Source organism: Chryseobacterium endophyticum (assembly GCF_056333165.1).
This window is the reverse complement of the sequence record NZ_JBWGXE010000004.1, coordinates 57,672-115,342: the sequence shown is the minus strand read 5'-3', so window position 1 is coordinate 115,342 and position 57,671 is coordinate 57,672. Positions and strand designations below refer to the sequence as shown.

General features: G+C 36.4%; 46 protein-coding genes and 1 tRNA gene (2 of these 47 cut by a window edge). 34 read left to right on the top strand and 13 right to left on the bottom strand.

The features are described from left to right. From trxB to AC0N32_RS10750, 26 genes are all read left to right on the top strand, one after another. Positions 1–251: the 3' portion of a thioredoxin-disulfide reductase gene (gene trxB / locus AC0N32_RS10875; protein WP_476393882.1), read on the top strand. 691 nt of this gene lie to the left of the window's left edge; only the last 251 of its 942 coding nucleotides appear in the window; the start codon falls outside the window, past its left edge; its stop codon occupies positions 249–251. Between the two features lie 229 nt (positions 252–480). Further along, positions 481–568 (top strand) — tRNA-Ser (locus AC0N32_RS10870). Positions 569–819: 251 nt separating this feature from the next. Continuing rightward, positions 820–2,043, top strand: a complete 1,224-nt coding sequence (locus AC0N32_RS10865) for a site-specific integrase (protein WP_476393881.1) — start codon at positions 820–822, stop codon at positions 2,041–2,043. Positions 2,044–2,405: 362 nt separating this feature from the next. Beyond that, entirely contained in the window at positions 2,406–3,284 is an 879-nt protein-coding gene (locus AC0N32_RS10860) for a helix-turn-helix domain-containing protein (RefSeq protein WP_476393880.1), read from the top strand. Positions 3,285–3,371: 87 nt separating this feature from the next. Continuing rightward, the gene (locus AC0N32_RS10855; RefSeq protein ID WP_476393879.1) at positions 3,372–4,427 is read left to right on the top strand and encodes an alpha/beta hydrolase; all 1,056 of its coding nucleotides are present in this window, start codon (positions 3,372–3,374) and stop codon (positions 4,425–4,427) included. Positions 4,428–4,502: 75 nt separating this feature from the next. After that, a complete protein-coding gene (locus tag AC0N32_RS10850; RefSeq protein WP_476393878.1) occupies positions 4,503–5,069 on the top strand; it encodes a DapH/DapD/GlmU-related protein in 567 nt (188 codons plus the stop codon). 3 nt (positions 5,070–5,072) lie between these two features. Beyond that, positions 5,073–6,257, top strand: coding sequence for an NAD(P)-dependent alcohol dehydrogenase (locus tag AC0N32_RS10845; RefSeq protein WP_476393877.1), 1,185 nt, complete (start codon positions 5,073–5,075; stop codon positions 6,255–6,257). Between the two features lie 210 nt (positions 6,258–6,467). Further along, positions 6,468–7,217: an SDR family NAD(P)-dependent oxidoreductase gene (locus AC0N32_RS10840; RefSeq protein ID WP_476393876.1), complete on the top strand. Its 750-nt coding sequence runs from the start codon at positions 6,468–6,470 to the stop codon at positions 7,215–7,217. A 100-nt stretch (positions 7,218–7,317) separates the two neighbouring features. Then, entirely contained in the window at positions 7,318–7,887 is a 570-nt protein-coding gene (locus AC0N32_RS10835; protein ID WP_476393875.1) for a cupin domain-containing protein, read from the top strand. Next, the gene (locus AC0N32_RS10830) at positions 7,887–8,924 is read left to right on the top strand and encodes a carboxymuconolactone decarboxylase family protein (RefSeq protein ID WP_476393874.1); all 1,038 of its coding nucleotides are present in this window, start codon (positions 7,887–7,889) and stop codon (positions 8,922–8,924) included. Before AC0N32_RS10835 ends, AC0N32_RS10830 begins: the two co-directional genes overlap by 1 nt. A gap of 594 nt (positions 8,925–9,518) precedes the next feature. Next, on the top strand, positions 9,519–10,763 hold the full coding sequence (locus AC0N32_RS10825) for a hypothetical protein (RefSeq protein WP_476393873.1): 1,245 nt from the start codon (positions 9,519–9,521) through the stop codon (positions 10,761–10,763). 205 nt (positions 10,764–10,968) lie between these two features. Continuing rightward, positions 10,969–11,646: a response regulator transcription factor gene (locus AC0N32_RS10820; RefSeq protein WP_476393872.1), complete on the top strand. Its 678-nt coding sequence runs from the start codon at positions 10,969–10,971 to the stop codon at positions 11,644–11,646. A 6-nt stretch (positions 11,647–11,652) separates the two neighbouring features. Next, the gene (locus AC0N32_RS10815; protein ID WP_476393871.1) at positions 11,653–12,939 is read left to right on the top strand and encodes a sensor histidine kinase; all 1,287 of its coding nucleotides are present in this window, start codon (positions 11,653–11,655) and stop codon (positions 12,937–12,939) included. Positions 12,940–13,067: 128 nt separating this feature from the next. After that, the gene (locus AC0N32_RS10810; RefSeq protein ID WP_476393870.1) at positions 13,068–13,436 is read left to right on the top strand and encodes a diacylglycerol kinase family protein; all 369 of its coding nucleotides are present in this window, start codon (positions 13,068–13,070) and stop codon (positions 13,434–13,436) included. A gap of 305 nt (positions 13,437–13,741) precedes the next feature. Then, complete coding sequence (locus AC0N32_RS10805; RefSeq protein ID WP_476393869.1) at positions 13,742–15,394, top strand: LTA synthase family protein; 1,653 nt, start codon at positions 13,742–13,744, stop codon at positions 15,392–15,394. A 160-nt stretch (positions 15,395–15,554) separates the two neighbouring features. Further along, positions 15,555–16,217, top strand: a complete 663-nt coding sequence (locus AC0N32_RS10800) for a phosphatase PAP2 family protein (protein ID WP_476393868.1) — start codon at positions 15,555–15,557, stop codon at positions 16,215–16,217. Positions 16,218–16,269: 52 nt separating this feature from the next. After that, positions 16,270–17,532: a TolC family protein gene (locus AC0N32_RS10795; protein ID WP_476393867.1), complete on the top strand. Its 1,263-nt coding sequence runs from the start codon at positions 16,270–16,272 to the stop codon at positions 17,530–17,532. A gap of 87 nt (positions 17,533–17,619) precedes the next feature. Continuing rightward, positions 17,620–18,546, top strand: a complete 927-nt coding sequence (locus AC0N32_RS10790; RefSeq protein WP_476393866.1) for an efflux RND transporter periplasmic adaptor subunit — start codon at positions 17,620–17,622, stop codon at positions 18,544–18,546. A 94-nt stretch (positions 18,547–18,640) separates the two neighbouring features. Continuing rightward, positions 18,641–21,679: an efflux RND transporter permease subunit gene (locus tag AC0N32_RS10785; protein ID WP_476393865.1), complete on the top strand. Its 3,039-nt coding sequence runs from the start codon at positions 18,641–18,643 to the stop codon at positions 21,677–21,679. An 87-nt stretch (positions 21,680–21,766) separates the two neighbouring features. Continuing rightward, positions 21,767–22,192: a PepSY-like domain-containing protein gene (locus AC0N32_RS10780; RefSeq protein WP_476393864.1), complete on the top strand. Its 426-nt coding sequence runs from the start codon at positions 21,767–21,769 to the stop codon at positions 22,190–22,192. Between the two features lie 372 nt (positions 22,193–22,564). Further along, on the top strand, positions 22,565–24,751 hold the full coding sequence (locus AC0N32_RS10775; protein WP_476393863.1) for a TonB-dependent receptor domain-containing protein: 2,187 nt from the start codon (positions 22,565–22,567) through the stop codon (positions 24,749–24,751). 10 nt (positions 24,752–24,761) lie between these two features. Next, positions 24,762–25,352: an HD domain-containing protein gene (locus tag AC0N32_RS10770; RefSeq protein ID WP_476393862.1), complete on the top strand. Its 591-nt coding sequence runs from the start codon at positions 24,762–24,764 to the stop codon at positions 25,350–25,352. Positions 25,353–25,365: 13 nt separating this feature from the next. After that, complete coding sequence (locus AC0N32_RS10765) at positions 25,366–26,160, top strand: phosphatase PAP2 family protein (RefSeq protein ID WP_476393861.1); 795 nt, start codon at positions 25,366–25,368, stop codon at positions 26,158–26,160. 10 nt (positions 26,161–26,170) lie between these two features. Further along, positions 26,171–26,587 carry an EamA family transporter gene (locus AC0N32_RS10760; RefSeq protein WP_476393860.1) on the top strand — a complete coding sequence of 139 codons (417 nt, stop codon included), beginning with the start codon at positions 26,171–26,173 and terminating at the stop codon, positions 26,585–26,587. 158 nt (positions 26,588–26,745) lie between these two features. After that, on the top strand, positions 26,746–28,983 hold the full coding sequence (locus AC0N32_RS10755; RefSeq protein ID WP_476393859.1) for a TonB-dependent receptor domain-containing protein: 2,238 nt from the start codon (positions 26,746–26,748) through the stop codon (positions 28,981–28,983). A gap of 278 nt (positions 28,984–29,261) precedes the next feature. Beyond that, positions 29,262–29,708 (top strand): hypothetical protein, encoded by a 447-nt coding sequence (locus AC0N32_RS10750; RefSeq protein WP_476393858.1) that lies wholly within the window; start codon positions 29,262–29,264, stop codon positions 29,706–29,708. 442 nt (positions 29,709–30,150) lie between these two features. Here the strand turns inward: AC0N32_RS10750 and AC0N32_RS10745 are convergent, their stop codons facing one another. From AC0N32_RS10745 to AC0N32_RS10730, 4 genes are all read right to left on the bottom strand, one after another. Further along, entirely contained in the window at positions 30,151–30,612 is a 462-nt protein-coding gene (locus AC0N32_RS10745; RefSeq protein ID WP_476393857.1) for a hypothetical protein, read from the bottom strand. Positions 30,613–30,616: 4 nt separating this feature from the next. Further along, complete coding sequence (locus tag AC0N32_RS10740) at positions 30,617–34,246, bottom strand: DUF6443 domain-containing protein (protein WP_476393856.1); 3,630 nt, start codon at positions 34,244–34,246, stop codon at positions 30,617–30,619. Between the two features lie 6 nt (positions 34,247–34,252). Then, positions 34,253–37,687, bottom strand: coding sequence for a DUF5977 domain-containing protein (locus AC0N32_RS10735; RefSeq protein ID WP_476393855.1), 3,435 nt, complete (start codon positions 37,685–37,687; stop codon positions 34,253–34,255). A gap of 80 nt (positions 37,688–37,767) precedes the next feature. Beyond that, positions 37,768–39,327, bottom strand: coding sequence for a T9SS type A sorting domain-containing protein (locus AC0N32_RS10730; RefSeq protein WP_476393854.1), 1,560 nt, complete (start codon positions 39,325–39,327; stop codon positions 37,768–37,770). A gap of 639 nt (positions 39,328–39,966) precedes the next feature. On the opposite strand from AC0N32_RS10730, the gene AC0N32_RS10725 reads away from it, so the two are divergent. Together AC0N32_RS10725 and AC0N32_RS10720 are read left to right on the top strand one after the other, a co-directional pair. Further along, positions 39,967–40,917, top strand: a complete 951-nt coding sequence (locus tag AC0N32_RS10725; RefSeq protein WP_476393853.1) for a ParB/RepB/Spo0J family partition protein — start codon at positions 39,967–39,969, stop codon at positions 40,915–40,917. Then, the gene (locus AC0N32_RS10720; RefSeq protein ID WP_476393852.1) at positions 40,889–42,304 is read left to right on the top strand and encodes a recombinase family protein; all 1,416 of its coding nucleotides are present in this window, start codon (positions 40,889–40,891) and stop codon (positions 42,302–42,304) included. The genes AC0N32_RS10725 and AC0N32_RS10720 overlap by 29 nt, the downstream gene beginning before the upstream one ends. Before the next feature lie 594 nt (positions 42,305–42,898). Here AC0N32_RS10720 and AC0N32_RS10715 read toward each other — a convergent pair. Together AC0N32_RS10715 and AC0N32_RS10710 are read right to left on the bottom strand one after the other, a co-directional pair. Continuing rightward, positions 42,899–43,168 carry a hypothetical protein gene (locus tag AC0N32_RS10715; RefSeq protein WP_476393851.1) on the bottom strand — a complete coding sequence of 90 codons (270 nt, stop codon included), beginning with the start codon at positions 43,166–43,168 and terminating at the stop codon, positions 42,899–42,901. A 96-nt stretch (positions 43,169–43,264) separates the two neighbouring features. Next, the gene (locus AC0N32_RS10710) at positions 43,265–43,519 is read right to left on the bottom strand and encodes a hypothetical protein (protein WP_476393850.1); all 255 of its coding nucleotides are present in this window, start codon (positions 43,517–43,519) and stop codon (positions 43,265–43,267) included. A gap of 281 nt (positions 43,520–43,800) precedes the next feature. Between AC0N32_RS10710 and AC0N32_RS10705 the strand changes: the two genes are divergently transcribed. Together AC0N32_RS10705 and AC0N32_RS10700 are read left to right on the top strand one after the other, a co-directional pair. Beyond that, positions 43,801–44,079, top strand: a complete 279-nt coding sequence (locus AC0N32_RS10705; RefSeq protein WP_476393849.1) for a hypothetical protein — start codon at positions 43,801–43,803, stop codon at positions 44,077–44,079. An 82-nt stretch (positions 44,080–44,161) separates the two neighbouring features. Further along, entirely contained in the window at positions 44,162–44,755 is a 594-nt protein-coding gene (locus tag AC0N32_RS10700) for a Crp/Fnr family transcriptional regulator (RefSeq protein ID WP_476393848.1), read from the top strand. A gap of 34 nt (positions 44,756–44,789) precedes the next feature. Here AC0N32_RS10700 and AC0N32_RS10695 read toward each other — a convergent pair whose 3' ends face one another. From AC0N32_RS10695 to AC0N32_RS10685, 3 genes are all read right to left on the bottom strand, one after another. Next, positions 44,790–45,152 (bottom strand): response regulator, encoded by a 363-nt coding sequence (locus AC0N32_RS10695; RefSeq protein ID WP_476393847.1) that lies wholly within the window; start codon positions 45,150–45,152, stop codon positions 44,790–44,792. Between the two features lie 193 nt (positions 45,153–45,345). Then, on the bottom strand, positions 45,346–47,520 hold the full coding sequence (locus AC0N32_RS10690; RefSeq protein ID WP_476393846.1) for an ATP-binding protein: 2,175 nt from the start codon (positions 47,518–47,520) through the stop codon (positions 45,346–45,348). 588 nt (positions 47,521–48,108) lie between these two features. Next, the gene (locus AC0N32_RS10685; protein ID WP_476393845.1) at positions 48,109–49,107 is read right to left on the bottom strand and encodes a YhdH/YhfP family quinone oxidoreductase; all 999 of its coding nucleotides are present in this window, start codon (positions 49,105–49,107) and stop codon (positions 48,109–48,111) included. Positions 49,108–49,219: 112 nt separating this feature from the next. Here AC0N32_RS10685 and AC0N32_RS10680 point away from each other — a divergent pair, with 112 nt between their 5' ends. Together AC0N32_RS10680 and AC0N32_RS10675 are read left to right on the top strand one after the other, a co-directional pair. After that, a complete protein-coding gene (locus AC0N32_RS10680; RefSeq protein WP_476393844.1) occupies positions 49,220–49,552 on the top strand; it encodes a winged helix-turn-helix transcriptional regulator in 333 nt (110 codons plus the stop codon). Positions 49,553–49,972: 420 nt separating this feature from the next. After that, positions 49,973–50,257: a DJ-1/PfpI family protein gene (locus AC0N32_RS10675; protein ID WP_476393843.1), complete on the top strand. Its 285-nt coding sequence runs from the start codon at positions 49,973–49,975 to the stop codon at positions 50,255–50,257. A gap of 173 nt (positions 50,258–50,430) precedes the next feature. Here AC0N32_RS10675 and AC0N32_RS10670 read toward each other — a convergent pair whose 3' ends face one another. Beyond that, positions 50,431–51,141: a LytR/AlgR family response regulator transcription factor gene (locus tag AC0N32_RS10670; protein WP_476393842.1), complete on the bottom strand. Its 711-nt coding sequence runs from the start codon at positions 51,139–51,141 to the stop codon at positions 50,431–50,433. Continuing rightward, the gene (locus AC0N32_RS10665; protein ID WP_476393841.1) at positions 51,138–52,214 is read right to left on the bottom strand and encodes a sensor histidine kinase; all 1,077 of its coding nucleotides are present in this window, start codon (positions 52,212–52,214) and stop codon (positions 51,138–51,140) included. Before AC0N32_RS10665 ends, AC0N32_RS10670 begins: the two co-directional genes overlap by 4 nt. Positions 52,215–52,393: 179 nt before the next feature. On the opposite strand from AC0N32_RS10665, the gene AC0N32_RS10660 reads away from it, so the two are divergent. Continuing rightward, positions 52,394–52,828 carry a hypothetical protein gene (locus tag AC0N32_RS10660; RefSeq protein ID WP_476393840.1) on the top strand — a complete coding sequence of 145 codons (435 nt, stop codon included), beginning with the start codon at positions 52,394–52,396 and terminating at the stop codon, positions 52,826–52,828. Between the two features lie 12 nt (positions 52,829–52,840). Further along, positions 52,841–53,824: a DUF6268 family outer membrane beta-barrel protein gene (locus AC0N32_RS10655; protein ID WP_476393839.1), complete on the top strand. Its 984-nt coding sequence runs from the start codon at positions 52,841–52,843 to the stop codon at positions 53,822–53,824. A 192-nt stretch (positions 53,825–54,016) separates the two neighbouring features. Here the strand turns inward: AC0N32_RS10655 and AC0N32_RS10650 are convergent, their stop codons facing one another. Together AC0N32_RS10650 and AC0N32_RS10645 are read right to left on the bottom strand one after the other, a co-directional pair. Beyond that, positions 54,017–54,586 (bottom strand): DUF6624 domain-containing protein, encoded by a 570-nt coding sequence (locus AC0N32_RS10650; RefSeq protein ID WP_476393838.1) that lies wholly within the window; start codon positions 54,584–54,586, stop codon positions 54,017–54,019. A 285-nt stretch (positions 54,587–54,871) separates the two neighbouring features. Then, positions 54,872–57,671 carry the 3' portion of a DNA polymerase III subunit alpha gene (locus AC0N32_RS10645; protein ID WP_476393837.1) on the bottom strand. The gene runs 254 nt beyond the window's last position, so 2,800 of the gene's 3,054 nt are visible here — the last part of the coding sequence; its start codon lies off the right edge, out of view — the gene reads right to left on this strand; its stop codon occupies positions 54,872–54,874.

Genomic DNA, 57,671 nt, shown 5'->3' with positions numbered 1-57,671 from the left:
CTGCGATTGATGTCGACGGAATCTTTATTGCAATCGGTCATAAGCCCAATACAGACATTTTCGTAGGTCAGATTGATCTAGATGAAAACGGATATATCCTGACTGAAAAAGGGTCGGCGAGAACCAATCTTCCTGGCGTTTTTGCAGCCGGAGATGTTCAGGATCATATTTATAGACAAGCCATCACAGCAGCAGGAAGCGGGTGTATGGCTGCCATGGATGCTGAGAAATACCTGGCCGAGTTACATTAAATGAATTAAATCTAAAAAAACGCATTTCTCAGAAGTGCGTTTTTTTTATGGTTAATCTTGTGTAAAGCCTTATTTGGGCGGTGCTAATAAAAACAAGGGTTAAAAAATAATCGATCTGATTTCTAGCAGCTTATTAATTTTTGTTAAAATTTATTCTTAAATATTTTGGCAATACATAAAAACGTTCTATATTTGCACCACTGAAAACGACGGTATCACCGGAGTTCAGGGAGAGTTGGCAGAGTGGTCGATTGCGGCAGTCTTGAAAACTGTTGACTGTAACAGGTCCGGGGGTTCGAATCCCTCACTCTCCGCCAGGTTAGAAACCAAAATAAGCTAAAACGCTGTAAACATCAATGTTTACAGCGTTTTTTGTTTTAGCGCAGTATCAAAAAAAACTAAAATAGGTCACGATTTATATGACCTATTTCGTGTCCCATTCAAAAAATCACAAAAATGGGTCACGAAAAATCAAGGAAAGCCCGACCAATAGGCAGTCCAACGATTGTACATCTTGCAAAAAGTGGTAACAAAAAGTAAATTATTAAACCATTAAAGTTATCACACTATGAACAAAACATTCAACCTGTTATTCTTTATCAAAAAGAATAAAATCAGAACAAACGGAACCGCTCCAATCTACTTACGAATTACGATAGACGGCAAGGCAGCCGACATTGCTGCTAAAAGGTATATCGATCCGAAGAAATGGGATGTTAAGGCACACAAGGTATTGGGTAATTCGCAAGAAGCCAAAACGCTCAATCTCTATCTTAAAACTTTGGAACAGAAAGTTTACGATTTCCACTACCTGATGCTGAAAGAAGAAAACTTTGTAACAGCAGAGAGTTTAAAATCTAAACTGCTTGGAACTGATATTGAGCAAAGAATGCTTATTCCAATATTTCAGGAGCATAATGACAAAGTGGAAGCCTTGGTCGGTCAGGATTTTGCCCCGGGAACACTGGAGCGTTATAAAACTTCTTTAAAGCACACTCAAGAATTTATTAATTGGAAATACAAAGTTTCTGATATTGATATCACGCAAATCGATCACGGTTTTATTAGTGATTATGATTTCTGGCTGAGAAGTGTAAGAAAATGTGGTAATAATACCGCTGTGAAATATCTCAAAAATTTCAAAAAAATCATCCGGTTGTGTATTGCGCATGGATGGATCACCAAAGATCCTTTTCTGGGTTACAAAGCAAAGATCAAAGCTGTGGAACGTCCATATCTTACCAAAGAAGAAATTCAGATGATCTACGAAAAGGAATTTCCATCAGACCGATTGAATCAGGTCCGCGATATCTTTCTATTCAGCTGCTATACAGGTCTTGCCTATGTGGATGTCAAGCAATTGTCAAAGTCTAACATCAATATCGGCGTTGATGGCGACCAATGGATTTTTACCCACCGTCAAAAAACCGACACCTCAACTAGAGTTCCGCTATTGCCGTTGGCTCAAGAAATAGTTTTAAAATATGAAAACCATCCGCAGTGTGTCAATTCAGATGTTTTGTTTCCTGTTCTAAGCAATCAGAAAATGAATTCTTACCTCAAAGAAATTGCGAGCGTCTGCGGTATCAATAAAGATTTGACGTTCCATATTGCAAGACATACGTTTGCTACTACTGTTACCTTGTCCAACGGTGTTCCGATTGAGAGTGTGAGTAAAATGCTTGGACATACCAATATCAAAACTACTCAGCATTATGCGAAGATTCTAGATAAAAAAGTGAGTGATGATATGTTGAGTCTAAGAAGTAAACTTCAAGAAGAAAATAAATAAGTGTTTTCGTGCTTACCAAAGTAATTTAGGGAGAATAATTATTATTGAATACAAAGAGTGCAGGACTAATCCTGTCAAGGGACCTTAACGAGCGTATCTTCAAACACTTTTATCGATGATTTGGTTCGATTGAGTCGAATTAAACAAGAATTACAAAGCTCATTTTTAAAAGGTAATTTTCATACACTTTAAACTACTTGCAATATAATTTTAAACATTTAAAAAAATGGAGATTGACGTTATTGGTCTTAGTTAGCTTCGATTGTCTTTTATTCCTTTTCTGAAGTTTACGTAACATTAGGCTATAGTAAATTACATTTTTAATACTTACATGTGTAGTTTGAATTTCTTAACTTTGAAAAATGAAAGAAAAGGTAAAAAGAGTTGTTTCGGAGTTTAATACGGAATTAAAGCTGAAAGGTTTCCGTGCATTTCAGATCGAGCAGGACGGAAGCGACACCCGCGTGTACAGCAGAAAAGAATTCTATAAAATCTGCCTGACGACAGGGAAAAGTAAAATTCATTATTCTGATAAAAGCTTCGAGCAGGAAGGAACCGTTTTGTTTTTCGGAAATCCGCATATTCCGTATTCCTGGGAAACGATTTCAACGACTTATAAAGGCTATACCATTCTTTTTTCTGAAGAATTTTTCAAGAATTCTGAACGTTCCGAAAGTTTACAGCAGTCTTCTTTTTTTAAAATCGGCGGAACGCCCGTTTTGAAAATTACCGAAGAACAGAGACTTTTTCTCAATACCATTTTCCAAAAGATGATTGCAGAGCAGGAAAGCGACTATGTTTACAAAGATGAGCTGATTCGCAATTACATCAGCCTGATCATCCACGAATCTCTGAAGCTTGAACCTGCCGAAAATTTCGATCAGAACAAAAATGCAGCATCAAGGCTGTCATCCGTTTTTCTGGAACTGTTGGAAAGACAATTTCCCATCGAAACAACAGACCAATCTCTGCAGCTGAAATCAGCTCAGGATTTTGCAAAAGCTCTGAATGTTCACGTCAATTATCTCAATCGTGCCGTAAAAGAAGTGACAGGAAAATCCACAACGGCTCATATCACGGAACGCATTCTCACGGAAGCAAAGACATTGTTGCAGCACACCGACTGGAATATCTCGGAAATCGCTTTCGCACTCGGATTCGATTATCCGACGTATTTTAATAACTTTTTTAAAAAACAAACCGGAACCAATCCAAAAGCATTCCGTTTGACCGAGGTTTGATTTTCTTAATTTTTGGTTTGATTATCATTAACTGTTAGCTCCTCGCTGTTTCTAATTTTGTATCAGTAATTTTTAAAACATTCAGATATGAAAATAGTAGCAACAGTGATGGCTTTGTCCTTTCTTTTTATCGGACAGGCACTTGCGCAGAATAAAAAATCAAATCAAACAAAAATGAATGCAACAGAACAAAACGAACATTATACTTTCCAACTCAGTGATAAAGTAACCCGAAAAGCGGTTACCTTCAAAAACCGTTACGGAATAATACTTTCCGGAGATTTATACCTTCCAAAAAATACAGGAGACGAAAAGCTTGCAGCTTTGGCAATCAGCGGACCGTTTGGTGCAGTGAAAGAACAATCTTCCGGTTTATATGCCAATCAGATGGCGGAAAGAGGTTTTGCCGTTATCGCTTTCGACCCTTCTTACACCGGCGAAAGTGGAGGCGAGCCGAGAGACATTGCTTCACCCGACATCAATACCGAAGATTTCAGTGCGGCAGTTGATTTCTTAGGACTTCAAAAAAATGTAGATAGAAACAAAATCGGAATCATCGGAATCTGTGGTTTTGCCACTTTTGCCTTGAATGCGACCATTGCCGACAAACGGGTGAAAGCAGTGGCGACGACGAGTGCTTATGATATTTCAAGAGTAAGTGCCAAAGGATATTATGATAAAATGACTTCCGAAGAACGCACAAAAGCTTTCGAAACAATGAGTCTGCAACGTTGGGTTGATGCTGAAAACGGAAAACCAGAATATCCGACAACCCATTTACCTGAAAAATTAAACGGTGATGAACCTCAGTTTGTAAAGGATTATTTTGATTATTACAAAACGCCGAGAGGATATCACAAACGTTCTTTAAACTCGAATAAAGGCTGGACGAAAACGAATTCTCTATCTTTTGCCAATTCGGTAATGTTAAGTTACATTAAAGAAATTTCGCCAAGACCGATGCTTCTGATTGCAGGGGAAAATGCACACTCCAAATATATGAGCGAAGACATTTACAAAGTGGCTTCTGAACCGAAAGAATTGATGATAATTCCAAATGCGGTTCACGTAGATTTATACGATAAAGTCGATGTAATTCCTTTTGAAAAGCTGGATCATTTCTTCAGAACCAATTTGAACTAATTGAATAGTGCAATAGCTGAATCCGCATTTTTAGAAATGACGGATTTAGCATTTTATTTCTCTAAATATTTAATAATGAGCTTTAACGAAGATATTTTCACCAGGTTAAAAAATGGTGAAACAATAATGCCCAACGACCCGGAAATTCACAAATTGCTGGTGGCTTCTTATGAAGTTAAGAAAAGACTTCTTCAATTAAATAATTCCACAGAACCGGATGAGATTTTAAAAATATTAAGTGAGATTGTAGGTAAAAAACTGGAGAATGTAGCAGTGTTTACGCCGATTTACATCAACTATGGAAAAAATCTAAACATCGGTAAAAATGTATTCATCAATTTCGACTGCACCTTTCTGACTTTGGGCGGAATTACGATTGCAGACGATGTTTTAATCGGTCCGAAAGTGAGTCTGATCACTGAAAATCATCCTTTAGAACCTCAACACAGAAAAGGATTGATTGGTAAATCAATTTTAATCAAGAAAAATGCGTGGATTGGAGCCAACGCAACCATTCTTCCCGGAGTTACGATTGGCGAAAATGCGGTGGTTGCAGCCGGAGCAGTGGTTTCCAAAGATGTTCCGGACAATGTTGCGGTGGGAGGAATTCCTGCAAAAATCATCAAAACAATTGAATCATAAAATATGGAAGAAAACAACAATCAGAATTCGAGAAGAAAATTTATTCAGCAGACGGCTTTGGCTGGTGCAGGCTTAATGCTGCTGAATCCTTTAGACATTTTAGCACAAAATAATCCATCAAAAAATATGAGTAAAAATATAAAATCAAGAGGCTACGCCGGAAAAGATGAAAACGGAAAGCTGGAAAGTTGGAGTTTTGAACGCAGAGCCGTGGGCGACAATGATATTTTAATTGAAATTAAATATTCAGGAATCTGTCATTCGGATATTCATACCATTAAAGGTCACTGGGGAAAACAGATGTATCCACAGGTTCCGGGGCACGAAATTGCAGGAATTGTAACAGCTGTCGGGAAAAATGTAACCAAATTTAAAGTAGGGGATAAAGCCGGAGTTGGCTGTATGGTCGATAGTTGTATGAAATGTGAAAGCTGTAAAAACGGCGAAGAACACCACTGCGAAACCGCAGGAATGGTAGGAACGTACGGCGCTCCGGATAAAACATCGCCTTCAGGAATTACGCAGGGTGGCTATTCCAACAACATTGTGGTAACGGAACATTTTGCCATTAAAATTCCGGAAAATATCGACCTGAAATATGCTGCGCCATTGCTTTGCGCAGGAATTACGACCTATTCGCCAATGATGAAAATCAATTTCAAAAAGGGTGATAAAATTGGGGTGATTGGTATTGGCGGTTTGGGACATCTTGCTGTGAAATTGGCTGTTTCAAAAGGTGCGGAAGTCTATGCTTTCACCACTTCACCTTCAAAAGTAAACGACATTAAAAGTTTCGGTGCCAAAGAAGTGATTGTTGTAGAATCGGCTGAAGATTTAAAGCCTCACAAGGGCAAGTTAGATTTTATGATTTCAACGGTTCCTTATGCTTACGATATGTCGCCTTACATCGATTGTGTGAAAAAGTACGGCTATTTTACGCAAGTCGGACAACCGATAAATGGAGAATTGACGATTAATAATTTCAATATGATTTTTAATCGTGTCAACTTCAACGGTTCCCTGATTGGCGGAATTCCGGAAACGCAGGAAGTGATGGATTACTGCGCAGAAAACAAAATCTATCCGCAAATTCAGGTTATTAAAGCTAATGAAATCAACGATGCGTGGGACAAAGTGGTGAATAAAGAAGCACGTTACCGATATGTGATTGATGCGACAACTTTTTAAACTAAGGCGAAATTAATTTAACCACAAATCAAAGATTCGATGGAGTTAAAAGTGACAAAAGAAATTCTTCCAGCTATTATTAGATAATAAAAGCACACAACAGTTTTTATAAAGATTTACTTTAAATAAGGCTATCTATTCTTTTGCATCTTTTGTGGTAAAAAAAATTAAACAAGTTTTTAAATATAAATTACAAAATCAAAAATAAAAATGGAAAATCAAGTAGTATTCGTAACCGGTGGTGCAATGGGAATGGGCGAAGCAGTTGCGGTTATGGCAGCCGAAAGAGGTGCAAAAGTAGTGGTGGTAGACATTAATGAGGAAGCAGCACTAAAAACGGTAGAAAAAATCAAAGCTAATGGAGGTGAAGCTTCTGCTGTGAAATGTGATGTTTCTTCGGCAAAAGATGTAGAAGCGGCCATCAATTTCGTGGTCGAAAAATACGGAAGATTGGATGCAGCGTTCAACAATGCTGGAATCCAGCCAAGACCTTCCAAACTTGCCGATTTACCCGAAGAAGAATATGACAAAGTGATGAGCATTAATCTGAAAGGAACTTTCTTAACGATGAAATATGAACTTTTACAGATGCAGAAACAGGGAAGCGGAGCAATTGTCAACAATTCATCTATTGGCGGATTGGTTGCAGGAGCGGGAAGAGCAGCTTATCACGCTACAAAACACGGCGTTTTGGGGCTGACGAAAAGTGCGGCGGTAGAATATGCACCGGAAGGAATCAAAATCAATGCGGTTTGTCCGGGAGTAATAGAAACACCGATGGTTGATGAAATGTTTGCTTTGGGCGACCTTGACGAAAGTGCTTATAAAGATTGGGCACCCATCAAAAGATTAGGCAAAGCGAACGAAGTGGCAGAAGCGGTGCTTTGGCTGTTCAGTCCGGCTTCCAGCTACATTATCGGTCAGCCGATTTCTGTGGATGGCGGCATCAGCATTACATAAAATTAAAGGGTTTGTTTCGGCAGGCCCTTATCTGTTTATCCCTTCAAATCAGTAAAAATGGTAAGCAATTGCGTAATCGATATAACTATAAATGATTGTATTGTCGGAACTTTTCGATGTAGCTGATTTTGAGTACATTAAATTTAAAATAGTGAAATATTTAATTATTATTCTTTTAGCGATCAGTCCAACTGTAATTGCACAAAATAAAATACATTCAAACAAAATAAAATCTAAGAAAATGAGTACAAATATCCCTAAAATAAGTGATTTTCCGACAGGTGAAGAAAACACGGCTTATGCACAATATTTTATTGGCAAATCCTATTTGGCGCCACTGACAAGCAATAAAGATCTAAATGTTCCCCTTTCCAATGTCACATTTGAACCGGGTTGTCGAAACAATTGGCACAGTCATACCGGCGGACAGCTTTTGATTGTGGTGGGTGGTGAAGGTTTGTATCAGGAAAGAGGAAAACCTGCCCGCCGTTTAAAAGTTGGTGACATCGTAGAAATTGCTCCGAATGTTGAGCATTGGCACGGTGCAACTGCCAAAAGTTGGTTCTCGCATTTAGCAACGAACGGAAATCCGAAAAGCAATGAAAATACTTGGCTGGAAGCTGTTTCAGATGAAATTTATAAAGAAGCTAATCTTCAAATTAAGCCTTAATGAAATTTAAAATTCTCATTTTAATATTTACCACATTCACCTTAGTTATGAATGCTCAAAATCAACAAAATCTTGATGAAAAACAATCGAGCCTTGTTTCAATTTCTTCATTAACAGCAGTCGGAAATTTGGAAGATTTAAAATTAGAATTAAATAAAGCCTTAGATTCTGGTTTGACGATTAATGAAATCAAGGAAGCGCTAGTTCAGTTGTATGCGTATTGCGGTTTTCCGAGAAGTCTGAATGCGATTAATACCTTTAAAACTATTTTAGATGAAAGAAAAGTGAAGGGTATTAATGATATTGAAGGAAAGAAAATCGTTGTAGAAAATAATATTGTCGATAAATATGAACAAGGCAGAAAAACGTTAGAAACATTAACGAAAACGCCGCAAACCAAACCAGCACCTGGTTTTGGTGAATTTGCACCACGAATTGATGCTTTCCTCAAAGAACATTTATTTGCCGATATTTTTATGAGCGAAGTTCTCACTTATCAGCAAAGAGAATTGGTGACGATTTCGGCTTTGGCTTCTTTGGATGGAGTTGAAGGGCAGTTGCAATCTCATATCAATATGGGAAAAAACACCGGAATTACCGAAAATCAGTTGGTACAATTGGCTGATTTGGTACAGGAATCTGTTAACAAAACTCAGGCAAATACAGTTCGAGAGATTATTGGAAAACCGCTTGTTCCGATCATCGAAAATGATATGATGGTTCGTATCTCCGAAATAGAAATTATCCCTGAATTTTTAGAAGAATATAATTCGATTCTGAAAGAAGAAGCTTTGGCATCGGTGAAATTTGAGAAAGGCGTTATTGCAATTTTTCCGATGTATCAGAAGGAAAATTCCACTCAGATAAGAATTGTAGAAATCTATGCCAACAAAGAGGCGTATCAGTTTCATTTGCAAACGCCACATTTTTTGAAGTACAAAACATCGACTTTGAAAATGGTAAAATCGTTAAAATTAATAGATATGGAAAGTCTGGATAAAGAAACGATGTCTGAGATTTTTGAAAAAGTAAATTAATATTAAACTATTTTTCAATGAAGGGTTAGAAAATAAAATACTTTTTGTTGTAATAAAAAAACTAACTAATATCTACATGTAATAATTAACATTTATACAAAATATATTTTAGCACATTACAAATATAGCCATCGCAATTTATGGGAAATTCAATTAAGATCTTATAGCATTACTCTAAAAATAAATAAAAAATGGCGCCGATTGTCGTAAAGTGGCGCCATTTGGCTGTGTGACCAAGACGAGCGTATCTTCAAACACTTTTATAGGTGATTTGGTTCGTTTGAGCCAAATTAAACAAGAATTACAAAGTTCTTTTTGACAAATAATTTTTGATAATTTATGTTTGATGCAATTTAATTTTAAAAAAATAAGAACACTTAGCACTGGATTAGTAAGTCTTTAGTTAGCCGTGCTTGTCTTGTACCCATAACCGAAGAGATATCGAAATATTTAGTGGAAGATTTAGAAAGAATTCGCAATTTTCAAGTATTGAATTTTAATTATTATTAAAGTTCACATTTACTATTATAGGGTATGTAAATAGGTTATAAATTTATTTTTTGTTGCTATATTTATAGGTAAAAATTAAACCAGATGAAATCCCCTTTAAATATACATCCTCCAAAAAACTGGCAAGATTTTGAAACGCTGTGTTTAAAACTTTGGGGAGAGATATGGAGCATACCTCACGAAATTGATTTTAATTCTGATAATGCGCAAGGACAACATGGTGTAGATATTTTCGGTCCGGTTAATGATGGCAAAAAATATAATGGAATACAATGTAAAAATAGAAAATTAAACTTGATAGATGGGTCTCCAAATCGAATTTCAATAAGAGATATTCAGGAGGAAATTGAGAAAGCTAAATCGTTTAAACCATACTTAAGCAAGCTTGTTATAGCAACATCATTGCCTAAAGACCAAAAAATTGAAGAGTATGTAAGAACTCAAAGTATACAAAATGTTGAAATAGGATTATTTACAATACAAATATGTTTTTGGGATTACTTTGAACGTAAACTATTTGAGTTTCCCAATGTTTACAATTGGTATGTTAAGAACGAGGATTTTCATCGTACCAAGAGCCTATCCGTCTTATTTTCAAATGGTCAAAATGAGATGATCTGTTTTCCGAAGTTTCAAAAAACGATTAAAAGATATATAGTAAAGGATGAAAATGTTGAGGAAGATATTTTGGATTTGAGTCTATCTCTCAATGAATTGTTAGAAAAATATAAATCAGAAGAGCACGTTTCTAAATCAGGTCTTAAAAACTTTAATGATATCTTTGGTAGAATTGATATGAGTAAAAATCCTTTGATGCCTAAGATTAAATGGGAGCAATATTGTTGGTTGAAGCTTCAGATCACAAATACAGGAGAAGCAGTAATTGAAGATTACAAAATAGAACTGGAATTCGAGGGTGATTTTAAAAAAGTTGGAGCGGAAAAAGGACATTTTCTTCATAATCCAAAGTATATCAATACTGTTAGAGAATATAGTAATTCAGATGATTCTCTAATTATAGTTCCCAAAAACAAAACTTTAGTACAGGATGATTATTTTACAACAGGGAATTTTTACATTGAACCTAAAATTGGTGAGGGTAGTGCAGTAAAAATGACTTGGAAAATTATATCACGTGATTTTACTGATTCAGGATTCCTTACAATCATTATTAAGCCTCAATTTCATAAGGTTGTAATCATTGCAAATGCTGATTTAAAATTAGAAGAAAAGGAAGAAGTTTCTTATCAATTAATTGAAAGAACAGGTGTTCATCAAATTGGTTATGTTGATTACTTTGACAAAGAATCCGATTATAATTTTGAATAATATTTTACAGAAAGAATTTCAAATTTTCTTAAACTTTAATTTTTTTTACAATCGAATTTGTTTTCTGAAATGTCATTGTACATATTCTTATGACTTTACTTTTGCCAAAAGATAAAAAATAGTGAATACAGATATTAGAAGTATTTACTAGAGCAGGTTTTTTAAATTCGAAATTTCTTCTAAATTACATCTATAAATTAGCAGCATGAAAATTCTAATAATAGAAGACGAAACCGAGCTAGCTAAAAGTATCTCCGAATATCTTTCCGGAGAAAATTATATATGTGAATTTGCACCCACATTCAGCGAAGCAATGGACAAAATAGAAACGTTCCAGTATGATTGCATACTGTTGGATATTATGCTCCCTGACGGTAATGGACTTGCCATTTTAGAAGAATTAAAAAGACAGAATAAACAAGATGGGGTCATTATTATTTCGGCGAAAAATGCCCTGGATGATAAAATAAAAGGATTGCAGTTAGGGGCTGATGATTATCTTACAAAACCCTTTCATCTTTCGGAACTGATGGCAAGGATCTATTCAATTATCAGAAGAAAACAATTTAATAATTCTAATGTCATCAAACAAAATGAATTGCAGATAGATCTTTTATCAAAAACTGTTACTATTAATAATCAAACGATCATCCTCACAAAAAAAGAGTTTGACCTTCTTATTTACTTTATTGGAAACAAGAATAAAGTTATTTCTAAAAGCACCTTAGCAGAACATCTCTCCGGTGATTTTGCGGATATGTTGGATAACCACGATTTTGTCTATGCGCACGTCAAGAATCTTAAAAAGAAATTATATGAAGCAGGCTGTGACCATTACTTGAAAACAGTTTATGGGACGGGGTATAAATGGGAAAATATTTGATTAATTATGAAGCCACTATTAAGTAAAACTACTAGACCGTTTTTAATTTTCGTAATGATTGTTCTGGTTTTCAGTATCCCAGTATATTATTTCGTAGTCGATGCAATATGGCAGGATGAACTTGACGAGCACAACGAGATTGTTGCAGAAAAAACAGGCTATGAATTTAACAAAATGAATGCTTCCATAGAAGAAATACAAAGTAGTATTACCTTATGGAATCATATCCAACCAGGAACCAATATTGAAAAAATAACTTCCAATCATTTAAGGAAAGACTCACTTTTTACAGCTGAAAAATATAAACCTTTTTCTGATGACCCGACAATCGAACGCTACAGATGTCTTAAAAAGGTCATTTATATAAAAAAACAACCTTATCTTTTTACCATAGAGACAAATATTGAGGAAACGGAAGGCACTGTAATGATCATTGGTCTCATTACATTATTCTTTTTTCTTTTGATTGTGACAGGGTTGTTTATACTTAACAGGAGATTGTCCAAAACAATTTGGAAACCTTTTAGAAACACACTTGATAAACTGAAGAATTTTAATTTAAACACACAGACGCAGATTGAATTTGACAATACAGACACTACAGAATTTGAAGAATTAAATCAGTCATTACGAAAATTAATTTATCATAACGTATCCGTTTATAAAACGCAGAAAGAGTTTACAGAAAACGCGTCTCACGAGTTGCAGACTCCGTTGGCCATCTTGAAAAATAAACTTGATCTTCTACTGCAAGATGCAAACCTAACCGAAAAGCAATACAACATTGCCGAGGAAATGAACAAAGCTTTAACGAGAATTTCAAGAATTAATAAGAACCTTTTGTTATTAGCGAAGATAGATAACAGCCAATTCGATAATTCTGAAAGCATTAAGCTGGATGATCTATTGCACCAAAGTCTTGATGCCTTTAATGAACATTTTCAGCAAAAGAATATTTCTCTTGCAGAAAATATTTCTTCTAATGTTGAATTGAACGGCAATAGCGGGCTGACAGAAGTTCTTATTAATAATCTTATTTTAAACGCAATTCGTCATACTTCCCGTGACGGTGCAATATCGGTGAAATTGACAAATTCAGTATTTGAAGTTGCCAATTCCGGAAGTGAAAAATTAAATACAGATCTGTTATTTAAAAGATTTTCGAAGCTTTCTGCGGACAATAGCGGAAGTGGTTTGGGATTAGCCATCATCAGTGTGATTTGCAAATTCCACCATTGGAAGATCAGTTATAAATTTGAAAATAATTTGCACATTTTTTCTGTAAAACTGTAAAATTCAAAATTTCTTCAAAATTCACTTTTAGCTTTGTTGCATATTTTCATTTATGCGATACAATTCTTTATATATTTACAAAATTTCATTCTTAACAATAATTTAATACAAAATAGTAAGATTTTAGAATGAAAAATATTAGAGACAGTTTTTTGAAAGGAAGAGCAAAAAGCCTTAAATACACCTTCAAGGGTGCATTTCTGTTACTGAAAACGGAACATTCGCTAATGACACAGTCTTTCATCGGGGTTGTTTTAGTTGTTTTAGGCTTCTATTTTAAGATCACAAAAGTTGAGTGGATGTTTCAGATACTTGGCTTTGGACTTATTCTCACAGCAGAAAGCCTGTATACTGCAGTGGAAAAACTTTGCGATTTCGTTCATCCGGAATATCATAAAAAAATAGGTTTCGTTAAGGACATAGCGTCCGGAGCGATGACATTTGCTGTGATCTCAGTTTTAATTTTACTCACTCTAATCTATTATCCTTACTTATGAAAAAGTTATTCAGTGGCAGATTTTCAACACTGTTTGGTGTTCTGAGTTTATATGTTTTTTTAGCATTTGTAATTAGGATAATACTACTGATCTGGTCTTTAAAAGATCTTGAGCTTAATTTCTTACATTTTTTGCGAGCTTTCTTCACAGGGTTCTTTTTCGACCTGACGATGGGTTCCTTATTTTTAGCATTTTACGCCTTTTATCTTTTGATCTTTCCGAAAAGGTGGATCGGATCTTTGTTTGATAAAATCTTCACCTATTTTTATCTAAGCTTGATTTTCATTATTATTTATTTTAGCCTTTTGGCAGAAATACCTTTTTGGGATGAGTTTGGCGTTAGGTTCAATTTCATTGCGGTAGATTACCTTATTTACACATATGAAGTTGTCGAAAACATCAATCAGTCATATCCTTTACCTGTGATTGGAGTTGTTTTGATAGGATTGATCGTCCTTACGTTTGTTTTATTTAAAAAACTGAATATCTTCAAAAAGACTTTTTCGGATAAGAATTCTATCAGTAATCGTTTATTTTATTCACTTCCGGTTTTGGCAATTGCCATTGTTTTAGGTTTGGTGATGAAAAACAAGCAGGCGGATTTCAGTAATAATTTGGTGGTAAATGAATTGGGGAAAAACGGTGCTTTTTCTTTTGTAACTGCCTTCAAATCAAACGAGCTTGATTATGAAACCTTTTACCCGAAACTTTCGGAAAAAGAAGCTTATTCAATGGTTAAGAAGAATCTTTCACAGGAAAATCAAAAATATACAACCGCAAAATATGATGATATATCAAGGCTCACTACAGGAAATCAGGAGCAAAAACCTAATTTAATCCTTATTGCCTTAGAAAGTTTCAGCGCAGATTTTCTAACAGAATTTGGCAATAAAGATCATCTTACACCTAACTATGAAAAGTTGTCGAACGAAAGTATTTTCTTCACAAACCTTTATGCAACAGGAACCAGAACCGTTCGCGGAATGGAAGCTTTAACATTATCCGTTCCTCCAACACCTGGAAACAGCATTGTAAGAAGACCTAATAATCAGAATTTATTTTCCGTTTCTACAATTGTAAAATCAAAAGATTATCAGCCCTATTTTATTTATGGTGGCGATGGCTATTTTGATAATATGAATACCTTTTTTGGTGGACAGGGATTTGATATTGTTGACAGAAACAGAGGTAATCCTTTATCAGATGAGATTAAAACACAAAGATTTGCAATTCCTGATAACGAAGTGAAATTTGAAAATGCCTGGGGAATCTGTGATGAGGATCTTTATAATCAATCTATCAAATACGCTGATAAGAGTACTAAAGCAAACAAACCGTTTTTTCAGTTTGTAATGACCACTTCCAATCATAAACCTTATACTTTCCCGGCCGGAAAGATCGACCTTCCGCCAGGTGACAGAAATGCTGCCGTGAAATATACAGATTATGCTTTAGGAAAATTTATTGCAGATGCGAAAACTAAACCCTGGTTCAAAAATACGGTTTTCGTTATAGTTGCAGACCATTGTGCAAGCAGTGCCGGGAAGTGGGAGATCAATATTGACAGACATCACATTCCTGCAATTATTTATAATCTTCCAAAGCAACAACCAACAAGAATTGATCGTTTGACTTCACAGATCGATTTGATGCCAACTTTATTCGGATATCTTGGTTGGAATTACAACACAAGTTTGTATGGAAAAGACATCAATCAAACTAAAGTTGGAGATGAAAGAGCTTTTATTGGCAATTACAGAACATTGGGAATGCTGAAAGGAAATATTTTTACCCAGATTGACGATAGAAAAAGGTTAAAACAGTTTGGAGTTTCAGGAAATGAAAGACAGACTTTATCCGAAATAAAAACAAAAAATCAGGAATTGGCCTCTCAAACCATTTCTTATTATCAGACAGCAAGTGTGAGATTTAAGAATGGAAAAATGAAAGCTAAATAAAATATTCTTAAAGATAAAAACCTAACAAAAGATTGATAATAGTATCAGTCTTTTGTTAGTTAAAGGGGGCAAAATTTGAATTTCAATCAATTTTTAAAACCTGAGATTCAAAATTAATTCAGAATTAGGATATTATTTTGTGTCAGTTAATTCCTGAATTATGAGATTGATAATTTTTCTGCAAAACAACAAAAGGCTTTTGTTCCGAGCCACGCTTATTACACTTTTAATCGCCTTTATAGCATTAAGCTTTATTGTTTTCTTTCTGCCACTGGAATATTTGGACATCCATATTTCAGAAGAAATTCAGGAAAAACAAACTCCTGACCTTAATATACTGATGATTTGGCTGAGCTGGTTTGGCAGAACATCGGTTTCGGTTGTAATGATCGGTATAACTTCACTTATCTTTTTTATTTTAAGATTAAAAAAAGAAGCTGTTTTGATGGTTTCTACGCTTTTGTCCGGGATTTTAGGATTAGGACTAAAAATGCTGATCAACAGACCACGCCCCTCCAAAGATCTGGTTGTCCTTTTGGAAGAAACAAAATATCAGAGTTTTCCGAGCGGACACGTTTTATTTTACACCGTATTTTTTGGCGCATTGATATTGATCATTCTACATTTAAAGAATATCAAGTATAAGTTTAAACTATTTCTGATTATTATCTGTCTTTCTATGATTTTTTTAGGAGCAATTTCAAGAGTTTATCTTGGAGCGCATTGGTTTACAGATGTTTTAGGCGGATTTATTTTAGGTATTCTTTGTGTTTTAATTATGGCATATTTCTATGTTAGAAATACAGGAAATATAAATCAGTAATTCTAAATTTCTACAAAATCACGTCCCATCTTTGCCATATAATTTACAGAATATGGTTACTTTTCGTACATATCTCATCCGTAGTTTATTATTTTCGATGCTGTTTTTCAGCTGTTTTAAAATAAATGCACAGTCTAATACATTGTCATATTTTCTTGTGACAGCTCAATCCAACAGTCCTCTTTTAAACGATTACAACAACCAGGTTATTTCCAATAAAATTGACAGTTTAAAATTAAAAGCATCTTACGGTTTTATTCTTACCGGAGAAGGAAACGCAGGTTATTCTCCCAATATAAAAGGTTGGGGATATGACAGTGCTTTAACCAACGGACAATCTCTTTTCGCAGGTGTTCGCGCTGCCAAAGAATTTATCAGCCGTAATAATTTGAATACAAGACTTGCCGGAATTAATGCAAATATTGCCCAGGTTTTAGCACAGAAAAATATAAGCCTTCAAACGCTTAAAAAACAGATTACCGACCAATATATTGCGACTTACGCAAGTCAGCAACAGTATAAATTAAGTAAAGAAATCATTCATTTACTGAATCAGGAAGATGTTGTTTTGAAAAAGCTTACCCAATCTGCGGTTTTCAAACAAACTGATTATTTAATTTTTAAAGTTACCCTTCAACAAAATGAATTAACCTTAGAACAGCAAAAAGCCGACTGGCAAAATAATTATTCTCTGTTGAAATATTTGTCAGGAATCGTTGATGATAGTTTTGAACCTGTGGAAAAACCTTCTTTTACTGAAACATTGAATCCGACATCTTTTGACAAAAGTATGTATCAAAAGGCTTTTGAGGCAGATAGTTTGAAATTATCAAATGACGCAAAAATTATCGAGTACAATTATAAACCAAAAATTACAGCTTTTTCAGATAGTGGTTATCAGTCTTCATTTATAACAACTCCTTATAAGAATTTTGGAATGAGTGTCGGCGTTGGTGTCACTATTCCGATTTACGATGGCCATCAGAAAAAAATGCTGTTGCAACAAAATCAATTACTGCTGCAAACCCGCCAGAAATACCTTGATCAAACCCAAAGACAATATCAGCAGCAGATTCTGCAGGTCAATAATCAGATTGAGCAATATAATAAGATCATCACTACGGCCAATCAGCAAATTACCTACGCAAAAACCCTGGTAGAAGCCAATGCCAAACAGCTTCCGACAGGAGATATAAGAATGGTAGATTTTATTTTATCCATTAATAATTTACTTAGTCTTAAAGGAAATATCATTCAGTATAATACGACTTTATTCAACCTGAAAAATCAGTTACAATACCTAATCATTCAATAATTATGAAATCGCTATTGACAAATCTTCTGAAGAATAAGCATTGAATATTAAGCGATTGGATATGACCTCAAAAATAAATATATACATATGAAAGAAATAATCACCCTCATTATAGTTTCTATAGTTGTTTTCAGTTGTAATAAAACCGCCGAAAATGCTCCTACAGACACAACTACCACAGATGCCACACCAAAAACATTGGTTACAGTTGCTTATCCTTCCGACACGGCTCAACTTAATAATATGATTACGCTGAACGCAACTGCAACCTATCTTTTAAAGTCTGATGTAAAAGCCAATAGCAACGGTTATATCACAAAAATGACCATCAAATTAGCAGATAGAGTTAGCAAAGGTTCGGTACTTTTCGAATTACAGACCAAAGAGGCGAGAGCATTAGGAAATATCATTAATAAATTGGATAAATCATTCCGTTTTAATGGTGCAACGACGGTCACAAGTCCTGCAACTGGTTACGTCGCAATGCTCAATCACCAAATCGGAGACTACGTTCAGGACGGAGAAGTTTTGGCAAACATTACAGATGCAAGTAGTTTCGGTTTTGTGGTCGATGTGCCTTACGAATACCTTCAAATCATCAAAAATAAAGGTTCTTTACCGATTACTTTACCAGACAATACAGTGTTGCAGGGAAGAATCGCAAAAGTGATGCCTTCTGTTGATGCAGTTTCCCAAACCGTAAAAGTGCTTTTACAAGTTCCCAATAACAATATTCCTGAAAATCTGATTGGTACGATTAGTTTTTCCAAAACTTCAGCTTATGGACTTTCCGTTCCTAAAATGGCAGTGGTAAGCGATGAAACCCAGTCTTCTTTTTGGGTGATGAAATTAATCAACGATACGACAGCCGTAAAAACAGACATCAGAAAAGGAGTCGAAACCGATAAATATATTCAGATAAAATCAGGGAATTTGACAACGAAGGACAGAGTAATTGTCTCAGGAAACTTTGGATTGAGTGATACGGCAACTATAAAAATACAAAAACCTTAATGCAATGAAATGAGCCATTTAAATCTCGTCGATTGATAACAAAATTTACTTTGGCGAATTCCATTTGGCAATTTTAAAAAATATACAACTACAAATGAAAAAATCATTTTTTGTAACCTACAAAAGTCCTTTGTTGGTATTGATTTTTCTAATTCTGTCGAGTGGAATTTATTCTTATACCATAATTCAGTCTGCTTTGTTTCCGCAGATCACTTTTCCGAAAATAAAAATCATCGCCGATGCAGGACAACAGCCTGTCAATCATATGACAGTTGGTGTCACCAAAGTCTTGGAAGATGCAGTAAAGAGAGTTCCCGATTTAAAGGTTTTAAAAAGTACAACCAGTCGGGGAAGCTGTGAAATTTCCGCCTTTATGGATTGGAATGTAAATGTAGATTTAGCCAAACAGCAAATCGAAAGCAGTGTGAATGAAGTTCGAAATCAATTACCACCCGACATCAATATTTCTGTTGAAAAAATGGATCCGTCGATTCTTCCGGTTATGGGATATTCGCTGAATTCAACTTCAAAAGACCCGATTGAATTGAAACAGTTGGCTCTTTATACCATCAAACCTTTTCTTTCACAGGTTGCGGGAGTGAGTGAGGTGAGAATTATCGGCGGACAGGATAAGGAATTTCGTGTGGTGATGAATCAATCGATGATGGCGAGATTGGGAGTTACGCCCGCTTCGGTGGAACAGGCAATCAACAATAGCAATTTTATTAAATCAAATGGATATTCCTCAGATTTCAGATATTTATATTTAACCCTTACCGATGCTCAGATTCGTAATGAAAGTCAGCTTAAAAATCTTGTTGTAAGCAATAACGGAAACCGAATCGTTTTGTTGAGTGATATTGCGCAAATCAATGTTCATAATGCCAAACAATACATAAAAGTCAATGCCAACGGACAGGAAAGTATTTTGATTGCTATTATCCAGCAACCTAATGCGAATGTGGTAGATTTAAGCAAATCAATTGAAGCAAAAATTGCCGAGCTGCAAAAAACTTTACCGAAAGATATTGTCTTAAAACCGTATTACGTTCAGGCAGATTTTGTAAACGATTCAATTAAAAGTGTTACCGATGCTTTATGGATTGGATTAGTCTTAGCAATTATTGTAGCGATTATTTTCCTTCGTTCGTGGAAGGCGAGTGCTGTTATTTTAATTACAATTCCGATTACATTAAGTCTTACGATGCTTGTTTTATATACGATGGGACAGACGTTCAATATTATGACTTTGGGAGCAATTGCCGCTGCGATAGGATTAATCATTGATGATGCGATTGTTGTGGTTGAACAAATCCACAGAACCCACGAAGAAAATCCCGAAGAATCTTCAAAAACATTAGTACAAAAAGCGATTAATTATTTATTGAAAGCAATGGTTGGTTCTTCACTCAGTACGATTGTGATTTTCCTGCCTTTTATGTTGATGAGTGGAGTAGCGGGAGCTTATTTTAAAGTAATGACAGACACGATGATTATCACCTTAATCTGTTCATTTTTTGCAACGTGGATCTTATTACCCATCGTTTATTTACTGTTGTCATCAGGAAAGAAAAAAGAAAAAAATCTCCAGCATCACGATGTAAAAGAAAGAAAATGGGTGGGGTTTTTTATCGGAAAACCATTATTAAGTTATGCTTTTATTTTAATATTAATTGTTTTAACAGCGATTATTCTTCCCAATATCAGTACCGGATTTTTACCGGATATGGATGAAGGAAGTATCGTTTTAGATTATAATTCGCCTCCGGGAACTTCACTCGAAGAAACTGACAGAGAGTTGAAAGAAGTCGAGAAAATTATCACTTCAACGCCCGAAGTTGCAGCATACAGCCGAAGAACAGGAACTCAAATGGGATTCTTTATTACTGAACCGAACCGAGGCGATTATTTAATTCAGTTAAAGAAAAACAGAAGCAAAACGACCAATGAGGTTACCGACGATATCCGGGCGAAAATTGATGCTTCAAGTTTGCCGTTGACTGTAGATTTCGGACAGGTGATTACTGATATGTTGGGAGATCTTATGAGCAGTGTTCAGCCGATTGAAATTAAAGTTTTCGGGACCGACCAGAAAGTCATTGAAGATTGTTCTCAAAAAATTGCGGCGATCGTTGAAAAAGTAAATGGTACAGCTGATGTCTTTGACGGAATTGTGATTGCAGGTCCATCGATGGTTGTCACCCCGAAACTTCCTGTGCTAGCCCAGTATAATATTTCGTTACCCGATTTTCAGAACCAATTACAGGCAAATCTGGATGGAAATGTAGCCGGAAATATTTTTAATAATTTACAATACACGCCGATAAGATTATTGTATAACGAAAAAAGCAACCAGTCATTAAGCGACATCAACAACAGTATGATTGCTTTACCGAACGGAACTTTGAAACCTTTGAGTGAGTTTGCAACGGTAAGTGTTGTAAAAGGTTCTGCTGAAGTAAACAGAGAAGATTTGCAGACTTTAGGAATTGTTACTGGAAGACTCGATAACGGGAATCTGGGAGGAACGATTCAGGAAATTCAGAAACAGATTAATCAGAAAATAAAACTACCAAGTGGATATTCTGTAGTTTATGGCGGAGCTTACGCGGAACAGCAACAGTCGTTTAAGGAATTATTAATTATTTTGGTTGTTTCCAGCTTATTGGTTTTTTCGGTAATGCTGTTTTTATTTAGAAATGTTTTGGTTGCGTTGATCATTTTATTTGTATCGGTTTTAGGACTTTCAGGAGGAATTTTACTATTGTATTTTACAAATACACCACTGAATGTCGGAAGTTATACCGGACTTATTATGATGGTCGGAATCATAGGGGAAAACGCCATTTTCACTTACCTGCAATTTCACGAAAGTTTAGCGACGAAAACTAAGGAAGAAGCTGTGGTCTACGCTATCAGCACAAGACTTCGTCCGAAGTTAATGACCGCTTTTGGAGCTATAATAGCTTTAATGCCATTAGCATTGGGAATCGGAACGGGAGCTCAAATGCACCAGCCTTTGGCAATCGCTGTTATCGGCGGATTTATCGTTGCATTACCCCTTTTACTCATTGTTTTGCCAACATTGCTCAACAAAATCAATTTAAAACAAGAAGAAATAAACAATCAATAAATATTTAAAGTTTTCAAAATCTAAAAGTTCAAAATTTCTTCTAAATCGTTCCTGACTATTGTATTACAAATTTAAAATTAAATTAAAATGAAAAAATTAGCATTTCTATTAACAATGACTACTGGGGTAGTTTTCGTTAGTGCACAAAAAATTCAACAGAAGGATGTTCCTGGATTAGTTCAGAAAGGGTTTCAAAAACAATTTCCGGCAGTTAAAGGTGCAAAATGGGAAAAAGAAAATGGGAAATATGAAGCCGGCTTTAAGTATAAAGGAGAAGAAATGAGCGTTCTCTACAATGCACAAGGCGTTTGGGAGGAAAAAGAAACAGAGATCAAAGTGAGCCAGCTTCCGGCGATGGCTTCATCTTATGTCGCAAAGAAACAATTAGGCAAAATCAAGGAAGCTTCTAAAATTACTAAAGCTGACGGTTCTGTTATGTACGAAGCAGAAGTTAAAAGCGGTGACGTTTTATTTGATGTCAAAGGTAACTTTGTAAAACTTGCAAAAGATTAAGATCTGATAGAAGGTAAAAAGAATTAGAAAAGCCACTTGTATAAGTGGCTTTCTTTTTTCAAATCGGTTATTCTGATTTTTTAAAATTCAAAATTTCTTCTAAATCATTACTGAATATTGTATCAAAATAAATGTAATGTATAGGATCAGATTATTGCTTTTTTTGATAACGTTATTGTTCTCATCTATAGCGTATGCTCAGGTTGCAGGAATTACGATTTCAGGATTGATCAAAAATAAAATGAACAAACTGGCTTTGTCTTATGTAAATGTATTGGCAAGTACAGAAAAGATACCGCATTTGTAGCAGGAACAATTACCAATGAAGAAGGCAGGTTTTCGTTAACGGGAATCAAGCCGGGAAATTATCAATTGGAATTTTCACTTTCTGGATTTCGAAAGCATAGGCAGCCACTTTTTGTAGGAAGTCTATCAGAGTTTTTAGAGATTCCGCAAATAGAACTTGAACAAGAAGCTGACAAGGAAACAAAAATCGAAGAGGTTATTCTCACTGCTTCAAAGAAAAATGAAGTCAGTGATCAGCTTGATAAAAAGACCTATTCTGTCGCATATAATATCAGTCAAAGCGGAGGTTCCATATTACAAAATATGCAGAATTTACCCGGCGTAACTGTTCAGGACGGAAAAGTGCAATTGCGTGGAAATGATAAGGTAACTGTTTTGATTGATGGAAAACAAACCGCCCTTACAGGTTTTGGAAGTCAGACAGGATTGGATAATATTCCTGCTTCTTTGATTGAGAAAATTGAAATCATCAACAATCCTTCATCAAAATATGATGCCAACGGAAATGCAGGAATCATCAATATTATTATGAAGAAGAACAAACAAAATGGTTGGAACGGTAAAGTGGGTTTCACTTATGGAACGGGTTCGCTTTGGGAAAGAAAAGAAAATCTTCCAACGATAAGAACTCAATATACTTTCACTCCGAAAATCAATCCTTCATTATCTCTTAATTACAGAAAAAATAAAGTAAATCTCTTTCTACAGGCAGATAATCTCTACACGCAAACTTTGAATAAAAATGAATTTGTTACGAGAACTTATGACGATGGAACTGTTATTAATTCTCAGTTAAAACGAAACAGAAATACAAACTTCCTAACAACAAAAGCAGGTCTTGACTGGAACATAGATTCTCAAAACTCATTAACCGTTTCCGGAATGTACGGAAGCGAAAAAATAATCGACCGCGGAGACCAACCTTTTTTTAATGGAGATATGTCTCAAAGGCTTCGTTTGTGGCAATTTCTGGAAGATGAACTGAAGACCACGATTATGGGAACGGCGAGTTATCAGCATAAATTCAAAGAAGCAGGGCATTTGCTGAATGTAGGTTTCAATTATACATTTCACAGAGAAGATGAAAAATATTTTTATGATAATTATTTGCCAACTTCCACAGGAACAGATGCTTTCAAGTTATTATCGGATGAACAGGTTTATGATTTCAATGTTGATTATATAAAACCTCTGAAATACGGACGACTGGAAACAGGGATAAAACTGAGAAACAGAAGTATTCCTACCAATATGAACTTTATTCCCGGAGCGAACTCTGTTTTGGATGTTAGCGCAGGAGGTTGGGCAACTTACAAGGAATTGATTCCCGCAGCTTATGCGAATTATATAATTGAAACTCCAAAATGGGAAGCTGAGCTGGGTGTGAGATTGGAATATGTGAAAATCCAATATTATGTCAACCCAAATCATCCGACTTACAAAAGTGACAGCTACAACTATACACAACCATTTCCAAATTTAAGACTAGCTTATAAATTGAATGATAGAAATAAATTTTCCATTTTTTATAACAGAAGAGTAGACCGTCCGAATGAAGTAGATATCAGAATTTTCCCAAAATATGATGACGCAGAAATCATCAAAGTTGGTAATCCTGAATTGCGTCCACAATTTACCAATTCGGTGGAGTTGGGGCACAAGTACAATTGGGATAATGGTTATCTGTATTCTGCATTGTATCATCGTTTTGCTAATGGAACGATTACAAGAATTTCCAGTATCGTTCCTGAAAGTACTTTGGTTTATGCGGTGTTTCAGAATGCCGGAAAAAGTTATAATTCAGGACTTGAAATGATTTTGAATCAAAAGATTTCAAAATTATATTCATTCAACATCAACGGAAATCTTTACAGAAACCAGATTGATGCATTTTCAGTCACCAATCTTTACCCAACTCCGAATTCTTTTTCAGCAGAAATGCAGAAAGTGATATCAGGAAATGTGAAATTCAATAATACGTTCAAGTTTTCTAACGGATTTGATGCGCAGTTGACGGCTGTTTATCTGGCTCCTGATATTATTCCGCAAGGGAAAATCGGGTCGAGGTTTTCAATGGATTTTGGTGTGAAAAAATCTATTCAGAACGGGAAAGGAGAGATATTTTTTAATGCTACAGATTTGTTGAATACAATGGTCATCAAAAAACAAATTCAAGGTGTTGGATTCCATTATACAAGCGATGATTATTACGAAACGCAAGTAATACGATTAGGTTATAGTTATAAGTTTTAAGACATTCAAAATGAATAATTTATTACAGGAAGTAAGAGACTATGTTATACTATTTCTAAAGGAAAATCTTTCTCATCAACTGACTTTTCATAATGTCAATCATACCTACGAAGTTGTTTCGGCAGCTCTCGAAATTGCTAAAGAAAATACACTTTCTGATGAAGACTTTTGTGCTTTGGAGATTGCAGCTTGGTTTCACGATTGCGGATACGCTTCTTGTTACAAAGGTCACGAAGAGGAAAGTAAAAGAATTGCCAAGAATTTTTTGGAGAATTCTAATTGTGATAAATCTTTTATTGATAAAGTTTTAAAATGCATCGAATCAACCAAATATCCTCAAAATCCGACTTCAGAAATCGATAAAATCCTTTGTGACGCAGATATGTTTCATTTAACAAGAACCAATTATAATCAATATGGAAAAGCTTTAAGACTTGAGTTCGAAAAATTTCTCGGACTAATTTTTACCGATGAAGAATGGCAAATGAAGAACCATATTTTTTTACAACATCAGCATTATTTTACATCATACGGACAAGACGTTCTGGAAAAATTTAAAGATGTAAATATTCAGTTGATGAATTCTTCTAACAAATTTTAATACCCAAAAAGAAATGTCAAATTATAGTCATAAAATAACAATCGGCTTTTTCATTTTACTATCAGTTTGCGGAAAACTTTCTGCTCAGAATAATGATTCAATCCAAACTCAGGAAATCAAAAAAGACAGCACCATTGTCTTAAATACAGAAAAAAATACTTTAAGCTATAAAAAATTAATCATTCCGTCTGCACTTATCGGATATGGAGTTGCAAGTTTGAGTGTCAATGGTTTAAAACAGCTAAATTTCTCTACTAGAGACGAAATCAATGAACATAAACCTGACCATATCAGATTAGACAACTATACGCAATTTGCTCCTGCAGCCTTGGTTTATGGGCTTAATGCATTTGGAGTTGAAGGGAAACATAACTTCAGAGACAGAAGTATTATTTACGGGACATCAATGTTGATTACGTCTGCATTTGTACTTCCTTTAAAACATATAACAAAGGAACAAAGACCTGACCAAACCAATAATCTTTCCTTTCCTTCAGGACATACTGCGATTGCTTTTGCATCTGCACAATTTATGTTCAGAGAATATAAGGATACGAATTTTCTGTTGGGAATTTCGGGTTATTCATTCGCTGTTTTTACAGGAGTTTACAGAATGCTGAATGATAAGCATTGGTTTGGAGACGTAGTGGGAGGCGCTGGTTTCGGGATTCTTTCTACCGAGCTGGCATATTGGCTCTATCCGAAAATCAATCATCTTTTAGGAGGAAAGAATAAAAATTCGGCAACGATGGTTATGCCTTATTACCAAAATAAAAGCGTGGGAATTGGTTTTGTTAAAAATTTTTAAAATTTGAATAATGTGGTTTTATTATGCATTGCTGTCAGCATTTTTTGCTGCATTCACGGCTGTTTTTGCTAAAATAGGAGTCTCAAATATCAATTCTAATCTTGCGACAGGAATCCGAACAATTATTATCCTGATATTAGTTTGGAGCGTTGTTCTTATCAAAGGAGAAGCGAAAGATATTGGTTCGTTATCAAAATTTAATCTAATTTTCCTTGTATTATCAGGCGTTGCTACAGGATTGTCTTGGCTGTTTTATTTCAAAGCTTTGCAAATCGGAAAAGTTTCGCAGGTCGTGGCAGTTGATAAATTAAGTGTAGCCATAGCCATCATCTTTGCCGTGTTGTTTTTTAAAGAAACGCTGACTGTGAAAACCGCAATCGGAGCGGTATTGATAATCAGCGGAACGATATTGTTTGCATTAAAATAACTATAGTAATTAAAAATAAAAAAGACACTGAATCTGAGCTTCGTGTCTTTTTTTTCATTTCATTAATGAAATTTAATATTAACTTTTCTATGTTAAAGGTTATAAATTCAAGATGTTTTCAGAATTGGGTTTCACTTTTGTGCCATAAATAAATCGCTTTGAAACAACTATTAATACCTATCGCTTTACTTTCTGTTATTTTTGTAAATGCTCAAACCACCCATTCTGAAACGACAGACAGAAAACCAATTGATACTTTAAAAAATAATCAGGTTAAAAATATTCAGGAAGTAATTATTTCCGGTAAGAAAGCTATTGTAGAAAACAAAGTTGATAAAATTGTTTATAATGTAGCCAATGATATCACATCTCAAAGTGGAGCTGCTATTGACATTTTAAGAAAAGTTCCTCAGGTAACAGTAGATGCGGATGGGAATGTTGAGTTGCAGGGAAATCCAAATGTCAGATTTTTAATTAATGGAAAACCGTCAAGCATCTTTGGAAATAGTCTTGCAGATGCATTGGCCTCGATTCCGGCAAGTCAAATTAAAAGCATCGAAGCGGTGACAAGTCCCGGAGCAAAATATGATGCACAGGGAACCGGAGGAATCATCAATATCGTTTTAAATGAAAGTAAAGTAAAAGGAATCAACGGATTGATAAACGCATCTGCCGGAACACGCTTTGAAACAAGATCTTTAAATTTAAATTTCAGAAATAATAATTTCAGCATTAATGCTTTTTTTAGTGGAAATGCACAACTAAAATCCCGAACACCTTTTTCACAGGACAGAATTTCTCACAATTCTACAAATCAAACCCGATTATTACAGGACGGTTATACTGATTTCCAAAGACACGGTTATCGTACAGGCTTAGGATTTGACTGGTCAATTAATAAAACCAATACATTAAGCGGTTTAGTTTCTTATAATGATTTTGCTAATAAAAGCATCGGTTTTATTAATCAGGAGCAATATATCAATGATTTTTCCAACTCAAGCGAACAGTCAATCATTGGCTACAGAAATTCTGACAATCGTTCTTCGGTAAACTCCATCGACGGAAATTTGACCTACAGAAAAACATTTCAGAAAGAAGGTCAGGAATTGACTGCAGATTATGTGGTAAGTTATGGTTCACCAAAAAGTAATTATTTGCAGACTCAAAGTTTGGCGGGAGCTTTTTCTCCTTATGATGGTATTATGGGAAGCAATCCGGGAACAAATATCAGTCATAATTTATCGATAGATTATGTACAGCCAATCAATGATAATGTTACGTTAGAAATGGGTACAAAAGCGATTTTTCAGCACATTACCAATAATACGGATGTGAATGTTCTGGATGATTTATACGGACAATACCAATCAGATCCATTTCAGTCTTACCATTTAAAATATGATATGGGAGTGTATGCAGCGTTTTTTTCTTCTTCATTAAAATTATTTAGTAATTGGCTTGATGTAAGAGCCGGAGCACGTTATGAATACACAACCATTAAGATTGATTATCAAAATACCAACATTCCATCTTACAGTTTGCTTGTACCGTCATTAATTTTATCTCATAAATTTGAAAGTGGAGAAACCATAAAATTAGCCTACACGAGAAGAGTTGAAAGGCCAGAATATGCAGAGCTGAATCCGTTTTTAAATTTCAGTGATCCTTATAATATTACTACCGGAAATCCTGCATTAAAACCGGAAATTGGTGATAATATGGAATTGGGTTACAACAAGAATTTTGAAAGTGGTGCTAATCTCTCATTCACACTTACAGAAAGAATCAACAGTCAGGATTTAAAACAAATTACTACATTTTATCCCACTTATACTGTGAATGGTACAGATCATACCAATGTTTCTGTGACTTCAAGAGATAATATTGGGAAAGAGTATAATTCAGGAGGTATTTTATCGGGTTCTGTTCCGTTTTTTAATAACAAATTAAATCTTCGTGGAAATATGATGCTGTTTCACAGATATATTGTCAGCGATTATTTTGGAAATGTTGATATGGGATTCCGCTACCGTTTAAACCTGAATATAAATTATCAGTTTCCAAAAGATTTTATCGTAGAGATGTTTGGGAATTATAATTCTGCAGCTAAAAATATTCAGGGGAAAAATCCTCAGTCGATTACTTATAACATTGCAGCCCGTAAACAATTTTGGAATAAAAAAGCAAGCATAGGAATTACAACAACAAATCCTTTCAACAAATATATCAAACAGGCGACAATTGTTGAAACAGGTGATTATAGTTCATATTCTGGGAGATATTTACCGCTTCGCTCTTTCGGGATCAGTTTCAGTTATAAGTTTGGGAAAGACTTTAAAAAGGATAAGGATATTAGTGATGATTATCTGAATGCGGCTTCGCAAGGAAGTTAAAATTATGGCGACTATATACTTTAATGTACCGAGAGAATCTTAGTAATATGTAAGAGGTATCATTTACTAGAAATTATTACTTTTTATGTATCGGAATCTAAATTTACCTTGATGAGCGTATCTTCGAACACTTTTATAGATGATTTGGTAAGATTGAGTCAAATAAAAAAAGAATTACAGAATTCATTTTTAACAACTAATTGATTTACTCAATATCCTGTAGTAAAGTAGGGTACGCTAAGCAAAACTTTATGTATCTTTCGCCTTAAAAATATAATATGAAATATCTTCTTATCTCCTTTTTACTATGTGCGACTTTCTTAAGTAAAGCTCAGGAATTAAACCCGCCTCCAATTCAATCGTCCGGCTCTAATACAAAATCTGGTATTATCGATAAAATTATTGCTGCTACTGATTTTGAACAATATTTCACACAGTACTGCAAGCAAAAAATTAATCAAAAAGCAAAGGAGGACTCTTGGGATCGGGATAAAACGAACAAAGTAATCCAAAGTATAGATTTTAAATTTTATAAACCGTCGATATATAATGCTTTTGCATTTGACAGTGAAGAAAACTTAATAGAGATGCTTGAATTATTTAAAAAACTAAATGTAAACCGGCAACATTCTATGTCGAAACTTTTTCCTTTCGATGCATTAATGCAATATAATCTGGAAGGATATGTCAGAATGGTTATCGATGGAAAATATGTAAATAATTAATAAGAGTCAGAAAAAAAGCTGTTACCCTATATTTATCATTTTTCCAAATAACAAAATTACAGCCTAAAAACGTTATGTACGTTTTTATTTTCAACAACCGTAAGAACTATTTTTGCCGGATGCTTTTGCCGGAACCTATTGTTTTTCCTGGATTACATTCAACAGCTTAGATGATCATGCAAGAAGCATCAGATCCGTAATCATCATCAAAGTACTAATGCGTTAATTTATAGTCGCTACTACGTTTCTACTCATATTATTAAATGGCAATTTGAATGGTGAAAAAAGCGAAATGATGGGTTTGTTTATTACCTTAGCGACCCATCTGATATGACTGCGGAACCCCTTGTACATTAGTAAATTTACAAGTGGTCAGAAAAGCAAACTTTTCTCTTAATAATGTGCATAAAAAAGGCCATCTCATTATTGAGACAGCCTTTTCTTACTGTAAATACTGCAGAATACGATCATTTCTATTGGTCACATATTCCTTTCCGTCATCGTTGATCCTTGAGATCAGAACGCCTTGATTATGAGTGTCCCATACTTTAAATCTGTATTCTTTACTGTGGGTTAAAATATTTATAAAATACTCCTTTCTTTTAATGGGATGATCAACCCAACTAAATTCATCATACTTTAAATCTTCAAAAAGAGTTTTGTACTGCCTTTTATCTACTTGTACATTATTTATTGAAATTCTCGTTACCTTCGAAAAATCCAATTGATTATAAGCCTGATAATCTCTGATATCTACCGATACTTTAAGACCATAGAGAAAAAGTACTATGAAATAGATTCCCACAGGAATGTAAAATTTAACAGCCTTCAACCTCAAACAGGCGATCAGCAGCAATGTTACTATAAAAAAAACGAATATAATTCCTATATAAATACTTCCCATATTATTATTTTATTCTCCACATTGCTTTGTCCCAAGTATAGGTCGCACTATGAGCTGCGCTAGGAACTCCGAGTTTTCCTCTGCCTATGCCAAAATAGTTGTACGTAGATCCACTTCCCCAGTTTGCATTAATGTTAGATCTCAGTTGAGGCACTGGAATACTGATTGAATTATTCTGTTGCCATCCTGCAAAATCTGAAAAATGAATATAGTTATCAAACGGATTGGTGTTCTGGTAGATGTTGAAATTAAAGGATGCCGAACTTCCATCGGAATCTAAACCCATACCATCACCGGCCGATAAAAAGAACCCCCCTTCACCACTGTCCGTTGAGACATAGCTTCCTGAGATGGTGCCATAGGTCTTTGGCAAATAAATATTTTGCTCAAATGAAAAAGACAGCTCGAACGCTCCCCAACGCAAATCTCCATCTCTCGGCATCAAAATTCCTGAAGTTGCAATATGACTCCTGTCCCCCCAGGTATTCTGATAACTTTCCTCCATCGCATTGCTATAATCACTGAACGATTTTGCCTGCGCTTCTATTGCACGTGCGTGGTTATAATCAACTCCATCAGGAGCATGCTCTGGAGCGGTAAATTCCTCGCCGTTTCTGATCCATGTTCTATTTGATGATAAAAGTATATATCCGTCTGCTGTAGGATATCCGTAAGAGTTCGGAGCATGGTAAACAGCATTGTTCCCGTATAATATACTGGTTTTAAAAGGATCCGTCGCTCTGCTATCCCAAAACACCTTGCCGTTAAGCTCAACCCAATCGTAAGGACTTCTTCCGTCTGGATCAATAAACCTGATAGGATTATTGAAAGCATAATTATATGGACTATGACTCGTCATCTTCTCAGCTTGCGGATCTACAGAACCCCATTTTCCAAGATCCTGTACATAAAATCTTGCGCCATAATCATACATTCCAGACTCCTGAATTTCCTTACCATTGTACTTGTAATTTTGATAACCTCCCAGCATACTTTTCATTCCTCCGATATGGTTCATCCCAAAAGCATAATAATTATTGGTATCTGTAATCTCAGGATTATTTTGGCTGTTTCTAAAATAGCTTACTCTGACGTTCCCCAGATGATCCTTGTATTGGTAAATATAACGGTTTTCCGCGAAACTGTAAAATCCTTCTGCAGTAGGAACAAAATCCAAAATCCATACGGGCTTTATGGTTCCCGGAAAAGTAGGATCAAAAATAATTGGATCTTTAAATGCTTCCCTTTCATAGGCGACGCTGGTCCTGCACCATATACATGTGGTGACCTCAGAAAATTTATATTGGAAACCGTCGAGATAATCTGTAATATTTGTTGTTATCGGAACTCCCTTTCCTCCGCCACTGCTGTAGGTTTTACGAACCTTGGTACCGTCTGCCCGATAAAGATACTCTAAAGCAAAATTAGTTGGTTTCCCATCCACAGGACTAACCTGCGAGATTCCAAAATGATCTGGTATATTCAAGTAATTATACGTAATGTCATAAATTCCCTTATCCTTCAGATTGACTATACTTCCATTAAGATTGTAGTCTATTAAATTGTCACCTCCCTCATAACCTGTACTATTGGGTATATTCTCAATTACCTTATAAAGCTGGTTACCTGTATACTTATACTCAAGGTCGTCAATCAAGGTGGCTGTCGGAGAATATACCTGTGGCGCAGATCTTTTTAGCGTTTTAATATTCCCGTTCAGATCATATGTAAGATATTCGTTGAAGCTACCGTTAACGCCAGTACTTGGTTCTCGATAAAAAGCATTGGTCAATCTGTTCAGTTGATCATACTGATAATTATATCTTTTCATTAAATTTTCTGAACCGTTGTTCCAGTCTATTTCGGTAACATTACCATTAAATCTTCCGCTGACTATATTTGAGGACACAGGATCATTATACCTGATGGCATATCCGAATAATTTCCCGTTTAGATTTGCTGGATCATTGATTTTGGTCATCCAACCCTGAATGTTATACTTAAAATCAATCTGCTGTAAAGGCGAAGAAATCGATGTGCCACCAACTTTTTTACTTTCAAGCTGAGAAAGTTCATTATACTTGTTTTGTGTTAAAATCTCGACCGCATTGCTGCCTACCTGGTGGGTATGAGTCAATAATCTATTTTGCGAATCATAGGTAAAGTTTTCAGTAATCACTTTTTCTGAATCAGCTGCAATCCTTTTCTGGGTAGTAACCTTTTTTTTCACAATTCCGGTAAAATCCAGTTCAGATTCTACTCTTGTAAAACCACCCATAAAATTTGTAGAGTGGGTGGCCACCACTCTTCCCTTTAGATCGTAATAGGTGTAATTCTTTGTCCAACTGTCATCTTCAATATTTTTTATAAAAGTGGCGGTAGGTAGATTTTTTGTTTTGAACTGGGCCGTATCCGAATCACTTAACAGAGTCTGCCCAATAATTGTAGCTACGGGATCAGGTTTTACCTGAGGATAAGTATCATAATAGTTTACTGTTAGTACTTTTGAAAGGGAAGTAGGGTACACGGTATTGCCATATTCCAGATCTATTCCACTCATCGCTAGATTTCCTCCTCTTGATTCATAATCGATTTGCTGAGCATCTACATAATTTTGAATGTCTTTTCTGCTTGTTCCATCCCTGGAAATACCGGTATACGCAATTCTACCAAATTTATCGTATTTTGTAAAAATCCATGCTTCGTTTTCAATAAATCCAGGAATTCCAATTTTTAAATTTGCATCCCTGAAAAGAACAATCTTACCATTTTTATTGTAGACCATCTGTTCCCAACCTTTCCCAGGAAGCTTTTTTTCTACTAATCTGCTTCTTTCATCAAACTTATACTGATAGCATAAGTCGTTGATTATCTGTTCATTTAATGATGTTTTTTCGGAAGCTAGGGGAGGGATAATGAAGGCAAGCTGATCATAATTATTGTAAACGTAATAGGTATCTGCATACACAGAGGCACTTATCATTTTCCTCACCAGCAAAGTTTTTCCCTGTCCGTCCGTAAATTCGATAATCGTATTATCATCTTCGCTGATGATTGTATTTTTATGTAGCAGATTTTCGGCATAAGTACCCGACAAAACAATATTTGATTGAAATGTTGAATAGTTAAATGTCGCAACATACTTTTTTACTTCACCGTCTATATTAGTACCATATTCATACTTGATGGGTTTTAGTTTCCAGTCATTTCCCACATTTATCTTTTCTTTAATGCGGTCTAAAGGAGAATTTTCCAATATCTTTTCAGAGAAGAATTTTTCACTGCCATAGATGTCGGGGTTTGAGCCATTAGCTAGCGGATTAGCAAAAATTTCCCCGTTTTGGGTTGTATTTTGGGGGATCGGAAGATAATTGATCGTCTGTCGGCCAAAATCATCATAAATCGCATGATTGACAACATCTTTCCCTAAAGGTGATCCTTTTACGTTAACCGATTGTTTTATTCTTCCTAAACCATCATAATACTCCACGGTCTGAATCTGCTTAGCGGTATTACTTGGAGCCGTTACAGGCTCAAGATATGTTTTAGTTTGAATATAGTTCTCGGTATTCGTCTGTCCATGCAGGCTTCCCACAGCTAGTAAAAGCCCTGCAGGTATAATCATTTTTTTCATTTGTTTTTAGTTTTTATCGTATTCAAAAGTAAGAGATATAGGCCCTGCAGAAGTACCTCCGGTAGCGGTCAGTGTTACTACGCCGGTCGGTGCTATTGAGATATACCATGAACTTCCACCGGATGTAACAGATATGCTTTTATAAGAAGATGGTCGGCATAGTGATCCCAAAGTCCCGATAAATACTCCATTTGACCAGTTAGGAGCAGGGCCTCCGCTTGAGTTTGTTAATGGTAAGCTTAAATAAGCTTTAATGTGATTGGTAGAAATCTCCTGGAATGACGAATAATATATATCTGCTAGGTATGTTGGTGAGATTGTGCAGACGTACGGTGTACAAACTCCATTCGTATTAGCGTAATTCTGTCCGTTTGTCATCAAATCATTTTCTGCAATCTGATCGGCATCTTCCTGGCTGACCAAGGAAGTGTATTTGCCTGCAGTCACCGTATATACAGCTGTTCCTGCGGTTGTTCCCGGACCACAGTTCATTCTGGTAAATGATTTACTTTTTTCAGTACTGTAAAATACAATGGGAATATAATTATACCGGTATTCCTTAAGAATATTACCATTGATGTCTTTCACTGTTGCCAGTCTGTTAGAACTGTCGTAAAGATAATTTTCCCTAATCCCTGAGGGAGGGGTTACAGTTGATATTCCAACAGATGGTTTATAGGTATATGCTGTTATCTGATAATTAGTCAACAATGGGTCATTGCGCAATTGATCAAGTTTCGTTATAAGTGTATTTTCGTCAGCATTGTTAGAAGCTGTAATGGCAGGTAAAATACTAGGGATGTCTTTAATATCATCATATTTAGCTCCTTTTATGACAGCAATCGCGTATGTATTATTGTACCCATTTATATAAGAGGTGTATTGGCCATTTTTATCCTGTGTTTCCAATACCGTATTATAATAATTAAGCTTGGTGACTTTATCACTTCTAACAGGAAAGTTTACACCGTCAATACCTGTTAACGTATGAGTTTTAATGAAGGGATAAGATATCACATCCGCGCAGCCGGAAGGCAAGCCAAAGAAATCCCTGTAACATTCCAATCTCTTAGACCATATATTTTCATATACATTTTTTTCGGAAGAAATAACAACTCCATCTTTTTTCCTGGTTATTTGCCCTAAAGCGTTTAAATTATTGCTTGCAAGAAGAGATGATCCTACATTATCACTAAGCTCATGGACATATTGATAGCTGGTTTCATAATTCGCAATACCATCGGTATCCGTTTTTTTATTGAGAAGATTCTTGCTATTGTAAAATAGATTCGTTGTTCTCTTAACTTCCTTTCCATTATAAACGATTACATCCGTTTGCTTTTTCAAAGGCATGTTAATCTGTCGGATGGTGTATACGCCTCCTTCTCCCAATTTGGCGAAAAGAAATTTATCCTCAGAAACATTTATATCATAATCAAAAAAAGATTCGCTAACTTTTTCTCCGTTGTTACTAAAGTTTCCTACATATAATAATTTGCCATTCAGCAGATCAAAATTATCTCTTGAATTTAAATATGGGTAGCTTCCTGTTTGTTTGTTATAATAAAAGGTATTACCACTGTTATTTCCGGATGATCCGGATTTGGACAATTTATAGCCGGTCAGCAGATCTGATTTATAAATTGTATTGCCTAAGGGAATAGGACCACTGGAGGGGATATCTTTAAAGACATTATATTTATATACGGTAGAATCTTTTACGAGATTATTCTTGGATTTTGTAATAGTGGTTACATATTCATAATGCACGTCGGAAGCGAGAGGGTCAATTCTGCGGGCATTTGACTCGGTATTGGTATTGAAATAGGCATGACCAATCCCCTTATTTCCATACTTAAATTCCTTAATGTATTCTTGATCCCTTGTTTTGGTAGCAATTTTCTGGATTCTGACTCCGGCACCTATCGTAAATCCGAAAGGTCCCTGACTTACTTTTTGATAATAATTGGGTTCATAATAAAAACTCTGCAGTGCATCATTGGTTTCAATCGTTTTTAAATTTCCAATAATAGCGTCATTGAAAACAGGTTCTGAAGAAATGCCGGAGGAGCTGTTGAGTTTTGTATATCCGAACCCATCGTATGCATCACTTATTTTACTTGGCAATTTGTTGACATCGCCATAATATGTAAACCTGTAATACTTCTCATTTTTATTTTCCCTGTTTCTGAATAAAACATTATCAAGATGCATTCTTTTGAATATTGCATCATCATAGTTGGGATTTGCCCCTTCCGCCTGCGAATAAAAATAATTTAATTTTACGGTGTTTAACAAGTCGAAACTACTGAAGTCGTTAATGGCTATTGCGATAGGAACAGTCCATGAAATATCTGTATTTTTAAGTTTATTGACATCATAAATTTCTATTGACTCGATTTCCGGCAGATTACTGACATATCCATTATTAAGAACATCCTGTCTTAATTTCTGTTTTCTGAATAATATTGCTGTTGCATTTGTATAAATGAAGTTAAGCAGTGGCATCGTATATTTTGTCAGATACTTTCCGCTCTTTGTCTTACTCCATCCTAGAACATTGTAGATAGCATAGCTATAATTAATCTCTTCTCCAAATTGATTGACAATTTTGCTAATGTACCATGCTGTAGATGCCTGCTCATTTAATAAATTCTGTTGAGTAGTTGTTAATGGATCACATGGAGAAAGTCTATCCGGAGCAAATTGGAAAGGTTTATTTTTCTCTATATTACCATAATTTTGGTTAGAAGTTCCATCGGTAGTGGTCTCAAAATTACTGAAATAGAATGTTATTCCATCATCGTTTTTGATGGTAAATCCGCTGAATTGATTTCCGGCCTGCGTGTAATTTATAATGTAATTACGGTAGTCTCCCGATTTTATTTTTATTTTTTTATCTAAATCAAAATAGAACTCGAAGAATTCTCCATTAGGCAGGCTTACCTTAAAAATATCTGGCTCGGTGTCAATATTTAGCATTGAATCATTATACGGAGCAGGATACCCTATCGAAATTGTACCTGATGGATACCACCTTTCTAGAGGAAAACTAAGTATATTATTAACGGCATCCTGTGTATTTGATTTTAAAGCTGACAGATTATAAAAATATCCCTGATTATCTTTAACATCAACATCATAACATTTTTCATAGCAAATGTAATTCCCGTCCCCATCTGGTGGACAGTGCGTCACTACGGAATAATGTCCCGTTGTCTTCACTTCGTCGGCACCATCCCTTTGCTCTCTAACAATTAAGCCTAATCCGTTAAGATTCCAGTTAAGCCCCACAATACCGGCATCACTATTTACCAGAACACCTTTAGTATTATATGTCAGTCCTAAGTTTACTTTATAGCCGTCAATGGATACATCTTTGATTGGTATTTGAACATTTGCAGTTCCTTCACTTAAATTTTCAGAGGTCACCTTCTGCATTAAATTCTCAGTAAAAGAACTTTGTGAAAATATTGTACATGATATACATATGTACAATACTAATAATATCTTCTTCATAGTTATTGCTTAATCAGTTTAGCATTTGCTGTTTTATTCTCGTTTGTTTTAATAAAAATCAGGTACGCGCCCTGTACTAGAGCCTGCGTATTGATCTTGGATACTCTATTCTTCGTTTTAATACTTTGAATTTGTCTTCCCCCCATGTCATACATGGTGATGTCGGCTTCCTTAAAATCAAAACCAATTTCAACATAAGCATACTCACTCACAGGATTCGGGTAGATCTTGATATCCTGCTTTTCGATCAACTGGTCAATCTGTTTGTCTCCAAGCTTCACAATCTTCCAGTTCTCTTTTCCCAGTTCTTCTGCACTCGTTCCGGCCAATACAATCGAGCCGTCCCTGTCAAGTTTAATATCCGATAGCCTTTCTTCTCTTTTTCTCGATTCACCTTTTACGTGCTTTCTCCACTGCTCATTCCCATTCTGATCCAAATACAGCATCCAGAAGGTCTCATCATCACTTTCAATTCTTCCTTCTGCCTGCGTATAACCGCCCAGCAATATTCCGGACGTTACATCTTGATTCCTGGCTCTTTCTCCTTGGCTCTTTGTCATCACGCTCATCCCCATCAATACATCCCGGTTCTTGAAATTGTACGATTTCTGCCAGAGCTCTTCCCCTCTTTCATCGAGGGAGATCAGCCATAAATCGGTTCCTTCTTCGATATCGACGGTTTTGTTTCCTGATCTTTCCGATCTTGATTCACCTCCGATTAGGTATCCTGTGGAAGTCAACGCCAGGGTTCTCAAATGATCATCTCCTTTACCTCCGAAGTTCTTTTCCCATTCTACCTTGCCGTCTTTGGAAAGCTTGATAATCCAGTAATCGCCTTCGCCGAAGTTGTCGGTCCTCTTTGATCCTCCCGCATTACTTCTGGAATAAACGCCCAATAAAGCACCGCCGTCTTTCGTCGGAATCATCTTCTCCACCTCATCAAGGCCTTTTCCACCCAAAACCAATTGCGATAATTCCTTTCCGTTTTTATCAAGTCTGATGATAAGAACGTCTTTAGAGCCATACCCTTTTTCTGAATTCTGAATGTTGCCTGCCACAAAAAATCCCATATCCGTCGTCTGGATCACCGCCCGGGCTTCTTCATCCGAAGCCCCGCCAATGGTTTTCTGCCATAATTCATCCCCAAATTCATTGATCCGGATGAGCCAGATATCCGATCCTCCCCTGCAATCATCTTTTTTATTCAGGCCCTTCGCTGAATAAGAAGTTCCTGCCAAAACGAATCCACCTTCCTGGGTATTTACCGTCGCGGAAAGAAAATCATGGTTCTGGCCCGAGAAATATTTTTCCCAGACTTCTTCACCCTGCTGGTTGAGTTTGATTAAGTGGAAATCGTAACCGGTATTTTGCTTGCTTTCAGACGATAATTTATCTGACTGAATCGAGCTTCCTGAAATCAGATATTGCCCGTCGATGGTTGTTGTAATCTGGGAAAGAAAATCCTGTGTTGAGGATTCAATATCTTTCTGCCAAACTACCTCCTGAGCCGAAGCGCTCAAGATACAGCATAAGAATAATGCTGTTGAGTAGATTTTGTTCATTCTTAATGTATATTTCGAGTATTGATTATTAATTTTTGAATCGCTGCAAAAGTATTCTTTTTATTTCTCTATTGAAAGATATATCATATAAATTTTATGTGAATAATATCATAACAATATCTTTCATTTCTTTCACAAAACTAAAAACCATATACGACAGAACTTGTCGTTTAATATGCAACTTGGCTAAAGATCGTGTAACTATTTTAAAACTGCTTAAAAAGGTTAGAAGAATGTGCGTCCCTGCCTTAAAAATAGGTAAACACCTAAGCGAATGTTCAGTATTTGAACAGCGTATTGTCCATGCGGCTCTTAGATTAGCACATTCTTAATAAGTCTCTTCGTAGCTGTCTTATACATTCCAGCTTTTTGGGAATAGATGTAATTAATTGAGGGATTTAACAAAGGAAAAAATAAGATGAACTTGAGTAAAAGCTGACCAATGTTCACTGTTACCTTAATTTTGCTCATACTAAAGATTCTCTTCATTAACTTTTTAGTAATAATACATTTAAAAAAATATAATATTATATATCCCGTATTTGAGAGTAAATTTGAGGTGTACCGATCAAATTGCATATTCGTCAGCGTTTAAGCGTTGAACTGCGGTTTGGAAGTACAATATTTTTAGTATTAATCATGAAGCTATCAAATTTGGACAAAAATAAAGAAAGCCTTTTAGGATCGTTTAAACCCCAGCCATTTAGGTTTATGGAGCTTCCTCTCGCGGCAATTGAGGGTGACCCGAATCAGCCCCGTAAAGCATTCGGATATGGAGCGGGAAAAGAATATGACCGTCTTCTAAGATCTATTTTACACTACGGAATTGAAGACCCGATTAAGGTTAGCGAAATTGAGGAGGGACGTTTTCTGATCATGGACGGGCATCGAAGATTTTCCTGTGCTAAAAGACTTTCCCTGGAAAAGGTTCCCTGTCGGGTTTATCCTAAGATGAGCGATGGAGAGTTCGAAGCACGCCGATACGAATTACAGAATAATCGTAAAAGCTGGAAACCCATGGAAAAAGCCAATGCAATTTATAAAATTAGAGCAGAATATAAGGAGGCTACCCAAAAAGAAATCGCCAATCTGCTGGGAATGTCCCCGATACATTTATCCCACTTCCTAGGACTGCGGGAGATGAGAGTGGAGTATCTGGAGTTAATGTCTGATCTAAATATGAAAGAGTACCAGCGTCTTGCATTTATGCAGATGCTAGCCAAGATACGTAAGATCAGGCACTGGGAGATTGATGATATCATAAAGATTTTATTTCAGAAAATTACGGATAATGTATTGAATTCAGTGAGTGATTTTAAAGTGCTTGCCAGAATATTTGCCAATGCCTCGATTCATGAGGAGGAGATCTTAGATTTTCTAGCAAATGCATCAATGACCGTTAATGAGCTTTCGGAAAAATCAAAGATGTCTGGTTTTTCAAGTATTATTAAAAAGGTAGTGGAGGAATTAAGCATAAAGAAGAATCAGGGTATGAATTTAACAGAAAAGGAATTCCATTTACTTAAAGATCTAAACCAGCTGGCGGAAAGCTTTATAAAAAATGGCGACTATTTTTCACAATACCTCTAAAAAGGCAATTGCATACTACCGCCATTCTGCTGAAGACAAACAAGAAAATTCAGTAGCTATTCAACGGACTCACGTGCATCGATTTGCCAATCAACATACGCTGGAAATTATTCACGAAGAAGCAGATGAAGGAATCAGCGGGCTGCTTGCGAAGAGGCCGGGTTTTGAACGTATTTTTAGGGACTGGGTTGAAAATCCTGATGCACCTTCCTTTGATTATATCTTGGTATATGATGTTTCCCGGTGGGGAAGGTTCCAAGATCAGGATCAGGCTGGTCATTATGTCTATCTTTGCAAAAAGCACAATAAAGAAGTTATCTACGTTTCACAAGGCTTTCCCGATCAGTCAAATCGGCTGTTTTCAAGTTTAGAAATTTCAATTCAACGGTATATGGCTGCTGAATACAGCAGGCAGCTAAGTGAAAAGGTTTTCCACGGATGTGTAAAAGTATCTCAACAGGGGTTCTCCGCGGGAGGACCGGCGGTTTACGGAATGGCAAGACAATTACTGGATTCGCATAAAAAACCGGTTCGTATTCTAAAGGCGGGTGAACATAAGCAAATAGCCAATGAAAGGGTAACTTTTACCCCTAAAAATGATGTAACAACGGAAACGGTAAGAAAAATCTTTCACCTGTTTGTCATCGAAAGATCCTCTCTGGAGGACATTTGCATCTATTTGAATAGGGTAGGAGTGTTATCAGCAAATGGAAGAGAATGGGATAAGAGAAAAATAGTAAAAGTTTTACAGGAAGAAGCGTACATAGGCACCCGGATCTATAATAAAACATGGGGACGTCTCAAGCAAAAGCAATTTAGAAACTTACGGTCAGAATGGGTCATCGTTCCCAACGCTTTTGATCCAGTTATTCATAAAGATCTTTTCGATTCGGCGCAGGAACGACTTTATTGGCTTTTACCCGGCAACTGGCGAAAAGGAGTGTATTCAATTAACCGGGTACGCAAAAAAATACATAAAGATATTCTTAACTGGCTTTTGAGTAGAGGCGCAACTCAATGCCAGGCCGAGGAAATAATCAAGGAAATACCTATTTTATTCAGTGTGGAAGTTGGCGGAAAAACGGCTTCATCCTGCTGTTTTTTAATTAATGAGCATTTTAAGGCATTCGAGAATGTACTGGCAATAAGTGTAAGTCATGATTCTACAGGTAAGGCGAATGAGTTTTTCATACTCTCACCGCATGATTTTACAAGTACAAATTTTCTCATTTTAACGGAAAACAGCTCATTATACAGCCGAAGCAAAATAGGGGAAAATGAAGTGCAAAGATGTCTTGTCAATTTATTTAAGCAACTAAAAATGTCAAAGCCTTGGACACGGAATAAATATCAGTTCATTGATAATGATTTTATGAATGTTTTGTGAGTATTTTGACGAATATAATAATCTTTCCGTGAACGATGTTAAGAATAAATCACTGGTGTCAGTCGTTTTTTAACATGCACATACAGATACATATCATTTAGCTTGTTATTTATGTGCTTATCTAAACGGTATTTCCAAATTGATTTATAAACCTATTGCATAAATTCACTGATCTTATAGAGCCTTTTTTGAACGGTTATCATTATATGAGAACTGAATGGTAATTGGTGTTTATTTTTTACCGTAATTTGTGAGCTCGGCCATGGTTTTTATTTTTTTATTGTCAAATATACAGCTGAAATCGGTTTCGTCAAGCCATGAATTCCCTCCCCGCAAAGATTCAGATGATTTACGTCGGGATACTGAGTTGATGGCAAACCCGACAATAATGTCGCCATTTTTTAGATTCGACTTACCTCAGCAATAGCCCAATTCCAGTTGTCCTGAGGCTGAAAGAGATAGAGCGGGAGGCGCAGCAAGATCAGATCTGCACAATTACTTTGAAATGGAAGATGCACAAATAACAAACTTACTCAAGCTGCAGATTTTTCTGAAGAAATATCATTTGTATATGTATACCTTACCAGGAAAGAATTATGGCAGATTAAAAAGATCCATGAGTTTTTTTTCCAGATCGTTTAGCTCCTGACGGTGGGCTCTGTGTTCATCCTCCGGTAGCAATTCAAGATAATAGACCAGATCATGAATCTGTCTACGGGATATGAAGATATGTTGCTTTGAAAGTTCATGTTCTAGGTCCTGATTGCGGTCGTCGATCATTTCAGCATTTTCAGCTTGGATCTTGTGATGCACACGAACTGCCTTTAAAAGAAGTTCTTTTTCGTTGAAATGTAAGTTTAACATGGATTTTTTTTACAAAAATACAAATATTAAAAAATGAATTTTATAAAAACAAGCTAAATATAGAACTTACAGCCAGAGCAATATAAAAATATAGGCCTAAATGGGTTTCAAAAAAACGTAGATTTCGTTTTCTGTCCCGCTTACTTCTAAATGAGTGGAAAGGACTTTATATTTTTCTTTGCTAAGTCCAAATCTTTCAAATTCTTCTTTTGCTCTAATTCCTAGAAGATGGAAATATTTTTGACCGTAATCAACAATATCTCCCTGATTAACCAGCAATATATCATCAATTAGATGATAAAATACAGATTGTTCACTGTTATCCGAATGTAAATGTAAACATGTTTTCATAAATCATTTTTTTTTGACTCTGAAATATACATTTTTTCCTTACAAACTATTTAGGATTAAAATCAATACTTAAAAATTAATATTTTATTTAGGGCAAGAAAAGGATGAAGCGTTTTTTCTGATTTATGCTTGCGGTCAGTAGACATCACCTTAATGACAAATTACATTTTCATTGCTTTTTTTTTATATAAACCTTCATAAATTCACGTTTTAAAATAGAAAAACCTCAACATGAAAAATATCGACAACTTACATGAGGTCGTTGTTAAGCGCTTGCAGCTGTGAGAGCAGCCGGAAATAATGAGATACAGACTTCTCTTAATCTGGCATTCGGCTCTGCTCTGGCCAGCATCGGACTCAGCATTCCTGCCATCGCGATTATTTCGGTCATCAGCGGTATCAGGATGACCTTGGGAATTGATATTAAGTCCACAGTATTGCTGGGACTTTCCCTCTTTATCATTACGGTATCCCTGGCTACAGGAAAAACCAACATCATGCAGGGCGTGGTACTGGTAGGAATCTTTCTGATATACTTTTTCACATCGATTGTCCCCTAAAAGCTAAAATTTCTTTATGACGACAGTCATAAACTAAAAACGTTGTATTAATTACCTTCATCATAAAATAAAAAGCAGAAAAATGATCGATGAAAAATATTTAATATGTCATGGTGCAGTAGAAAAGAAATTTACTGGAGGTTCTTGCATCTTTAGTCACGGGACCATTCAAAACCATTATTACCAGATCATTGACGGTATTGTTAAACTTTCCAATACAGGTTATGATGCCAACGATATGACCTTTCAATTGTTAAGAAGAGGAGACCATATCAGTCTGTATTCTGTATTTGTTGAAATGCCTTCACTTCATCATGCCGTAGCACTTACCGAAAGCCGATTACTTGTCATGCATAAGGATAACTTTAATCAGATGATCGAGCGGAACAAAGCTTTGATGTTAAAGGTTATGAAAGAGCTTTCAAATGATTTGTATTGTCAGCCGCTTAAGAGCAACCGTTTTATCACGGATCGTGCAGAAAAGAAGATTGAGCAACTGTTTCACAGCCTAAAGTATGATGAGACAGATCAGGAATTATTCTCATTTGTAATCAAGATGAGTTTACAGCAAATCGCTGATACAGCAAATCTGTCAATTAGGACCGTTCAATCAGCCATTGAGAATTTGGAGGACAAAGGCTTGATTAAGATTGTTAACGGGAAAATATTTTTCTAATTTCCTTCGAATCGGACCATTTGATGAAGACTTGTTATATTTTTCTTATCAAACCTGATACCGTTGCAATAATACGATCAAGATCGAAAGGTTTGGAAATAAATCCATCATGCCGACAGCAATCCTGTAATTGAAGAGTTTTGGCATGGGCGCTCATCATCAGTACAGGAATTTGGGATGTTTCTGTATTTTTTTTCAAATCGTTGCAGACATCAATTCCTGAACCGTCCGGAAGCCGGATGTCAAGCAGATACAGATCGACATTAAGATCGATATTCATTTTATTGAACTCCTTGATATTCGAACTGGATATTACCCTATAACCTTCCATATTGAAAAGCACCTCCAGCAATTCGCGGATGCTGTCTTCATCTTCTAAAATAAATATTGTCCCCATAATATACTTCCTGACGCAACGCATTATTTATACAGCCTGATAAAAACGGCTTGCTGCTACACGTAGTATACAAATACTATGCAACAACTATCTTTCGAACAAGTATTTATGAGAATTAGATATATAATGGTCAATACAAATCAAATTTATCTGCTGGTGGCTTTGATGCAGTATAAAATTAATACGGATAAAGTCAGCATTTTTTAAATTTTACAGTGAAAATCGTTCCCTTTCCAAGTTCGCTGCTTACCGATAATTTGGCATTAAGCTTATCGGCTATTCTCTTTACGATGGAGAGCCCGATACCGGAACCTTCAAATCCGTCTGTATTGGGCAGGCGTTTAAAGATCTCGAAAATGTCTCGGTTGTCAGACAGGTCCATCCCGATACCATTATCCCGGATCAGATAGCAAACTTCATCTCCTTCAGTAGTGCTACTGACCGTTATGGCCGGATGATCTTCCTTGCTGCTGTATTTGATGGCATTTCCGATAAGATTAAGAAAAAGCTGGTATACCAGTGTCCGTTCACCCCAAACCGGTAAACATTCCCCTACGGTAAATTGCAGCTGTGGTACCTGGTATTGCTGGATGGCATTTTCTATAATGCTTGTGATTTTAGATTCCGGATGGATCGTCTCAAACTCAAATTCCACCTGCGTGGCCTGGGAAATTTTGTAGGTTTTGTCCATCATCTCTGTGATGAGTTTGGAACCTTCTATGATATTTTCGGCCATCTTCAGTCTCATCTCCTCTGAAAGATTGGTTTTGGCTGCTATAAGCTGTGCCGATAGCTGTATGGAGGTGAGCGGGTTTTTAAGATCGTGCATCAGTGTGTAAGTGAATGTATCCAATGCATTATTGGAGCGGATCAGTTCTTTATTCAGTTCTTCAATCTCACCGCCCCTTTGTGCAATGGACTGCTGGACGATATGCCCTATATCTTTAAGAAAATCAATCTCAAAGGTCTTCCAGTCTTCAGACTTTCCTTTTGTGGTAGCAATCCAGGCATCAAAAGAGGTTCTTGGTGAATAAAAGGTGACTCCTTTCTCATCATCGATCTTTTGTATCTTCTCAGGCTTTCCGGCCCAGATCTCATCCACAACACGTTCCTTTCTGAAAACGTAAATATACCAGTTACTTTTAGGTATCACATCAAGTCTTACTACACCCGGAAAAAACTGATCTTTTCCGGAATCATTAATGACTTCTTCTTTAAGTTGGTTTGTACAGTAAATCCCGCTGTAATCACTATGACTAATGATCTTATCTATTTTTATTACTTGTTCAGGGGTTGGAACCTCACCATATTGTTTTAATCCCTGATCATTTCGAACTATCACCCCATCGGCAGACATAAGACTCATTATCTCGGATCCAAATTTTTCTAAAATGCTAAACTCACTGCGGCTAAGTAACAATTCAGTTTTGAGTTGATCTTCTAACGTGCTGATGCGTTCTTTAAAAGCTATTATATCCTTTTGTAAGCCTGCCAGATAATTATTGACCGCGTATTGTGTTAAGAACACGCAGAGATGTCTTTGGGAAAGATCGACGTGGCGGGGAGTGTAATGCTGGCAGGTAACAAGGCCCCATAATTCACCATCTATCATAATCGAAAAGCTGGCACTGGCCTTTGCCCCAGAGTTCCTGATATATTGAAGATGGATCGGTGACATCGACCTGATTCCGCACTGGCTCAGATCCACAGATTCGTTTGGAAGCCCGATAAGCCCATGAATAGGGGCATCAACATTCGCCGTCTGACGTGCATGAAAGATTTTATAGAGCTCTCTTGCCTGTTTGGGAATATCAAACTCAGGGTACCGGTAACCTAAAAAGGATTCCTTATCTGCCAGCTTAGATTCTGCGATTACCTTCCCACCATCATTTTCCAGAAACTGGTATACCATCACACGGTCAAATCCTATGATCTCCCGAACCATTTGCGTAAGGGAACGCCAAGTGAACTGATGACCTTGATCTTCAATGTGCTTGGCATAATAATAAAGCTTAGTGGTTTCAATTCGTTCCGGATGCGCCACTTCGGTTTCGACATAGATCTTCGAATCAAATGAATATACACTCAGAAAATAATCTGTATCGTTAAGCCGGATTCTTTCGACGAAACGGTAGAAAATCGTGTCACTAACCGATTCTAATATTTTTTCAGGATTGGCTTCAGGGATAAGAACTTTTAAAATATCATTGAAAGATCTTCCAATCAATTGAGATGAAGAATACCCTTCAATATAAGCGTTTTCACTTGCTGCAACGCAGCGATCTTCCTGAAAAACCAGGAGCAGGCCCAGATCCTGTATGTGGCCGGAAAGATGAATCTTTTCTTCGTGACATTCGATTGTTCTCATAGACTTCGATTTTTGTTAGGGGCCAAAACCGACAAAACTATCAAATGAAATCAAGTTAAATCAAATAATCCGTAATGGTAGAGACTCATATAAAAGTTGATGTAAAAGTATTAAATTTAATAAAGATTATCAATAGTTTCTAAAAAGTAGTATTTATCTGATTTTTGACATTATACATAAAATAAATGAAAAAAAACAAATGCATATTATGCGGTTTTAAAAGTATTTTCAGATGATCAGAGGATTTTTCTATATGTGCGGTATAGTTTGAAACCCTTGATGAAGCGATCAAGATTTCAAAAGCTAAGCTATTTATTACCAAGTTTGTGGAAACATTGAAATAAGGAAGTTTTGAAAAGAGATTATCATCTAACAAAACCTTGCAATAATTTCTATTGCAAGGCTTTGTGTCCTGTATACGCACAGGAAAAGATGAAGATAATGTACAACCATTAGCAAAATATCTCATACCTAATTTTGATAGCCGATGTTAATGGTTCAGTTAACATTTATCAGTATTTAGTTTCTTTAATTTACACCCATTTTATAATGATCTGTTTGGAGAGTGATGGCGTCATAAGATAAGATCTAAAGAGAATGGTTTACCACATACCGCCCTCTGGCTTTACCAGCTAATAGCGTGGTCAAAACATCAGGTAGTTGCTCAATAGAGATCTCTTTTACGATATCTTTCAGATGGGTAGGCTTCCATTCCTTAGCCAGTAAATTCCATATTTCACTTTTAAATTCAACAGGCTGTTCAACAGAATCTATACCTAAAAGTTTTGCTCCCCTTAAAATGAAAGGAAAAATGCTTGTTGAAATTTCCGCAGAAGCCACATTGCCACAAGTGGTTACAGTCCCATTGTATTTCAGCGATTTTATAATACCCGATAAGATGCTTCCACCTACCGTATCTATCCCTCCTGAAAAATCCGCCTTAGACATCGCTTTTTTATCATAGGTATCAACAAAATCTTTTCTTGAAATAATTGAACCGGCCCCTAATATCTGAGTGATAAAATGATCTTCCTCTTTTCCTGATATTGCGACTACTTCATATCCCAATTTTGACATGATTGCAATAGAGATGCTTCCCACACCACCTGTGGCACCACTTACAACAATCTTGCCTTGTTCCTTTTCAATTCCGGAATGTGTGAGATTGTAAACAGACAGACCTGCTGTAAGTCCCGCAGTTCCAAAGCACATGGCCTCAAAAAGTGAAAGGTTTTCAGGCAGTTTGATTACCCAGTTGGCAGGTACGCTCACATACTCACCAAAGCCTCCCCAGGTATTCATGCCCAGATCATAACCCGTAACTATTACATTGTCTCCTTCGGCAATGTTTTCAGAGGTTGAGGAAACAACCTGACCTGCTGCATCTATTCCCGGTATATGAGGAAACCGTCGTGTAACACCTTTATTTCCGGAAGCCGATAAAGCATCTTTATAGTTCACCGAAGAGTAGGCAACTTTTATCAAGACTTCATTCTTAGGGATTTCAGCCATAGAAATTTGTTCTACTTTAGTATTAAAAATACCATTGTCTTCTCTTACCATTAATGCTTTGAACTGCTGTGTCATAATAATTATTTTTAGTAAATTTGAGAAATAAAAGCTTATTAAACAATAACTTACATTTTGTTTAGATACTGAGATAAAGTGCAGTTTTGCTGATAATCAAACATATACAATAATGCGGGAAGTAGAAAAAATTGAAACGGTGTGTCCATCAGATGTCTTCTTACAGGTAATAAAGGGTAAATGCAAAACCACCATCATCGTGCTTGTCAAAAAAGGGCGTAATCGTTTTTCTGAGATGAATAAAACGTTGCCAACTATTAGTGAGCGGATGTTGGCAAAACAATTGGATGAACTGGAAAAGGATGGTATCATAACCCGAAAAGTATTTGCTGAAGTCCCTTTAAGAGTAGAATATTACTTGACAGAGTATGGAGAAAGTATATACCCTATAATCAATGATATGAGAAAATGGGGATATAGGCACCTTGAAATCCAGAAAATATAATGTCCCTATATATGGTAACAGGAATATTAATAGGAGCAGTTAGTTAGCCTTCATCCAAAAATTTATGTAACAGAGGGAACATCATTCCAAACAGGGGTATGCAGATATTCCAAATGTTATAAATTGACAAAAGTGGGAAAAAATAAACGTCAGAATTTTAATTATTCAACAAAATTGAGGTTTTAGATTTCGCTGGTCCCTTTCAAGTTTTTTAAGTAGCTGAGGGTACAGATTCAGAGAAATTATTCAATGTATTTACAATTGCTGAGACCAGAAATAACATCGCGGCATGAAATGGCCTTCAGGTTGTTCTTAAATTTACATTTAACGACGATGTATTTATTGATATATTGGTTGTTCCCGGAGGATATGGTGCTGAAACCATCGAATTTAAGAATGAAAAGTTCTTAAACTGGATCATTGAAAAAAGATAAAAGAACCATTATCACATCCTCTGTCTGTACTGGTGCTATTATTTTGGCTGAGACCAGATTGCTTGATCACAAAGAAGCTACAACGCACTGGATGGATCTGGAACGACTAAGGAAAGATTGCCCTTTAATCAAGGTTGTCGATCAGAAATTTGTAGAGTCCGGAAAGATTATGACTTCGGCCGGGATCAATACGTCTCTCTATATCATCAAAAAATTATTTGGTAGCGAAATATCTATCAATACAGCTAAAAGAATGGATTATGATATCTAAAGTAGGAGATTGTAGATTGTATATTTAGTCGTACCAAATTTTATAAATCAACTCTAGTCCTCACCGAATATGAAATTGATCATTCAACAAGCAATATTTTTTTATTCGGTGAAGCCAAATTGTTCCTGTTTCCAGACATGCCTTCATGGTTAAAACTGCATTTTCTCAGATATTCATAATTGTCCATCTGTAAAAATTCTGATGAAATTTTCCTTATAGGTCTCACCAATCGGTATCTCCCCATCATCAAAATTGATTGAATAGCTATCAAATGAAATAATATGTGCAGTGTTGACAACATACGACTTGCTGACTCTTATAAAACTTGGCAAAGGAATTTTCTGATGAATGGTTTTAAGATTCATCGGCGCTATAATTTTCTGTGATGTGGTATGGATCAGGGCGTAATCCTTTAAACCCTCTAGATATTTGATGTCTGCAAAATTAACCTTATAAAATTTCTTTTCAGATCTTATGATCATGAACTCCAACGTACTTTTTTCCAGCAGGTTTTCCTTATTTGTCGCCAAAAGATCGTTGTAATGCATGGCTTTATCAACTGCTTTTTGGAGCCGTTCATTATTAAAGGGTTTTAAAAGATAATCGATGGCATCCAATTCATAGCTTTCAAGTGCATATTGAGGATAAGCTGTCGTGAAAATGACCATATTGCTTTTGGGTATCTTCTCAACGAATTCCAATCCCGTTGTTTTGGGCATTTGTATATCAAGAAAGACCAGATCTGTGTTATGTTCCGAAAGGAATTTTTCTGCAGCCACGGTATTTGAAAAGCTTCCGATGACCTGGGGGCCGGAAATCTCCAGTAACATTGAGTGTAGCTCTTCTCTGGCCAATGGTTCGTCATCTATTATGATACAATTCATATCGGAATTTTTAGGTGAATGGAATATTGATCTAATGAAGGTGAAATCTCAAGGGTATAATCACTTGTGTCGTATAAAAGCTGCAAACGCCTGTTGATATTTTTAAGTCCAAGGCCTCCGTAAAGATTCTGAACCACCTCCTGATCTGCGGAGACAGAATTAATACAGGAAAAGTATATTTCTTTTTCGGTAATGGAAAATACGATATTGATATTACTCTCATTCTCCGTGACATCTGTGCTGTGTTTGACCGCATTTTCAACGAATGGCATAAAGAGATTAGGAGGTATCTCGACCACTTTAAGATCCATCGATTGATCATGAGTTTGAATTGTAAAATCAAAGTGGTCTCTTCTGACCTTCTCAAGGCTTAAAAAATTGGTTAAAAAATTGATCTCTGAGGTTAATCTAACTTTTTCATTGCTGCTCTCATAGAGCTGATATCTCAGTAGGTCGGATAATCGCACGATAATATCGGTGGCCTTTGAAGGATCGTTTCTGATCAGAGCCTTTATGTTGTTGAGCATATTAAACAAAAAATGGGGGGTGATCTGATTCTTTAATTCATTAAGCTCCAGATTCATGGTCAGGGTCTTAAGCTCGGACATTCTGTCACTGTCCTTGATCCACCTTTGCAGAAGTTTTATGGTTGTGGTGAGCAAAATGAATAGCATCACGAAGTTTAAGCTTGCAAAATAGTCCTGAATCTCAAAATTTTTGTGCGGATCATGGACATGATACTTTGCAAAAAAATTTCTGATAACGACAACGAGAAAGGCAAGCCCCAGGATACTGAGTAGTACGACAGTGAAAAAATAGGCAATGTATTTTCCTCTAAAAAAGAATAACGGGACAATGACATACATATTGGTATAGATCATGGTGACAAATGTCAAAAATACCACCAGAAACATAAAATACTTTGAGTTTTCCGTAAACTTAGAAGTGAAGTTGGCATTAGCCAATAGCGATAACAGCCACAGCAAAAGCAGCATATGCCTTAAAAGGCGATAACGTGCCTCTACTACAAAGTTGATGATACCACTGTTTTTATTGTGTTGGTAGACTTTCATACGCTCTTAATTATTGCAAAAATAGGTCATTTACGATAGTTCGTTTTAGAATTTATACAAAGCAGCTGTTTTTGGCTACCAAAAAATAATCGGATTTTGGTAGACGCCAAGGGGTGTTTGGTATAAAAAAATAAAAACCAACACCGAAAATCGCTTGTTTTGCTTCCTAAATATGATCTATGAAGGTTGAGGATTTTCTAAAAATTGTTGAAGAAATAGAGCACTCCTGTATATCAGCAGAGCAACAGGAAGAAATGATCACAAAGGTTGCAGATCTCAGCCGTTTTATACGATCTTATGATCCATCCATTGAGATCGTTAGCTGGATGCGGTACAGGGTAAGCATTATACGACACGCGGAAGCAGATAAAGGAGTTATTTTTTGTGATGATAAGGATCTGTTTTCAGCAAATACATCTTATTCCAATGCGAGCCTGGCTAACTTAAAAAAACTTGAGCAACTGGAAGATCTATGGCTCGTCGTTATCAGCAGTACTAGGACTAATGATTTGAGATCATTAAAAAACTTGATCAATGATAGGTCACTTGATAAGATCTACGATAAAATATTCAGCCTTGATTTCTTACAGTCTCAGGTTCAAATCATAAAATAATAATATTACATTTTGAAAACAAAATTCTCTTTAACATTAGTAATGTTCATCAGCACAATCTGTTATTCTCAGGTAAAGGACAGCACATCGGTAAAAACGATGGCTTATATTGCAGAAAAATTTCCAATTACAAGGGTCCTCAATATAGAATACGATCATTTGACACCTTACACTTTTACTTCAAAATTAAGAGAGCAGGAAATACCGGAAGCAAAGGTCAGGGATTTCTACAAAGCAAGGATGAGTGCCAATATCAACTTGATAAAAAGATCGAAATGGGTGCTCGGCACAAATCTCAATTACCGGTACCTTTCCATAAAAACGGATACGAAAGATCCGGCAGAAAACATAGATTTCGGAAGCCGAGAGGAATATCATTATCATTCCGAAAGCTTGAACCTGACTTATTTTTCAAAATTGTTTGGCAAGATGATGATCTATACGGGAAACATTTCAGCAGATGGCAGCGAACGACATTTTGAAAGACTTAGAGGGATAGCCACCGCAACGATGGTTCTAAAAGCCGATGCGCGGACGAAAATGACCGTTGGGCTTTTGGTTGCGATAGATCCAACCGTGCAGACACCGGTTATTCCGGCATTCACTTATGAGCATAAATTCAGCCACGGACTTATTGCCGATGTCATTTTACCAAAGAGTGTCTACCTTAGAAAAAAAATTACGGAAAACATCAGACTGTCTGTTGGTAGTGAACTTGATGTAACATCGTTTTATCTCTACAATATAGACCCTACAAATAGAAAATATGAATTCCGGCAGATCGAGATTAACTCGGGACTGATGTACGAGCATTATCTTGGAAATTCTTTCGTTGCAACATTTGAAGGGGGAGCGAAAAGTATGATGAGGAGCAGGGTTTTCGAGAAATCTGCATCGTATGGATCTTATGTTTTCCAGGCAAAACCTGAGGCTGCATTTTATGTGAACGTGGGACTGTCTTTCGATCCGTTTATTAAAAAGACAGCACAGCGGTAAAATAATGTTAAATTGTTATTTTCCAAAATAATGATCTACTGGCAGAAGATGTAACAGGAAGCATCAGCAACCTGGAAACAGCACCTTGAAAATGACCATTGTTAGATTAAATATATCGTTAGATTTTAGTTGAAGATGTAATGCGGAAGGCATATAATGGAAACTTACAAAAAGCTATTATAAGTTTTGTTGTTAATTCGGATTGAACTGGATATTGGAATACTTTAAATAATCCTCTATTGGCTCCATTCCCATTTCTTTCCTTCTTTCGTTCACAGTTTCAGGATGTTCTAATGTATACAGCTTACCATTTTTTATTTGGGAACCATATACTTGGGGTTTTCCTTCGTCCATTAAAATCCTATCTTTCATCAGTGCGTATTGTTGTTTAGATAAGTCTCCCTTTTCAACCGCTTTTTCTATTTTTGGAAAATACTTTTTCCTGATTTTTTCAGTACTATGTTGCAGTCCCAACCATATTGCATCCATTTGTTTTTGACCTACTTCCTTTAATGTTGGCATACCACACTTTTCAATGATGCTAATCACCAACTCTTGATTTCTATGATCTTCTTCAGCATATTTGATGAGTTGATTTGATTTTCTGATCCGTTGGTCACTTTCTAAAACATCGCTTAAGATTTGAATTTTTTTGCTGCAGTCGACTTCAATAATATCTACTGAACCCACATAGACAAATTTATCCTTATTCATATAAAGGAATATTGAAATCATTAAAACAAGAGCCGTTACTGTGCTCAATAATATTTTTTTTATTTTCATTTCTATTCCCGTATCGTATTATAAAATAGGTTGACCATTTCTCTTAAAAACTAAAAGTTCCCAAAAATAGTAATTATTTTTAAGGGTCGGAATAAATTATGGATCTGATTTTTAATTGACGGTGATAAACAACATCTTCTAAAGGCACAATTCCCAATCAAGGTTGAAAACACTTTCTTATTGTTAGTAACTTATTTTCCGAAAATATTATGCAGAACCATGAAGAAGATTTGAACGGTCAGCAAATTTATGATCAACTTATTATCATCGCATCCTTTGTCTTGGCAGACCGATCTCCTGTTCTTGCGGATAGGGTTTTCTTTGCGTCATGCTTACGTCCTCACGAAGTGTTCCGGCTGTCTCCAATGATTTGGACCGATCCATGGAATACCTCGGATCAGGTATAAAAGGCATCTTAGCCATCTTATGGATCGTGATCGTTGGAAAGTGAAAGTCTACTTCGACGGTTCCCAATAGCAAATAACAGCCCCCGCCCTGAAAAGGATATTCCTCCAGACAATTGGGAAAATGTGCTGTATCAAAATATTCACCTTCTGCATCGATCCAGGTTCCAAAGAACATGGCTCCTTTTTTAGTAGGAACGTGCTTTCTGGAGATCAGATAAGCCAGCATTTTAACCTGTCGCTTGTGAAAGCGGGTAAGGTCGTTCGCCATCACAGAACCCCGGTATCTGGTCTGCAACAGATCGAACGGGCTGAACGAGACCGGAAAACCAAGGATCTCGATCTCATCAAAGGCATCTTCAAACGGGTCTCTTTCAATGACAGGAAGCTGATATTCTTTTTGAGGTTCTTCCAGCAAGATCAGTTGCCTGGAATCCGGTCGGTGTCCTGCCATCAGGAACCGGGCTTCAATCAGCAGCTCATGTTTTTGTTTTCCGGTAAACCTCAAAGCACCGATAAAGATCAGGATCTGCAGGGTTTCAATACCGATGGGGATCCTTTTGACAAAGTTCTCAAGAGAAGTAAAATTCCCATGATCTTTCCTTTCTTCGGGGATCATCTGTGCGATCCTTCCTTCCAGTTTCTCAATATGCATCAGTCCTAAATAGACATCAGTGCCATAGACCGTTGTTTGAAACTCACTAAGGTTGACACACGGATTGTGGATCGTGGCACCGGAGTTCTTCGCTTCATGGACATAGACCTCCGTGCGGTAAAACCCGCCACCGTTATTAATGGCGCAGACCATAAACTCAATAGGGTAGTACACTTTCAGATATAGACTCTGATAGCTTTCGACGGCATAAGAAGCCGAGTGTGCTTTACAGAAGGAATACCCGGCAAACGATTCGATCTGCCGGTAAACTTCTTTTGACAACTGTTCGGGATGTCCCAATTCTTTACAGGATTCGAAAAAATGATCCTTCACTTTCTGTAAAGCGGAGAGTGACCGGCCTTTACCACTCATGGCCCTACGCAGCACATCGCCGTCTGGTGCGGAAAGCCCGCCGAAGTGCAGGGCGATCTTGATCACATCCTCCTGGTAGACCATAATGCCGTAGGTTTCTCCCAGCTCCTGTTCAAAGACTTCGTGGAAATACTCAAACTTATCGGGATTGTTATGCCTGAAAATATACTCCCGCATCATCCCGCTCTGCGCCACGCCCGGGCGGATAATGGAAGAGGCGGCCACCAAAACCTTGTAATTCTCACATTTTAACCTTCTCAGCAGACCACGCATTGCCGGGCTCTCGATGTAGAAACATCCTATGGTCTTACCAACACTCAGGAATTCATTACACCGGGCTTCATTTTTTGAAAGCGTTGTGTCTTTGATATCTATGGTAATCCCTCTTTTTTCGCGGATCAGGTCTACGGTATCTTTGATCGTTCCCAGGCCCCTCTGTGAAAGAATATCAAATTTTTCCAGACCAATGGCCTCCGCGGTATGCATATCAAACTGGACGATCGGAAAACCCTTGGGTGGCATTTCCAGGGCTGAATAATTCGTGATGGGTTCTTCGGAGATCAGGATTCCGCAGGAGTGCATGCTTCTCTGGTTGGGATATTTCTCCAGCATTTTACCGTAATAATGAACCGATCGGAAGACTGAATTGTTATCATGCTGATCCATTGGCTTTCCGGCGAGAACGTCGAGTTCTTCTTTTGGCAAGCCGAAGGCTTTTCCTACCTCCCTGAAGATCGACCGGTATTTAAACTCTACATTGGTCCCGCAGAAGGCCACATGGTCTTTGCCGTATTTTTTGAAAATGTATTCCAGGATGGTATCCCGGGTCTGCCAGCTCCAGTCGATATCAAAGTCAGGTGGGGTTTTACGATTGAGATTTAAAAAACGCTCAAAGTAAAGATCCAGTTCCAGAGGACAGATGTCGGTGATTCCGATACAGTAACTGACAATGGAGTTGGCACCGCTCCCACGACCGACGTGCATAAAACCCATCCGGTTGCTGTATTGGATGATATCCCAGGTGATCAGGAAATACCCGCAGAAATTCAGATGATCGATAACTTTGAGCTCCTTGTTAACTCTGGCAACCGCATCGGGATTTCCATCGGGATATCTTTTTTTCAGTCCTTCAAAGGCCAATTGTGTCAACAGATTAAAATCCTGTTCTTTGCTGTCGGTAAAATATTTTTTATTCTTAGGGGTGGAAAAGTCAAAGTCAAAACGGCAGCTGTTGACCAGGTATTTTGTATTCTCAATGATTTGGGGATAAGGCTTATAGGAATTCAGTAGCTGTTTCTTGTCGGTAAAGGTTTCGGTGCTTTTACAGTAATCCCTTTCTGAGAGTTTACTGATCAGGGTGTTGCCGTCGATTGCCCTTAAAATCTTATGCAGCTCGTATTCTTCCGTACCCTCAAAAGTCACGGGATGCAGGATGACCATTTTTTCAATCCGTTTCTTCATGCCAGGTCTCACCAAGAGATTCAGCTCATCCTGTGCGATGCCTATAAATTCGTTCTCACGCAATATTTCAGGAATATTGTTTAAAGGATAGATGACATAGGTATTTTCAAATTGAGGATTGGTTTTTGGGATGGCGATATGTTCACAGTTGTAACCGGTCAACAGCCTGTTG

What these genes read in the sequence shown, in the direction of transcription:
- AC0N32_RS10815 (WP_476393871.1), top strand. Translation starts at nt 11,653, where the DNA reads ATGAAGCCACTATTAAGTAAAACTACTAGACCGTTTTTAATTTTCGTA.
- AC0N32_RS10695 (WP_476393847.1), bottom strand. Translation starts at nt 45,152, where the DNA reads ATGGGGACAATATTTATTTTAGAAGATGAAGACAGCATCCGCGAATTG.
- AC0N32_RS10770 (WP_476393862.1), top strand. Translation starts at nt 24,762, where the DNA reads ATGAATAATTTATTACAGGAAGTAAGAGACTATGTTATACTATTTCTA.
- AC0N32_RS10855 (WP_476393879.1), top strand. Translation starts at nt 3,372, where the DNA reads ATGAAAATAGTAGCAACAGTGATGGCTTTGTCCTTTCTTTTTATCGGA.
- AC0N32_RS10845 (WP_476393877.1), top strand. Translation starts at nt 5,073, where the DNA reads ATGGAAGAAAACAACAATCAGAATTCGAGAAGAAAATTTATTCAGCAG.
- AC0N32_RS10720 (WP_476393852.1), top strand. Translation starts at nt 40,889, where the DNA reads ATGGCGACTATTTTTCACAATACCTCTAAAAAGGCAATTGCATACTAC.
- AC0N32_RS10680 (WP_476393844.1), top strand. Translation starts at nt 49,220, where the DNA reads ATGCGGGAAGTAGAAAAAATTGAAACGGTGTGTCCATCAGATGTCTTC.
- AC0N32_RS10660 (WP_476393840.1), top strand. Translation starts at nt 52,394, where the DNA reads ATGAAGGTTGAGGATTTTCTAAAAATTGTTGAAGAAATAGAGCACTCC.
- AC0N32_RS10840 (WP_476393876.1), top strand. Translation starts at nt 6,468, where the DNA reads ATGGAAAATCAAGTAGTATTCGTAACCGGTGGTGCAATGGGAATGGGC.
- AC0N32_RS10745 (WP_476393857.1), bottom strand. Translation starts at nt 30,612, where the DNA reads ATGGGAAGTATTTATATAGGAATTATATTCGTTTTTTTTATAGTAACA.
- AC0N32_RS10715 (WP_476393851.1), bottom strand. Translation starts at nt 43,168, where the DNA reads ATGTTAAACTTACATTTCAACGAAAAAGAACTTCTTTTAAAGGCAGTT.
- AC0N32_RS10690 (WP_476393846.1), bottom strand. Translation starts at nt 47,520, where the DNA reads ATGAGAACAATCGAATGTCACGAAGAAAAGATTCATCTTTCCGGCCAC.
- AC0N32_RS10730 (WP_476393854.1), bottom strand. Translation starts at nt 39,327, where the DNA reads ATGAACAAAATCTACTCAACAGCATTATTCTTATGCTGTATCTTGAGC.
- AC0N32_RS10830 (WP_476393874.1), top strand. Translation starts at nt 7,887, where the DNA reads ATGAAATTTAAAATTCTCATTTTAATATTTACCACATTCACCTTAGTT.
- AC0N32_RS10785 (WP_476393865.1), top strand. Translation starts at nt 18,641, where the DNA reads ATGAAAAAATCATTTTTTGTAACCTACAAAAGTCCTTTGTTGGTATTG.
- AC0N32_RS10670 (WP_476393842.1), bottom strand. Translation starts at nt 51,141, where the DNA reads ATGAATTGTATCATAATAGATGACGAACCATTGGCCAGAGAAGAGCTA.
- AC0N32_RS10850 (WP_476393878.1), top strand. Translation starts at nt 4,503, where the DNA reads ATGAGCTTTAACGAAGATATTTTCACCAGGTTAAAAAATGGTGAAACA.
- AC0N32_RS10710 (WP_476393850.1), bottom strand. Translation starts at nt 43,519, where the DNA reads ATGAAAACATGTTTACATTTACATTCGGATAACAGTGAACAATCTGTA.
- AC0N32_RS10865 (WP_476393881.1), top strand. Translation starts at nt 820, where the DNA reads ATGAACAAAACATTCAACCTGTTATTCTTTATCAAAAAGAATAAAATC.
- AC0N32_RS10810 (WP_476393870.1), top strand. Translation starts at nt 13,068, where the DNA reads ATGAAAAATATTAGAGACAGTTTTTTGAAAGGAAGAGCAAAAAGCCTT.
- AC0N32_RS10735 (WP_476393855.1), bottom strand. Translation starts at nt 37,687, where the DNA reads ATGCAGAAGGTGACCTCTGAAAATTTAAGTGAAGGAACTGCAAATGTT.
- AC0N32_RS10740 (WP_476393856.1), bottom strand. Translation starts at nt 34,246, where the DNA reads ATGAAAAAAATGATTATACCTGCAGGGCTTTTACTAGCTGTGGGAAGC.
- AC0N32_RS10795 (WP_476393867.1), top strand. Translation starts at nt 16,270, where the DNA reads ATGGTTACTTTTCGTACATATCTCATCCGTAGTTTATTATTTTCGATG.
- AC0N32_RS10860 (WP_476393880.1), top strand. Translation starts at nt 2,406, where the DNA reads ATGAAAGAAAAGGTAAAAAGAGTTGTTTCGGAGTTTAATACGGAATTA.
- AC0N32_RS10665 (WP_476393841.1), bottom strand. Translation starts at nt 52,214, where the DNA reads ATGAAAGTCTACCAACACAATAAAAACAGTGGTATCATCAACTTTGTA.
- AC0N32_RS10760 (WP_476393860.1), top strand. Translation starts at nt 26,171, where the DNA reads ATGTGGTTTTATTATGCATTGCTGTCAGCATTTTTTGCTGCATTCACG.
- AC0N32_RS10700 (WP_476393848.1), top strand. Translation starts at nt 44,162, where the DNA reads ATGATCGATGAAAAATATTTAATATGTCATGGTGCAGTAGAAAAGAAA.
- AC0N32_RS10800 (WP_476393868.1), top strand. Translation starts at nt 15,555, where the DNA reads ATGAGATTGATAATTTTTCTGCAAAACAACAAAAGGCTTTTGTTCCGA.
- AC0N32_RS10685 (WP_476393845.1), bottom strand. Translation starts at nt 49,107, where the DNA reads ATGACACAGCAGTTCAAAGCATTAATGGTAAGAGAAGACAATGGTATT.
- AC0N32_RS10820 (WP_476393872.1), top strand. Translation starts at nt 10,969, where the DNA reads ATGAAAATTCTAATAATAGAAGACGAAACCGAGCTAGCTAAAAGTATC.
- AC0N32_RS10790 (WP_476393866.1), top strand. Translation starts at nt 17,620, where the DNA reads ATGAAAGAAATAATCACCCTCATTATAGTTTCTATAGTTGTTTTCAGT.
- AC0N32_RS10765 (WP_476393861.1), top strand. Translation starts at nt 25,366, where the DNA reads ATGTCAAATTATAGTCATAAAATAACAATCGGCTTTTTCATTTTACTA.
- AC0N32_RS10825 (WP_476393873.1), top strand. Translation starts at nt 9,519, where the DNA reads ATGAAATCCCCTTTAAATATACATCCTCCAAAAAACTGGCAAGATTTT.
- AC0N32_RS10750 (WP_476393858.1), top strand. Translation starts at nt 29,262, where the DNA reads ATGAAATATCTTCTTATCTCCTTTTTACTATGTGCGACTTTCTTAAGT.
- AC0N32_RS10725 (WP_476393853.1), top strand. Translation starts at nt 39,967, where the DNA reads ATGAAGCTATCAAATTTGGACAAAAATAAAGAAAGCCTTTTAGGATCG.
- AC0N32_RS10780 (WP_476393864.1), top strand. Translation starts at nt 21,767, where the DNA reads ATGAAAAAATTAGCATTTCTATTAACAATGACTACTGGGGTAGTTTTC.